The sequence below is a fragment of the Hymenobacter sp. BRD128 genome, from assembly GCF_013256625.1.
Classification (GTDB): Bacteria; Bacteroidota; Bacteroidia; order Cytophagales; family Hymenobacteraceae; genus Hymenobacter.
In genome coordinates this window covers 3,819,383-3,877,053 of the sequence record NZ_CP053908.1, presented here as the reverse complement: position 1 = coordinate 3,877,053, position 57,671 = coordinate 3,819,383, and the positions used below count along the sequence as shown (strand labels likewise).

The following is a 57,671-nucleotide window of genomic DNA, read 5'->3' as shown; positions in this document are numbered from 1 at the left end:
GGTAGTGGCGGCGCACGTACTCCTCAATCTTATCGCCGAGGTAGCCGATGATAAACACGAATTCGGTGAGGCCGGCCCCGCGCAGGCGGTCGACGATGTGGCCCAGAATGGTATTGCCGGCCACCGGCACCAGGCTTTTGGGCTGAGTGTGGGTGTGGGGGCGCAGGCGCGAGCCGATGCCGGCAACGGGAATAACAGCTTTCATGGACGAGGGGGCAAAGGCAGGAAAAACAGAACCGTACAACCGTTGCCGGGCGACTGCGTACTTTGCGCCGGTCGGGCACCATAACCGCCGCCGCTAGGCGCTAGTTACGGCCGCCCGGTTCTTTTCTTTCTCACCGCTGGGCCTCAAAGCTAAAAGCCAGCACTTAGAAACTCTTTCCCCTATGAAACGCCTTCTCCTCTACTTCGCCGCGATGGTGACGCTGCTCTCGCAATCGTCGTGCGGCTACAACGGCATGGTGCAGCGCGACCAGGCCGTTAAAAGCCAGTGGGCCAATGTGCAAAGTGCCTACCAGCGCCGCGCCGACCTCATCCCCAACCTCGTGAATACGGTGAAGGGCGCCGCTAACTTCGAGAAGTCAACCCTCGAAGGTGTTATCGAAGCCCGCGCCAAGGCTACCAGCGTGCAGCTCAATGCCGACCAGCTGACGCCCGAAAACATCCAGAAGTTTCAGGCCGCCCAGAGCCAGCTTTCGGCCGGGCTAGGCCGCCTGCTGGCCGTGAGCGAGAACTACCCGGAGCTAAAAGCTAATGCCAACTTCCAGGAATTGCAGGCGCAGATTGAGGGCACCGAAAACCGCATCAACGTGGAGCGCAACAAGTTCAATGCCGACGTGAACGACTATAACACCTTTACGCGCTCGTTCCCGAATAACTTGTTCGCGGGCATGTTCGGCTTCCCGCCCAAGGGCTATTTCGAGGCCGATGCCTCAGCCAAGGAGGCACCTAAGGTTGATTTTGGCGATATGGGCGGCAACGCGCCATCGGGCGGCAACACCCCGGCCGGCAGCAAATAACAGCTGACTAGCCCCTTAGAACGTCATGCTGAGCTTGCCGAAGCATCTCGCTCGCTTCGTAAGCGCGGCGCGGTAGCGATGCTTCGATAAGCTCAGCATGACGTTTTATTGTTTTGCAAATAGTCTTTTATTCCCCATGACCCACCCCCTCACCCCTGCTCAGGAAGCAGCGCTGGTGGCCGCCATCAAGGCGGCCGAGCTGCGCACGTCGGGCGAAATCCGGCTGCACCTCGAAGACAAGTGCCCCACGCCCGAGCCCCTCGACCGCGCCGCGCAGGTGTTTGCCGAGCTGAAAATGCACCACACCAAGCTGCGCAACGGGGTGCTGTTTTACCTGGCCTGGCAAACGCGGCAGTTTGCCGTGGTAGGCGACGCGGGCATTAATGCCTCGGTGCCCGACGACTTTTGGGAGGAAGTGAAGGAAACCGTGGTGGGCCATTTCCGGCAGGAGCAGTACGTGACGGGCCTGGAGCGCGGCATCCGGCTGGTGGGCGAGCAACTGCGGCAACTCTTCCCCTACAACGCGGCCACCGACGTAAATGAGCTGGACGACGAAATTTCTTACGGCGACGACGCCCCCTATCCTACCCCTGGCCGATGAATACTTTCCTTACTTTTCGGCTTCGTAGCCCGGCTGGCTGGGCCTGGCTGCTGGCCTTGTGGCTAGGCCTGGTACTGGCGGCGCAGGCCCAAAACGTGCCCGCGCGCCCCGACCCTCCGCACCTCGTCAATGACCTGGCTGGCTTGATGCAGCCGCAGGAGGTGGCGGCCCTGGAGCAGAAGCTGGTGGCCTACGACGACAGCACTTCGTCGCAGATTGCGGTGGTTACCGTACCCTCACTCGATGGCAACGACATTGCCGACTATGCTCAGAAGCTGTACGAGAGCTGGGGCATCGGGCGCAAGGGCAAAGACAACGGCATCTTGGTGCTGGTGGCCAAGCAGGAGCACTTGGCCCGTATTCAGACCGGCTACGGCCTCGAAGGCGCCGTGCCCGACGCCCTGGCCAAGCGCATCATCAGCAATACGCTGGTGCCTGCTTTCAAGGAAAATAATTACTACGCGGGCCTCGACCGGGGCACCGACCAGCTCATTGCCCTCGCCAAGGGCGAATACAAGGCCGACCCCAGCCAGGTGCAGCAGCAAGGTAGCCGCGACCACTCGGGCTCGGGACCGGGCTTCTGGATAATTATTGGGGTGCTGGTGCTGTTTTTCATCCTGCGCTCGCGCGGGGGGGCGGCCGGGGCGGGCGCGGGGGGGCTTCATTCCCCCCATCATCTTCGGCGATTTCTCGGGTGGCCGCGGCGTATTCGGCGGCGGCGGCTGGGGCGGTGGGGGTGGCGGCGGAGGCGGCTTCGGGGGCTTTGGCGGCGGCAGCAGCGGCGGCGGCGGGGCTAGCGGCAGCTGGTAATTTCTACACTTGGCGGCCTTGAAAAGAACGTCATACCGAGCCCTGCGAAGCATCTCGCCGCCGTTAGGAAAGTACCCCCTAGCGGCGCGGGCGAGGTGCCTCGCGGGGCTCAGCATGACGTTCCATTTTGCTGCTTACGCTCCGTGCTCCCGGACTTTCTGGTAAACCGGGTGCTCGTAAAACGGCCGCAGCAGGCGCACCACTTCCAGGGCATCGGCTAGGGCCTCGTGGGCTACGTGGGGCTCGGCGTCGCCGGCCCGGGCCTGGCAGATGAGCAGGCTCGGCAGGCGCGAGTCTTTGTGCCAGTTGAGGTAGAAGGCAGCCGGGTCGAGCACGGCGGGCTCAGCCTTCACCAAAGTGCCCCAACCGGGCAATTCTCGCAGAAAAAGCAGGTCGAAGGTGCCCACATTTTTGCCGGCCAGCGTGATGCTCACGCAATCTTTTTTGTCGGTTTTGAAGCCGTGGGCGAGCAGGAACTCGCGCAGCTGGGCCAGCACCTCCTCGGGGCGGCAGATGTCGGGGGCGTCAGATTTGCTTTTATCGGCCAGCTCCACCAGCAGGCGGGCGTTGAGAGCTAGCGCGCCGGGCGTACCCGTCACTTCGCGGTAGCGTAGGGCGCGGCGGAAAGCCGGCAGCTCGGCCAGCGGCGTCGTGGCGGTGCGGCGGGTATCTTCTACTACGGCCGCCAGCTCCAGCACCTGGTGGCGCAGTGGGTCAGAGCCGCTGGTTTCGAGGTCGAGCGAGACGTAGCGCACAGTGGAAAGAGTGAGTGTTGAAGGTTGCGTTTTAAATGAGCCAGAAAGCCAGCCTACGTGCTCAGTCTGACTATTACGGAGGGTAGAAAAGATTTACCCTACCTCCTTCACCTTTTATAACCTAACCTTCAACACTTCTCTACTCCCAGCGCAGGTCGAGTAGCCGCAGCTGCAAGGTGCGTTGGCCCCGAAACTCATTCATTTCCAGCGTATAGCATACGCTAAATGCTACTTCGGGCGCTTCGAGCAGGCGCGGCAAATAATGCCCCAGCCCAAAGCCAATGCCTTCGAGTACCATACCTGGCGACTGCCCCGGCTGCATCAGCCTGATTTTGAGATGGCCGGCTTGGCCCACGGGCCGCACCGAGCCCGGCACCGCCCGCACGTGGTGGGTCGCGAAAATCGGCGTGGGGTTGCCCGGCCCAAACGGCTCCAGGCGGGCCAGCTGGAGCAAAAACTCCTCGGTCAGCTGCGTAAAGTCCAACTCGGCGTCTATTTCAACGGGGCGCACCGGCAGCTGGCCCACGGGCAGCCGCGCCGCCACCTCGCGCATAAACTGCGCCTTAAAGGCCGGCACGTTTTCGATGGGCAGGGCTAGCCCCGCCGCCGCCTTGTGCCCGCCAAACTGCCGCAGCAGCGGCGCGCAGGCCTCCAGTACGTCGTGCACGTCGAAGCCTGCTACGGAGCGGGCCGAGCCTGTGGCTAGCCCATCGCGCTCGGTCAGGATGACCGTGGGGCGGTAGTACTGGTCGAGGCAGCGCGAAGCCACGATGCCCAGCACGCCCTGCGGCCAGTGCGGCTGGTAGAGCACGGTGGCGGGCGCCGTGGCGCCGTCGGGGTCTTCGGCGATGAGCGCCAGGGCCTCCTGGGTGGTGCGCGCGTCAGAGAGCCGGCGCTCCTGGTTCATGTGGTCCACCACCTCGGCGGTGTAGCGCGCTTCCTGCTGAGTGCTGGCCAGCAGCATATTTACGGCGCGGTGGGCGTCGCCCATGCGCCCGGCCGCGTTGATGCGCGGCGCAAACCCAAACACCAACGAGCTGAGGCTCAGTGGCCCCTGGCGCGGCGTGGCTAGCTCGTGCAGGGCGGCCAGGCCAGGGCGTAGCCCTTCGCCAGCCACCTCAGCGGGCGCGGGGGCTAGCGGTGCCGGGCCATCCAGAGTATCGGCGGCGGCCAGGGCCGAGGGCTGGGGCGCGGCAAAAGCCGCCGCCTGGGTCACGTTGAAGCGGCGCAGGCCGTGGGCGGCCAGAATGCGGTTTTCGCCAGTCACGGGCACCACATCGGCCGCGATGCTCACCGTCACGAGGTCGAGCTGGGCGTAGAGGGGGGCTAGCGGCAGGTGGTATTTTTCGGTGTAGGCTTGCAAGAGCTTGAAGCCCACGCCGCAGCCCGACAGCTCGGGATACGGATAGTTGCAATCGAGGCGCTTGGGGTCGAGCACGGCCACGGCGGGCGGCAGCTCATCGCCGGGCAGGTGGTGGTCGCAGATAATAAAATCGAGGCCCTGTGTATTCGCGTAGGCTACCTGCTCCACGGCTTTTATGCCGCAGTCGAGGGCCACTATCAGGCCAAAGCCGTGCTGCTGCGCGTAGTCTACGGCCTGCATCGAGATGCCGTAGCCCTCGCGGTGCCGGTCGGGGATGTAGGGCTGAAAGCGGCTTTGCTCTTCGGGCAGGTCGGGGCTTTCGGCTAGCGGCCGCAAGAAGCTGATTATCAGCGCTACCGACGTAATGCCATCCACATCGTAGTCGCCGAGCACCAGGATTTTTTCGCCCCCGTCGAGGGCGCGGCGCAGGCGCTCCACCGCCCGGTCCATGTCGCACATCAGCCAGGGCGAGGCCAGGTTGGCCAGGTCGGGCTCAAAAAAATCGTGAGCGGCGGCGGGCGTTGCGATGCCGCGTTGCACCAGCAGGCGGGCTAGTACTGGGCTGATACCCAGCGCCTGCCCCAGCCCGGCCACCGCGGTGGGGTCGGGTTCGGGCGCGATATTCCAGCGCTTGAGCGGTATAACAGCCATTAATTTTTCGGACAAGGATAGCCCCAAAAGTACGCAAAAAATAGCCGCCGTACCTTCGCTAGCCTCCTTCTCCCCTTGCCATGCCCCGCCTTCGTGCCTTTTACCAGCGCTACCGCCAGTATATTTTGTCCGATGGCCTGATGTACCTCGTCTTCATCCTAGCCCTAGCGCTGATGTTCGTGTTTTTTGGGTAGGGTGACAGCAGTGATATAAGCATACGTGCCTCCGTTGAATAGCGTTTTCCACAAAATAGTATTTGAGCTTTTCCATGTACGCTTTATATCCCCTATCGTGCGTCATATCACTGCTCGTTCAACGGAATTATACTCAAAACCCTTACATTCAAATTATTAACTACCCAGACAAAACGGCTATCGAGCGTTTGATTAAGGGTGAACATACACACTCCCTGCCGATATTAATCTATCAGCCCACGTTACGAAATAAGCAAAGCGCAACTAGTGTCTTTTTACTAAAGAGGGGTAATACAACCACGTATTGGCTTATCCGACGAGATACCATTATGACTAGTGGTGCACTCGTTCACGGAACTCACCTCTTCACTTATTCAGCCCTTGCTAAAACGGGTGCAACTAAGCAAGAAGACAGACTCAGGTTTGTTCCGCCCGTGATGTATGGTTTAAAAGAGCAGGTTATTTATATGGATGCCTCTCGCCGATTCTTCTTTGAACCGGGTAGTCCTATTTCTTACATTCCAGATGCAGGACGCGAACGATACCGTAAGGAGTGGACCGGACAAATTCGGCGTGCGGTCGCGTACTTATTGTAAAACAAGTATTTATAATAATTTTTATACGAATCCCTACTGCACCGCATCGCCGCGCAGCCGCCGGAAGCGCTTACGGGCCTCGGCCACGTAGATGCTGCCGGGGTACTTGGTGAGCACCTGCTGGTACAGCTCCTGCGCCTTGGCTTTGTCCTTCAGGTTTTCGTCCTGAATCTCGGCCATCAGAAACAGCGCGTCGTCGCTGAGCACGTCGTACTTAGGGTTGCCCGTAATCTGGGCTAGGGTGCTCACGGCGGCGGCATAGTCGCCGGTGCGGCGCTGCAGCTTGGCTTTCAGAAACAGCGCATCGTCTTGCAGGGCGTGGCCGGGGTACTTGCGCAGCAGCGCGTCGAGGCCCGTTTCGGCCTGCGGAATTTTGTTTTGAAACACCAATTCTTCCACGGCCGCGTAGTCCTTGAGGGCTAGCCCCAGGGTGTCCTCCGCGGTGCTTTCCTGGATGAGCAGCGAGAGCTGCATGGCGTCGTTGGCGATTTCGCGGGTGGTGGCTTCCTTGAGAATGTCGAGGTGGCTCTGGGCCAGCTTGAAGTCGCCGGCGAAGTAGCTGAGGCGGGCGTTGCGCAGCTTGGCCTCGTAGCCTAGCGGCGCCTCGGGGTGCGCCTTCTCTACCTGCGAGTAGAGCAGCGTGGCCTCCCAGGGCTCGCCCTTCAGCAAGTACAGGTCGCCGAGGGTGGTTTTGGCCTCGTCTACCACGTCGGCCGAGGCGCGGGGCATGGCAATTACTTCTTGCAGCAGCGCCATCGCCTTGGGCTTGTTGTCGAGCTGGAAGGCGTAGAGATTGGCGAGCTGGCGCATTACGGGCGCAGCGTCAGGCGTGCGGCCCAGCTCGGTGAGCAGCTTCTCATAGTCAGCCGCTAGGGCCTGCACCTGGGCGGGGTCTACGGGGTAGGTATCGCGCACCTGGGCCTCGCGGGCTTGCAGCAGCAGCTGGCGGGCTAGTCCGTAGTTGGGGCCGGTGCGGTACTCGCGCACCACGTATTCGCAGGCCGCGATGGCCGTGGCGTAGTCGCGGTTGCGCTGCGCGATACCGGCCAGGTTCAGCACCCGGGCGCCCTGGGCGCCGGTGCGCCGGTCGAGGGCCCGCACCTGCACCAGGGCGCCGGCAAAGTCGTGGCGCTGCACCTGCAGCCACAGTAGCAACTCGCTGTAGGCCTGCTGGTCGGGCTGGGCCTGCACCTTGGTCAGCAAAATTTTCTCCAGCGTGTCGAAGTCCTTTTCCTCGTGCAGGGCATTCTGGAGCATATTGCGCACGAAGGGCAGCTGCTGCTCGTCGCGTTCCACCAGGTGCAGGGTTTCACTCAGCAGCTTTTCCTGCTCCTGGCTCTGGGTATAAAGCTGGATGAGCTGCGGCGCGTACCCGGTATTGTTCTTGGCTAGCTCGCGGCCGCGCAGGTAGGCGCGCTCGGCCCATACCGGCAGCTCCCGCTTGCTGAACTCGGCTGCCACCGGCTGCACCAGCGCCGGCGTGAGCTGGCTCACCACGCGCTGGTACTGCTTGTCGGCCGCCGCCGGGTCGCCGGCGGCCGCGTAGAGCGCACCCAGCGCCACGCCGTAGCTGCCTTCCTCGGGGTGCTGCTTGATGGCTTTCTTCACCAGCTTCTCGGCGTCCTTGTAGCGCTTCAGAGCTTGCAGCGTGGCCAGGTAGTCGGGCAGCACGGCGGGCGAGGTCTGCTCGTCGCTTTTCAATTTCTCGAAGAGAAAAGCGGCCTTCTCGTATTCGCCCCGGTGGGCGTAGTCGCGGGCCAGCGTGGGCGCGTCGATGGGTGCCCAGGTGCCGGGGCGGGGCGGCCCGCCCGGCAGGTTCTGGGCGTGCAGCGGGGCCGCCAGGGCTAGCCAGCCGGCGGGCAAAAGCAACAACGAATAACGCATACGAAATACCGGTTTCACAAGCTGGCAACGCCGCCGGGCGCCGAGTTTGTTCAACACCCCAGCCAGCCACTTACGCACAACTTACGCACAAAAAAAGGCTGCTCCACAGGAGCAGCCTTTTCTCGTTTCGGCGCTAGGGTCCTAGAAGAACTTCGAGCGGTTGTCTTTCACCTTGGCCTGGCCCTTAATGGCTTCGTAGATGAGACCATCCTGGCGCTGCTGGCGCTGCTGCGTTAGCTGCTGGCGCACTACTTTCACGTCGCTCGGCGTGGCCGGGAACAGCGTGGTGGCCTCTACCACCAGCACGCCCTGCTCGCCCTGAATGGGCGCCGACTTCTGGCCCGGCTTCAGGGCGAAGGCGCGGCCCACGGCCTCGGGCTCAAAGCCCACGCTCGGGATGGTGCCCTGGGCCTGGGCTACGCCCTCGGCGTTTTGCACCACGGCGCCGGGGCCGGCCACCTTAGCCAGGTCATCGAGCGAGCCGGTTTTGCCGGCTAGCTTGGCCATAATCTGCTTGGCCTTAAGCTCGTTGCGCACGGCAGCGGTCAGCTCGGGCCGGATGCTTTCAATGGTGGCCGTGCCCTTGTCGCGCGAATCAGTTACGGCCGCAAGCACGTGCACGTCGCCGATGTCAAATTTGCGCACGTCACCTACTTTGGTGGCCGAGCCGCCGTCGGGGTTGAAGCCGAAGGCCCAGCGCACAATCTCGCGCGAGCCGGGCAGGTTGCCCACCGTTGGCGCATCGCGGGGCACGAATTTGGCTTCCTGCTTTTGCAGGGTCTTGTCTTTGGTGGGCAGGGCGCGGAAAGCATCGAGGCTGCTGGCATCGGCTTGCAGCTTTTCGGCGCGGGCGTAGGCGGCTTCGCGGGTAGCGTCGCTGGGCTGCACGGCCTTCACCACGGCGGCTACCTGGTAAGTCTGGTTGGTTTTGGGGGCCGTTACCTTCACGATGTGGTAGCCGAAGTTGGTTTCCACGAGGTTGGGCAGCAGGCCGGGGCTGGTAGCCGCAAACACGGCCTTGCTGAACGCCGGCACCATGCGGCCTTCCTCAAACCAGCCGAGGTCGCCGCCTTGCTCCTTGGTGCCATCGGTACCAAACTGCCGGGCCATCGTGGCGAAGTCGGCGCCGGCCTTGATTTTATTCAGAATATCCTGGGCCTGCTTTTTGGCGGCAGCGCGGGCCTCCGGCGTCATCTGGGCATCGGCCTTGATGAGAATGTGGCTAGCCCGGGCGGCGGGCTTGGTGCCGGCTTTGGCCCCGGTTACCTTATAGATAGCCAAGGTGTTGCCTTCCACGTAAGGGCCGTATACCTCTCCCACCTTCAGCGGCAGCTGCTTGCGGAGCTGCTCGGGCAGGTCGGCCGGCGAGAGGTAGTTGTGATTGTAGGGCTGGTCAGAGTTGGCGCGCACAAACAGCGAGTCGTTGGGCGCGGTGCGGAACTGCTGGGCTAGCCCGGCCACGCTCTGGCGCAGGGCGGCGCTGTCTTCCTTGGTGGCCGTTTCGGGCACCACGATGTACTCGATGCTGCGGCCATCTTCTACTTTATAGCGGGCCTTGTGGCGGTCGAGGTAGTCTTGCAGCTGGGCATCGGTGGGCTTGAAGGCCGAGTCCGACACGCTGGTGTAGGGCACGAACAGGTAGCGGAAATTCGCCTTCGAGTTCTGGGCCAGGTCAAATAGCTTCGCCTCGGCCGACGTCACGTACACCGAGTTTTTGAGCAGGGCGTTGTACTTGTTCACCGGCCGGTCGAAGTCGCGCAGACTGGTTTCGAAGTTGTGAAACGCGGCCTGGGCATCGGGCGGCAGCTTGTCGAGGTTCTTGAGGTAGTCGATGAGGCGGGCCCGGTCAAACTGTCCCGTTTTGGGGTCAGTGAAAGCCTGCTTGATGGCGGGGTTCGGGTTGTCGCCCTGCACCATGTCCACGGCCTCGTCGTCGCCCACGGCTAGCCCCAATTTATCGAGTTCGGGCTGAAAGGCCCGGCGATACAGCAGCTGGTTCCAGGTCTGGTCGCGCAGGTAGCCGGTGGCCTGCTCGTCGGGCTGGCGCCCTTGCTGGTTGGCGAAGTTCTGCTTGGCTTGCTCCAGGGCGGCGGTAAACTCGGGCAGCTCGATTTTCTGGCCATTCACCTCGCCCACTACGTTGCCATCGCGGCCAAAAAGGCGGTTCTTCCCTCCTATCAGGTCGCCGCCCACAATAAAGAGCAGCATCCCGACGGCGACGGCGCCCACGGCCACCCCCGACTTTTCCCGTATCGTGTTAATTAAAGCCATTACTAAATTCTAATACCGTGGCACGGAGCCAAAAAGAGGCGCAAAATAACCACGAATCGCCCGAACTTTCAAGCTGCTGGCTGGCTGGCTAGCCTCAAAGCGGCCCGGCTGAGCCTAGCGGCGCTTCTTATTTTTTCTGGCCGGCTTGTTTAGCTCGGCTACTTGCTTGGCCACCTCGATTTCTTTGGCGCGGCGGGCCTCCTGCTGCCGCCAGTAGTTGAGGGGCAGCCAGCAGGCTAGCGATATCATAAATATCCAATAATTGCGGCCCAGGTCCTGCTCCACAATGGTCTGGTACACGCCGATGACGAACGCCACCACGCCCAGCGAAAAGAGCACCGTGCGCAGCAAGGATTTGTCGAATTTCATGACTATCAAATTTACTTGCCCAGGCGCTGGGCCTCGGCCAGGCTAAAGACGCCCTTCGGCCGCAGAATGCCGTAGCGCGAAAAGTCCTGGTTGGCGGTGAGGCCGTAGCCGGTGAGCACTTCGGTAGGCGTTTGCACGCGCACAAACATGGCGCTGTCGGTATAGATTTTGCGCTGATTCTGGTTATAAAACAACTCCTCGGTATTGAGCGTCTGCTGCTCGGGCACGTTGGACACCTTCACCGCGCCGCGCAAAATGTAGAGCTGCTTGGCGTTGTCAAATTTAATCCACTTGGCAAAGATGGTATTAACTACCAGCTTGCCCGGCTTGTCGTAAAACGTGACGGTGGCATTTTTGGGGTAGAGCTTGTCGCCGTTTTCAAAAATCTGCTCGAGCGGCGCCGTGAGGCGCGCGTGCAGCCGGGCCGAGTCGCTGAGCAAGGTCACCACGTTCTCGGTTTCAAACATGGGCCCCTTGTAAAATATGCGCGGCGCCTCTTTGTCTTTGTTTTGGCAAGCAGTGGCTAGCCCCAGCAGCAGAGCGCCGATGGCAAGGCTGGCCCCAAACGGAGAGCGTCCGCGCATAATTACTGTAGCCGGCGCTTAATAAACCAGCGGTTGCTGAGGGTGGCGCCCACCTGCATCCGCACGTACTGCTCCTGCACGTTGCTGGTGCCGCCGTTGCCGTAGAGAAAGTCGGTATTGCCCCGCACCCCGTAGAGAAAGGCCAGGCTGATAACCGTCGACTCCAGGGGCGTGGCCGTGGGCAGCGGGAAAGAAAAGCCCCAGTGCACGGCGCGGTCGTAGAGGCGGTTGCCAAGCGGCGCGTAGGGCATTTGGGCCACGCTCAGGCCGGCGCGGTACGTCACGCGCTGGAAGTAATGGTCTACCGAGCCGGGGTCGGGCGTAAACTCGCCGCCGGTCGATACGCGCCAGGTATCGCTCAGGGCCGAGGTCGATACGATGCTGAACGTGCGAAACCTCGACCACTGCTGGTGCGCGGCATCCACGCTAAAGCTCCAGTTGCGGCCATTGTCGAGGCTGAGGCCGAGCTGGGTAAGGGCGGGCGTGGTGAGGTAGCCGTCGTCGCTGGCTAGCTGCACGGTGGTAGTGCCGGCAATCAGGGCCCCGTTGGCATCCTGCTGCTCGGTGGTGCGCTGGCGATTGGCCTTCAGGCTACCCTGGAAGGTTTCGACGGCGCCCAGGTTCAGGTTCAGGTCCTTGCCAAACTGGTGGCGGTAGTGCGCCGAAGCTTTGAACAGAAAGTCAGAATAGCGCAGCTGCTCATTATCAACTACCAGTTGCTGGACGCTGATGCCGGGGGCAACAATGGCCGTGGCGATGCTCTGCGTGATGGTGCCGAATAAGTAAGAAGCACTGCCGCCGATGTTGAAATCGCGCAGCACGTGAATACCCGTGGCCAGGTATGCCTCCGAGAGCCCGCCCGAGCCGTTGTAGCGTCGGTAGGCCTGCGAGGTAGGGTCGCCGTTGACCGAGCCGGTCGTGTTGGCCTGGTAATCGACTGTGCTGTACGGCTTGAGGCCTATGGCGGCTCCCCAGCGCTTATTGAGCGGCACGGCCAGGGCCAGATAGCCCAGCGTGCCCGTGCCCGAGCGGTTGGAGGCCGCCGCGTTGCGCACCGTTTTGACCTGCGCCGTGAAGGCCGCCTCCCAGGTGGTGCGCGGCGCATACACGAGCAAAGCTGGGTTTAACTCATTGACATTGCCGGTGTTAGGAGCAGCCAGGCCAGTGCCGCCCATGCCCAGCTGGCGCACCCCGCCGAAGTTGCCGTTAGCATCGCCCAGGCCAATGCGCGAGTACGGCGAATTGCCCAGCCCCTGCCCCAGCGCCGAGCCGGCAAGCAGAGTAGCAGCGGCCGTCAGCAGGGCCCCGGATAGTTTTTTAGTTGTCAACATTATAGCGTAAAATCTTATCCAGGCCCAGCAGCACCAGTTCCGGCACTACAAAGATACGGCTGCTGAGCGGGGCTAGCGCTGCTTGTAGGTACGGCGCGTCGCCGCCCGTGAGCAGCAGCCCCAGGCCAGGGTATACTTGCTCGTACTCGGCCACCAGCCCGCGCACCTCGGCGGCCGTGCCCCGCAGCACGCCGCTCAGCAGGCAAGAGGCCGTCGAGTCGCCGATTAGTTGCACCGCCTCGCCCACGGCGGGTAATTCCAGCAGCGGCAGCCGGCCCGTAAACGTGTGCAGCGCCTGCAAGCGCATGCGCAGCCCCGGCGCAATGCTGCCGCCGTGATAAGTGCCGTCGGCCGTCACGAGGTCCAGCTTTAGGGCGGTGCCCGCGTCGAGCACCAGCGTGGGCCGGCCGGGTCGCAGGCTAGCGGCAGCCACAGCCGCCGCCAGCCGGTCGGCGCCCAGCGTGTGGGGCGTGGCGTAGAGATTGCGCACCGGCACGGGCGTGTAGCCGGGTCGGAATGGCAGTATCTGCCGCAGGCCATCGGCCGCCGCCAAGGTGGCTAGCCAGGGCTGGGCGCCCGCCTCATCGGTTACCGACGACAGGATGGCCTGCGCCGGCCGCGTGCGCTGCCACAGCGCGGCTAGGTCGGCGGGCACGGCTAGCACCCCGCTTTCCGCCAAGCCCGCTGGCCCGAATACGCCGTACTTCAGCGCCGTATTGCCGAGGTCAAGGGCTAGCGTAGTCATTCAAAGAATTATTTTTCACAATCAACAATTGTCATTGCTTCGCTTTGCTCGCAATGACAATTGTTGATTGTAACGCCGCACGAAGCTGCTTGCTTTCTACAGGAAATATTTCAGCCGGATAACTTCCTGCTCGCTCAAAAAGCGCCATTTGCCGCGCGGCAGGTCCTTCTTGGTCAGGCCGGCATACTGCACGCGGTCGAGGGCTACCACGTCGTAGCCGAGGTGCTCGAAAATGCGGCGCACAATGCGGTTGCGGCCCACGTGCAGCTCGATGCCCACGAAGTGCGGGTTGCCGGCCACTACGGCCACATCATCTACCTCGGCTTTGCCATCTTCCAGTTCCAGGCCGGCCGCAATCTGGCCCAGGTGCTCGGCCGTGAGCGGCTTATCGAGTTCGGCCTGGTAGATTTTTTTGTTTTTGTGCGAGGGGTGCGAGAGCTTCTGAGCCACCTCACCATCGTTGGTGAAGAGCAGCAGGCCCGTGGTATTACGGTCGAGGCGGCCCACCGGAAAAATGCGCTCCTTCGAAGCCGTGGCCACCAGGCTCATTACCGTTTTGCGGCCCTCCGGGTCGTCGGTGGTGGTAAGGAAGTCCTTGGGCTTATTCAGCAGCACGTACACCAGCTTCTCGCGGTTGAGATTGGTTTTGCCGTACTGCACCGTGTCGGTGGGCTGCACTTTGTAGCCCATCTCGGTTACTACCTCGCCATTCACGCGAATTTCGCCGGCCGCAATCAGCGAGTCGGCCTCGCGGCGCGAGCAGATGCCGGCGTTGGCGATGTAGCGGTTCAGGCGCAGCTCTTCCGTGCCAAAATCCTCCTGATTGAGGCGGCGCTTATTGCCGCGCGTCTTGTCGTTCTCGTAGTGCTTAAGGTTTTTGTAGTCGGGCGCCTCCCCGGGCTTCTCACCAAATTTTGGCTTGTCGGCCCGGCCGTAGCCGGTGCTTGAGCGCGGGCCGCTCTCGGCAGCGCGCATGGCCTCGCGGCGCTCGCGGAAGGTACTACTGCTGGCGTTGGTGGGCCGCTCGCCGTAGCTGCGCGGCTTGCCAAAGGCACCTTCGGTGCGCTCGCGGCCGGCGGGGCGGTCGCTGCCGTAGCTGCGGCGCTCGCCGCTGTCGCCGCTAGCCGGCCGGCGGTCGCCGTAGCTGCTGCTACGGTCGTCGCCACCGGGGCGGGGTGTAAACTCGCGGCGAGCCGGGCGGTCGTCGCGGCCACCCGCAGGCCGGGGGCGCTGGCTAGCCCCACCCTCCTCAAACGAGCGACGCTCGTCGCGGCCAGTGTAGGCCGGGCGCGCAGTGGCTTCCCCCCCTGCGGGCGTGCCATCGGGGTTCTTCTTGATAAATTTGCGGTTGCGCTCCCCGGCCGTGCCGCGCGGCACCGTCGGCTTGCCTTCGTAGCGCACCGGCTGGCCCTGCCAGATGGGCTTGGGCGGATAAGCCGGGCGGTCGCCGCGGTCTTCCCGGCTGCGGGGCTCGCCGCCTTCGGCATTCTGCTCAAAGCGGCGGGGCCGGGCATCGCGGTCGCCTCCACCAAAGCTGCGCTTCTCGCCGTAGCCCGCACTGCCTCGGTCGCCGCCAAAGCTGCGCTTCTCGCCGTAGCCAGGCTTGCCGTCCCGGTCGCCCCCAAAGCTACGTTTTTCTCCGAAAGCTCCCGGCGTGCGCTCGCCCCCGAAGCTGCGCTTTTCCCCAAAAGCACCGGCATTACGCTCGCCGCCAAACGAGCGTTTCTCACCAAATGCTCCCGGCGTGCGCTCGCCGCCAAAGCTGCGCTTCTCGCCAAAGCCGCCGCGCTCCGGGCGGTCGCCCCCGCCAAAACTGCGCTTCTCGCCATAGCCAGGCTTGCCAGCGCTGCTACCATTGCCACCGGGGCGCCCGCCAAATTTGTTGCCGCCGCCCTGCCCAAACGTGGGGCGCGAAGGCGAATAGCCTTCGCCGCGCCCGTCGGGACGGCTGCCTTTATAGTTGCTGCCGCCGTTGCCGCCCCGCGGTGAATAGCCGCCGCGGTCGCTGCCGCCGCTAGCCCCGCCCCGCCGCGCCGGCTTATCGTCCGAAAAATGTTGCTTGCCCATCTGGTGTAATTATTTAATCTGAATGCTGGCTTATAGTCCCGCGCCGCCGGCGCTGGTGCGTGCTAGTGTCTGCCCGAGTGGCAGTCGGTAGAAAAAAAAGCCCGGACCCGCAAGCCGGCCGCCGAAGCGCCAGGTACGGGTCCGGGCCATGGGCCGTGGCAGCGCTTAGTCGCGCCGGGCCAGCTTGGCCTCAATCGAGTGCTGGGTGTGGGGCACGGCCCGCAGGCGCTCCTTCGGAATGAGCTTGCCCGTGCCGATGCACACGCCGTAGGTGCCGTTCTTAATGCGCAGCTGCGCATTCTCGAGCTGCTGAATGAACTTCATCTGGCGCGAGGCCAGCTGGTTCAGGCTTTCTTTCTCAGCCGTTTCGGCGCCGTCTTCCAGCACCTTCAGCGAAGCGGCCGTAGTGTCGGTGCCCGATTCGTTGTTGCGGGTCAGGGTTTCCTTGATAAAGGATAGCTCCTTACGGGCGGCCGTAAGTTTATCCTGAATAATCTGGTCAAACTCAGCTAAGTCTTCCCGCGAATAGCGGAGGTTTTCCTCAGTCATCGAAAAGCAAGTAAAAAAATAATAATAAGTCCCTTAGCCACAAAGCTTGGCCAACCCAACGCCCCGCCTAACTAAAAAGTTTGGCTTAGCTGTTGGCTTCGCCGTGGTAGCCATCGCTAGCATCCGGGTTTCGCGGGGCAAAGGTAATTAGTTTCAGCGGCTTTGCTTCGCTGGCTTCCTTATTGCTTCAGAATCCGAGCATTTGAATGGCTGCCACGGCGGCTTCCACGCCTTTGTTGCCATGGCGCCCACCGGCCCGGTCCCAGGCCTGCTCCAGGGTATTCGTCGTCACCAACCCAAATATCACGGGCTTATTATACTTAAGACCAACCGTAGTCAGCCCTTGGGCCACGGCGTGGCAGATGTAGTCGTCGTGCTTGGTATCGCCCTTGATTACCACGCCCAGGCAGATGATGGCGTCAATCTCTTCGTGCTGCGCCAGAAATTGCGCCCCCAGCGTGAGCTCAAAGCTACCGGGCACCGTGTTGCGAAAAATATTTTCCGCCTTCGCGCCGTGCTTCAGCAGGGTTTCGTAGGCCCCGGTGCTGAGCGTGTCGGTCAATTCGCGGTTCCATTCGGCCACTACCAGGCCGAAACGTTTTTCACTGATGTCAACAAAGCTGGTGCTGTCGTAAGCGCTGAGATTTTGGAGGGCGGTTGCCATATGGTTTCGGGTTTTGCGTAAGAATGAGCTAGCGGGGCCCGACCGAGCCGCCGCCGCAAGCGCAGTAGCCTGCGCACATTATTTGGTAAATAGCAACGGCGCTCTCCGCAGTAGGAAAGCGCCGTCGCTGGGTATCGATATCGAGGTAGCGTTTACTGAGCCAGCGCGGCCTTGCGCTGCCGGGCTTCGCTAGCCTCCGGCGAAGCTGCGTAGTCATTCAGGATGCGGTCGTAAGCCTTGAGAGCGCCGGCGTTATCCTTAGCCGTTTCCAGGGCAATACCCTGCTTGAGCACGTAGCCCGGCGAGAAGAAATCGTTGGCTTTGTGGTCGGCGGCCTTGGCGTACAACTCCGCGGCTTCCTTCGGCTGGTTCAGCTCCAGCTTGGCATCGCCCATGAGCGAGTAGGCCCGCGACTGCACGAGGTAGTCGTCGGCGCTGAACTTATCGAGCAGGTTGTAGGCATCCTGGTACTTGCCCTGCTTCAGCGCGGCCACGCCGGCGTAAAAATTGGCCAAGTTGCCGGCTTTAGTACCGCTATACTCGCTAGCCACCTTGGCTAGGCCAGGATGCTTGCCATCGCCTTTAGTTGCCTTATTCAGCGAGTCGGCCTCCCAGTAATTTACGGCCTTAAACATCGCATTCTGAGCCTGCGTGTTTTGCTCGGTGCGCCAGTAGTTGTACCCAAACGCACCGGCCACCACCGCTACCACCGCCACCAGTACCCCGAGCAGCAGGTTGCGATTGCGGCGCACAAAGTCCTCCGAGTCGGCCAGCCGGGCCGCCAGCGCATCGGGGTCTTCGAGCAGCGGGTTTGCGGTCACGTAGCTCTCTTCGGCCGGGGCTAGCGGGTCGGTCGATACGGGACGGACTGGCTGGCGGGCGCCCGGCGTTTTGCCGGTGTAAGGAATTTTAGACATTTGGATAGGTAGCGCGGCGGCGCGGCTGGTAGCCTAGCTGCGCCGCTGGAGGCCACCCGGCCGCAAAGGCAAGGGGCCGGGTTAAAAGATGAAACTAATCGTGAATATACGGGTAGTCGTTCTGCACGTACACGTCGTGGTAGAGCTCAGCGGCATCGGGGTAGGGCGAGTTTTCAGCAAAATCAACCGATTCCTGCACCTGGCCTTTGATGCGCTCATCGATGGCGGCTAGCTCCTCCTCAGTCGCCATGCTGTGCGTGAGGATGGTGTGGCGCACGGCCTCGATGGTATCGCGGTGGCGATACTCCTCCACTTCTTCTTTGGTGCGGTACTTGGCCGGGTCGCTCATCGAGTGGCCCTTGTAGCGGTAGGTTTTAAATTCGAGGAAGGTTGGGCCTTCGCCGTTGCGGGCGCGCTCGGCGGCGCGGGCCACGGCCTGGTGCACGTCTTCCACGTTCATAGCATTCACCGGCTCGTTGGGCATCTGGTAACCTTCGGCGATGATGTGTAGCTCCGTCACGTTAGACGAGCGCCCTACGGCTGTGCCCATGGCGTAGCCGTTGTTCTCCACCACAAAAATCACGGGCAATTTCCACAACATAGCCATATTAAAGGCTTCGTGCAGCGCGCCCTGGCGCACGGCACCGTCGCCCATGTAGCAAATGCAAAGCTTACCGGTCTTGTTGTACTTCTCGGCGAAGGCGATGCCGGCGCCCATCGGAATCTGGCCGCCCACAATGCCGTGGCCGCCCATAAACCCAACTTCTTTGTCAAACATGTGCATCGAGCCGCCTTTACCCTTCGAGCAGCCGGTAGCTTTGGCAAACAGCTCGGCCATAATGGCATTGGGCGAGGTACCCAGGGCTAACGGGTGGGCGTGGTCGCGGTAGGCCGTAATGTACTTGTCGCCTTTTTCCAAGGCCGACACCGCACCCGCTACGCAGGCCTCCTGGCCAATGTAGAGGTGGCAAAAGCCTTTAATTTTTTGCTGGCCATAGAGCTGGCCCGCCTTCTCCTCAAACTTGCGCATGAGCTGCATTTGCTCATACCAGGTCAGGTACGTCTCTTTCGGAAATTCGGGCTGGGCGGGCGAAGTAGCCACGGGCTCGGTGGCGGGGTTGCCGCCCTGGTGGGCATCGGGTAGCTCTTCGACTGCCGGCTGCGGGGCCGTTTCGACGCCCGTAGCTGTATCAACTACTTTTGCCGTTTCCTGGCCGTTGGCTTTGCTGCCGTTCGCGCCGGCCTTCGACGCATCCTTTACTTTCGACTCCGCCATAATTCGGGGTATATAATTTCGCGTTGGGAGGGCGAAATTACGTAATACCCGCCGTACTCTCACCCCCCCGCCCCGAATGACGCTCGACCAGCTCCACTTGCTGTTTTTTAAAAACTACGACGAAGCTAGCCTGGCTTTTAGCCCCGGCATCAATTGCTTTGTCGGCGACAACGGTAGTGGCAAAACTAATCTGCTCGATGCCATTCACTACCTGGCGCTTACCAAAAGCGCTTTCGCCGGCGCCGATGCGCAGAGCATCAAGCAAGGGGCCGATTTTTTCGTAGTAAAGGGCCGGTTTTCTACTCCCCAGCACGAGCGACCCGAAGCCATTCAGGTGAGTATGCGGGCGGGCCAGAAGAAAATTATTACCCACGATAAGCAGCCCTATGACCGACTAGCCGACCACATTGGCCGCTACCCAGCCGTGCTCATCTCGCCCTACGATACGGACCTTATCCGGCAGGGCAGTGAGGACCGGCGGCGTTATTTTGATAGTTTGCAGTCGCAGCTCGACCATGATTTTCTGGAGCTGCTCATTCAGTATAATGGTCTATTACGCCAACGCAATGCTACGCTCAAGCAAGGCGCAGGCAGCCACGGCTTTGATGCGCTGTACCTGCAAGCGCTCGACGACCAGTTAGCCCCGCTGGGTGAGAACTTATCGATACTACGCAGCACTTTTCTTGCGCAGTTTATCCCGGTCTTTCAGCGTCACTACGAGCAGCTAGCCGATGGGCGCGAGCAGGTAGCCGTTGAATATAAGAGCCAGTTGACGGGCCAGAATTTTCGCCACTTGCTACTCGCTAATGAGCGGCGCGACCTTATGTTGCAACGTAGTACTACCGGCCCTCATCGTGACGATTTCAACTTTCTCATGGATGGGCTGCCCGTCAAAAGCTATGCTTCGCAGGGACAGCAAAAGTCCTTTGCCATTGCGCTTAAGCTTGCGCAGTTTGAGCTACTGAGTAGCCGGGCACTGCCCGCCGGCCAGGCGCTAGCCAAGCCGCTGCTGCTACTTGATGATATTTTCGACCGCCTCGATGACAAGCGAATCACGCGGCTGCTCCAACTCGTCGCCGACCAGACGTTCGGCCAAGTCTTCTTGACCGATACCAACCTAGCGCGTACCGACCAGGCACTGGCGGGCGTTGGCAGTGCCATCCAGCGCTTCCAGGTGAGCGCGGGCCAAGTGATGCCAATCTGATTTTTGAACCCGGTTCTGCCTAGGCAAGGTGTACTTTTGAGGAAGCGAAAGCAGCCGTTTTATGGGATGCTCGCGCATTAGTTTAGCCTCCATTCGTGAAAAAACCCAGCCTATCCCCCACCGCCCGCCGCGCCGATATTATTCCGCTAAAAGAAGGATTAGAGGCTCTGGTGCGCGCTTATCGGCTCGGCGGCAAACTCAACGAGGTAACAATAGTAGCCAGCTGGGAACGCGTAATGGGCAAGGCCGTCGCGCTCAAAACCAAGGAGGTCTACGTGAGCAAGGGCAAGCTCTTTGTACGTCTCACTTCGGCGCCACTTAAGCACGAGCTAGTAATGGCTAAAACCAGGGTTCTTGAAATGCTGAACGCCGAGGTGGGAACGCAGGTAGTGACCGAGGTTGTTTTTCTATAAACCCTGCCGGGGCTGGTGCTTCCGCTATCAACTGCTGAAGCTAGACGATACTGAGGTTTTATAATTAGCGCATTGGAGGCAAGACGCCCCCATTTATGCCTTGTCTTTTAACCAGCCTACGCTGCTGCAGAGATGCAACTGATTGCGTTTCCACTCGCCGCATACTAACCCTTCCGGGTTCGCGCTGGTATCAAAATTTTATTATGCGCTGCTGACTTTCCGTTTGGCAGTTCGCAAAATCGGCGCACCTAGCGCCCGGTGGCTGGGTGGCTAGTACTGCCGATTATTCAGCTCATTTATGGCTGACTGAACTACCACGAAACTATCCGAATGGCAAGAAGCCCGTTTCTTTTGTCAGCGGCTTCAATCTTATTCGATGTAACACTTGCCTATCAGTAAGGCAGTCAAGTGCGTGCCGAAACGGGCCAATTTTCGTGCTACACTGAGGCTGGCACTGCGCCTTTGTCAAAAATGTTCCACGTGAAACATTTTTGTTACTTAGGACCGTACACTTTCAACAACAATTCATTGTACGCTTCAAGAAGGGCGATATACTTCGTTTGAAGAGCTAAAAGCTGTCCTTGCGCGTCAAAATCAGGCTTCTGAGTAGGTGTTACACGTGGTGTAATATTATTTGTAACAGCAGAACGGACATTTTGAGTTACAAAAGGCAGAGTTGATTGTTGAACAATTGTAAAGTCATGAGAAAAATCATGCCCGATAATTTGTCCGATATTTTTTACAAAATTGGAATCAAGTGTATCATCTTTGAATTTACGATAGATAGTCGGACGTGTAATACCAAGCTCTTCCACGATACGCGTGATGGAAATACCACTGTTTTTAATGGCTTCTTGCAGTATTTCGCCCTGATGAGGCATGTGTAGCTGGTGTTACAAGGTGATAATACAAAGATGGATGAGACAATGATGTAAACCAAATAAACCATGATAAATTACATCAATTAGAAAGTGTAATGGACATATTCACCATGAAACAATTTACTTTACACAGAACAATTTGTAATGCGTATGCTTTACAGTATAGCAAATAGTTACACTTGTTTTACATCAGCCGTTCGGCCAAGCATGGCTAACAGGCGGTCAGGAAAATCGGTAGTAATGCCATCAACGTGCCACGATAGCACGCGGCGTAAGTCATCGGGCTCATTCACGGTCCAGGGTACTAAGTACAATTCGGGATGAGCCGTTCGCAGTATTTGTACCGATTCAGACGACAGTAGGTGAAAATCGCAACCGAACACTTGCGGCACAAATCCCAGTTCAGTAAACCAAGTACCGGCAGCGGTGGGAGTTTCGCTAAGCAGGCACAATGCCTGCGCCGGGGCTAGCCGGCGCGCTACTTGCAGAATACGCGCGTCGAAGCTGAGCAACGTTGTGCAAGCCTGCACCGCAACGGCTGCAATTTCGGCCAATACCAATTCGACAAAGCGGACGGGCGCGGGATGATACAAAGCGTCGCCAGCAGGCGTGCTCTTTAGTTCGATAGAATAGCCTACCGGCGGGCGCCCCAGGTGCTGGCAAGCCGCTTCGGCAGCGCGCAACACTTCGCTTAGCAGCGGGCGGTAAGTGGGGCTAGGGCGCTGCGTCGGAAACAGGGGGTGCGGCCACTCGCCTACCGCGCAGCGCCGGATGGTAGCGTAGGGCACCTGATAGAGATTGAGTGCCTGCTCCTGAAGCGGGTCGATAAGCCTGCCATCGGGGTCGCGGCCGAGCCGGGCAGCCAGCCAAGGCTCGTGCGAAACAACCACTTGCTGGTCGGCTGAAATCACGACGTCGAGCTCCAGCACATCGACACCCAGCGCCAGGGCATGTAAGAATGCGGGCAGCGTATTTTCGGGCAATAAGCCGCGGCAGCCGCGGTGCCCGTGCACTTCGGGCTGGCTAGCCAGCCGGGGAAGGAAAGAAGTAAAAGCCATGCGCGCTTGTACGCGGCAAAACACGGGGCAGCCACGCGGCCTTATCGCTTTCTTTGCGCCAGATTATGGGTGGGTCGTGTGCTCCTTCTTTTCTCTTTAAGAATCCGCAATGAAGCGTTTGCTGTTATTCGTGCTGCTCCTGGCTTTGGTGGCGGGCGGCTATTATTACTACTCGTCGCTGAAAAAAGGGCCTGAATATGCCCTGTTGCAGGCCGCCGCCGCCACGCAAACGCACGACCAGGCAGCCTTCAACCGTTACGTAGATGTGGATGCCCTGACGGGCCACTTGGTAGATAATGTGGCCGACCACAGTGGGGCGCTGGCTGCCTTGGTACCGGGCGGTGGGCTAGCCCTGCGCGGCGGCCTGCGCCTGCTAAAGCCTCAGCTAGCCAAGGCCGCCCACAACGAAATACAGCGCTACGTTGAGACGGGCTCGCTGGAGGCGGCGCAGGCAGCTGCCCCAAGCGCTTGGTCAATATTTCCCTACTGGGGCTAGCCGGGCACGTGGTAAGCCCCGATAGTAAGTTTAAAGGCATTAAATACAGCACCGACAAGGGCAATGAAGCGCTGGTCGGACTGGAGTTTACGCAGCCGCGCTATGACACTACGATGGTGGTAGAGGTAAAGCTGCAAAAGCAGGCCGATGGCCACTGGCAGGCCAAGCAGATTACTAATGCCGAGGAGCTGGTGCAGGGCGTGGCCCGCCTCGAAAAGAACCGTTTACTTAATAGCCATTAAACAGGCCGGTGTCGGATAGCCGGTACACAAAAGAGGGACCTTGCTTCGAGCAAGGTCCCTCTTTTTATGAGTGCAGCTGGGTAAGCTAGCCTATCTGCCGCGGCCGAAAAAGTAATAAATCAGCAGCCCGCCAAACGGGAAGAAAAAGATAATGGCAGCCCAAAGAATCTTTTTACCAATGTCCCATGGCTGGCCAAATACATTAATGATAGCTAATACGTCCAATATAAGAAGTGCTATACCCCAAGGAGCCAAGCTCCCGTCGGCGTTGAAGCGGGCGCAGCTGGTGGTAAGCAGCAGCAAAGGCAGAAGCAGGGTAGCCAGCAGGGGCAGTCGCTGAGAAAAAGAACGGAGCGATTTCATGTGAAAGAAAAGTCTGTGGTGAAAGAATGTGTCTGCTGTACGAAGCTTGCCACCACTTGGATACTCCCCGCGCTGAATTATGCTGCAGAGCGGCTTAAAAACGGTAAGCGCCGACTTGCTGCGCAAAGCTGGCCAGCACGCCCGGCACCAGGGCAATGATAACCAGCACTCCAAAAAGCGCCCCGTAGAAGTGCGCGTCGTGGTTGATATTATCGCTTCGCCGGCGACCCATGTAGTAGGAATACGCCAGGTAAAGTAAGCCAAAAACAAAGGGCTGAATAGGAAACGGCAGCGGAAAAATGATGATGCCGCCCCCGTTCCGGTTCACCGGAAAGAGCAGAATACTGGCAAACAACACTGACGCCACGCCACCCGAGGCACCCAGGCTGCGGTAGCCCCGGTCATCGCGGTGCTGGAAGTAGGTGGGTAAATCGGACACGATAATGCCGCCCAGGTAGAGCAGCAGAAACAGGGCTAGCCCCGTGCCTGCCCCGTAGCCCTGCGCCAGCGTGGCAAGCACCACGGGGCTGAAGGAGTAGAAGGCAAACATGTTAAACAAGAGGTGCGCCCAGTCGGCATGCAAAAAGCCGGAGGTAAGCAGGCGGTACCACTGCCCATTGCGGGCAATTACGTAGGGCTCCATAACCCAGGCGGCCATCAAATCGCGGTTGGACCAGGCGTAGGCTGAGATGGCGACCGTGAGGCCGATAAGAATAAGAATGGGATTGAACACGCAGGATAAAGATAGGTAGGGCTAGCTTTCGCGGTCCATGAGCTGGAGCGCGAGGTGATGAAGGGGCTGCTTGCGGGCAGCGGGGGCCGCCACGCGCGCCAAATGCTGCAAGGCAGCCTGGAAGTAGTCGTTGATGAGCGCTTCGGTCTGGGGGCGAATATGCAGCTCATCGTACACGGCCCGCACGGCCCGCACTTTGGCGTCGGCATCGCGCACGGGCTGGCCGAGGTAGCTGGCTAGGGTAGCCTGCTGGGCGGGGCTAGCCTGAGCCTGGGTCATGAGCAGCAGGTAGGTTTTTTTATCAGAAATGATGTCGCCGCCCACGCGCTTGCCGAAGGTAGCGGCGTCGCCGTACACGTCGAGCAGGTCGTCGCGCAGCTGGAAGGCCAGCCCGATATCGGTCCCAAACTGCCGCAGGTGCTCGGCATCGTCGGCGCCGGCGCCGGCCAGGGTAGCGCCTAGTTCCAGCGCGAAGCCGAGCAGCACGGCCGTTTTGAGCCGAATCATGTCGAGGTATTGCGGAATGGTAACGGCGCTGTCGGTTTCAAAATTCATGTCCCACTGCTGGCCCTCGCACACCTCGGCGGCAGTTTGGGAAAAACGGCGCAGCACCTGCGGCAGCACGGCCAGGGGCACATTCTCGAAGAGCAACTCGTAGGCCCGCACCAGCATCACATCGCCCGAGAGGATGGCCGTGCTGGCGTTCCATTGCTCATGCACGGTGGGCTGGCCGCGCCGCAGCGGCGCCTGGTCCATGAGGTCGTCGTGCACCAGGGTGAAGTTGTGGAAGACCTCGGTGGCCAGCGCGGGCTTTACCAGCGGCGCCAGGTCGTCGGTAAACAGCTGGCCGCCGAGCAGCGTGAGCAGCGGCCGCAGGCGCTTACCGCCCAGGCCCATGATGTAGCGGATGGGGTCGTAGAGCGTGGCCGGTTGCTGGCCATAGTCAAGCTCATTGAGAGCCTGCCGGAGGAGGGTGGAGAGGTCGGGTTGCACGGGGGCAAAGGTAGGTACCTCACCCCCGGCCCCTCTCCAAAAGAGAAGGGGGCCTGACGTAAGCAGTCAATAGCGCCACCGTGGTTCCCCTCTCGTTTGGAGAGGGGCCGGGGGCGAGGCTTTACCGGCGATGCTTGCCGCCTTTGTAGCCCCCACCGCCCTTGGGGCTGTTGCCGGCGCGGTTGCGGGCGGGGCGGCCGCCGCGGCCGGCTTCGCGCTCGGTGCGCTCGCGCTGCTTCACGTGCTCGGGACGGTTATCGACCAGCTCCATGTCGATGGTGCGGTCGAGCAGGTTGGCCGAAGTCACGATGACTTGCAGCTCGTCGCCAAACTGGATGATGCGCTTCGAGCCGCGACCCACGATGCGGTAGTTCTCCTTGTCCAGCTCCCAGGTATCGCCCGGAATGTCGGAGATGCGCACCATGCCCTCGCACTTGTTTTCCTCAATCTCGACGTAGATGCCGCGCTCGGTGAGGCCCGACACTACGCCCGTAAACTGCTCGCCGATGTGCGCGCCGATGTACTCGACCTGCTTGTACTTGATGCTGGCGCGCTCGGCATTGGCCGCTAGCTTCTCGCGGGCCGAGGAGTGCTTGCACTCTTCCTCCACCGGCTCCACGGCCACGTTCTTGCCGCCTTCCAGGTAGTGCTCCAGGAGGCGGTGGGCCATCATGTCGGGGTAGCGGCGGATGGGCGAGGTGAAGTGCGAGTAGTGGGCGAAGGCCAGCCCGAAGTGCCCCAACGGCTCGGTGGTGTAAATAGCCTTCGACATCGAGCGGATGGCTAGCCCCTGAATCACGTTTTGCTCGGGCTTGCCCACCACGTCTTCGCTGAGCTTGTTGAGCTCGGTACTGATTTTTTTCGGGTTGGCGAGGTTCAGCTTGTGGCCGAATTTCTGGGCGAAGAGCGCGAAGTTTTCGAGGCGGTCGGGGTCGGGCGCGTCGTGGGTGCGGTACACCATCGTGAAGCGCGGCTTGGTTTTTTTGAGGCCAAACACGTACTCGGCCACCCGCTTGTTGGCTAGCAGCATGAACTCCTCGATGAGCTTGTGCGCATCCTTGCGCTCCTTCACGTACACCCCTAGCGGCTTGCCATCGGGGCCGAGCTTGAACTTCACCTCCTGCGTTTCGAACGAAATCGCGCCCTTGCGGAAGCGTTCGGCCGAGAGCTTTTTGGCGAGCCGGTTCAGCAGGTTGATTTCTTCGGCCAGGTCGCCCTCGCCGGTTTCGATGCGCTCCTGCGCCTCTTCGTAGCTGAAGCGGCGGTCGGAGTGAATGACGGTTTTGCCAAACCACGAGTCTACCAGCTTGCCCTTCTCATCCAGCTCAAACACGGCCGAGAAGGTCAGCTTGTCCTCATTCGGCCGCAGCGAGCAGAGGCCGTTGGAGAGGTTTTCGGGCAGCATTGGAATCACGCGGTCAACGAGGTAGACGGAGGTGGCGCGGCTCTTACCCTCGCGCTCCAACTCGGTGCCGAGGCGCACGTAGTGGGTCACGTCGGCAATGTGCACACCTACTTCGTAGTTGCCATTGTCCAGGGTGCGCAGGCTGAGCGCGTCGTCGAAGTCCTTGGCGTCGGCCGGGTCGATGGTGAAGGTGAGGATGTCGCGGAAGTCGCGGCGCTTGGCAATTTCCTCTTTCGTGATGGTGGTCGGAATGGCATCTGCCTCCTCCTCCACCGCGCTTGGAAACTCAAACGGCAGCCCAAACTCGGCCATGATGGCATTTATCTCCGCCTCGTTCTGGCCGGCCGCGCCGAAATTGCGGATGATGGTGCCGACCGGGTTACGTCCCTGCCCTTCGTGGTCGGGAAACTCGGTGATGCGCACCAGCACCTTGTCGCCATTGCGCGAGTCGTGCAGCTCCTGCGGCGGCACCAGCACGTCGAAGTACGCCTTGCGGTTATCAGGCTTCACGAAGCCGATGGGGCCCTGCACTTGCAGGCGGCCCACCACCTCCGAGCGCTGGCGCTTGAGCACCTCCACCACGTCGCCGGTGAGGCGGCCGTCGCGAATGCCACGCAGGCGCACCCGCACCAGGTCGCCATCGAGGGCGTAGCGCAGCTGGTCGGTGAAAATGCGGATGTCGTCGCCCGCGCCATCCTCGCGCACCACGAAGGCAAAGCGGGGCGTGGCCAGCGATACCGTGCCGATAACCGTGTTGGGGTCGCGCTGGGGCCGGCGGTCGGGGCCGTCGCCCACGTGGTCGAAGCCCGCCGCCCGGCGCCGGTGAACAATAGGGTCCTGGCCAAATTCTTCTTCCAGCTCGGGCTTGGGCGCTACAGCCGGGGCCGCATTCTTAGCCGTTTTCCGGCCCTTAGCGGCACTAGCAGCTGCTTGCAGGTCGGTGGGGCTAGCCAGGCGGTATTCGTCGTTCTGAAGCAGCTCTATTTGATTGAGACGGCGCAGCACCTTGAGGTGGTCAAACAGCTCCGCCCGCTGGTCTTTGGTAGTAATGCCGAGCCGGCGCGAGAGCTGGCGATAGCCGAGCACTTTGCCGGGGTTGTCGGCAAACTGGCGGTACACAATGTCCTGGCTGAGGCCGGCGGGGGCTGCCTTCGCGCGAGCGGCGCGGGGGGCAGCGGAGTCTTGAGGGTTTTTCATGGGTGATGTAAGACGGTCGCCGGACAGCTTGGGGTAAGATTGACGAAGGCGACGCGGGGGTAAATGTATTGGGCGGGGGCTAGCCCCACCCGCCGATTGAACGGGGATAAAGAAACGAGGTTCGCCCACCCGCAACAGATGAGCTTAAAACTAACCGAGCGAACCCTAACCAGCAGGCCAAAACTAGCCCCGCACCTCCTGCACCCGCGCCGCGATGCGGGCCGGGTCGTCGCTCGGGATGGCAGCTAGCAACTGCTGCGTGTACGGGTGTTGCGGGTGGGCGTATACCTCGGCGGCCGGGCCACTTTCCACGATTTTGCCCTGGCTCATCACCAGCAGGCGGTCGCTCATAAAGCGGGCCACCGACAGGTCGTGGGTAATGAACAGGTAGGTGATGCCGAGCTCGCGCTTGAGGTCGTTGAGCAGGTTGAGCACCTGCGCCTGCACACTCACATCGAGCGCCGACACCGACTCGTCGCACACAATGAGCTTGGGCCGCAGGGCCAGCGCCCGCGCAATGCAAATGCGCTGCCGCTGCCCGCCGCTGAACTCGTGCGGGTAGCGCTGCTCGGCATCGTCGCTCAAACCCACGGTGCGCAGCAACTCGCGCACCCGGGTCTTTTGCTCGGCGCGGCTGCCGCCTACCTTGTGCACCCGCAACGGTTCGAGGATAGCTTCGCCCACCGTGAGCATGGGATTGAGGGCCGCGTAAGGGTCTTGAAAAACCAGTTGAAACTCGCGCCGCCGGTGGCGCAATTCGCCGCTAGGCAGCGCCGCCAGGTCTGTGCCTTCAAACAGGATGCGGCCCGAGGTTGGTTCCGTAAGGCGGAGCAGCGCCCGGCCCAGGGTGGTTTTGCCGCAGCCCGACTCGCCCACCAGGCCCACCGTTTCACCGGGATAGATGGCAAAGCTCACCTCATCTACGGCCCGCACAAAGTCGGTGGTGCGCGCGAAAAACCCCTTGCGAATGGGGAAGTACACCCGCAGATTTTCCACCTGAAGCAGGGCAGAATCGGCCGTGGAACGCATTTTTTGTTCCACGGGGAACGTCTTGGCGCTTTCAGAATTGGTTTGTAACTGCGCGAAGCTCGTCTGCAAGGGCTCCTGCCCTACCCCGCTAGCCCGCGCTACTAGGTTGCCGGCCGCATCGACCTGCATAAAATCGGCCACTACCGGCAGCCGGTCCTTGCCGATGGATAGCCGCGGCCGGCAGGCTAGCAGCCCGCGCGTGTACGGGTGCTGGGGCTTAGTGAAGATGTCGAGCACGGTGCCCTGCTCCACCACCCGGCCCCGGTACATGACAAGGATGCGGTCGGCAATCTCGGCTACCACGCCCAGGTCGTGAGTGATGAACAGGACCGCCGTGCCGTACTCGCGCCGCAGGTCACGGATGAGGTCGAGGATGCGCGCCTGCACCGTCACGTCGAGCGCCGTGGTGGGCTCGTCGGCAATGAGCAGCGCCGGCCGGCAGGCCATCGCCATCGCAATCATCACGCGCTGCTTCTGGCCGCCGCTTATCTCGTGCGGGTAGGCTTTAAAAATCTGGGCCGGGCGTGGCAGTTGCGCCTCGGTAAACAGCTCGATGGTGCGGGCCTCCGCCGCCTGCTTGCTGAGTGAGGTGTGCAGCAGCAGCGCCTCCACCACCTGGTAGCCGCAGGTCAGCACCGGGTTCAGGGAGGTCATGGGCTCCTGAAAAATCATGCTGATGTCGTTGCCCCGCACCTGCTGCAGCTGGGTTTCGGTGAGCTTGAGCAGGTCCACTTCGCCCAGCGTTGAGGAGGCAAACAAGGCCGAGCCGCTTTCAATGTGCGCGGCTGGCTTCTGCAACAAGCCCAGCAGGGCTAGCGACGTCACCGACTTGCCCGAGCCCGACTCGCCCACTATCGCTACTACCTCACCCCTGTTCACCGTCAGCGATACATCGGCCACGGCCCGGGTACTCCCACGCTGCGAGTGAAAATCGACGGTTAGGTTCTCAACAGTTAGTAAGGGCATGGGCAGCAATAATAGCTCAACAACAGGCTGCCCCGGCCTGAATGGGTGGGCATTTCACACTGCCATAACTGCAAAAAACACAGCAATCACCCGGCTTTGGCTTCAGCACCTGATGACAATTGGGACATTCGAAAAAATAAACGCAGGCATCAGTAGGCATTGCTTCCAAAGTAGACTGCTGGCAATTAGGGCAGGTCAGTACCGACTGCAACACTGGACTAGCCTGGAAACTAGCGCATGGCATACTGATAGCTAACAAGTTAATGACAAAAATTTTTAATCCTTGCTGTCAGCAACGGGCACTAGTCCATTCTGCTCCTGCGTCTGCTTGAAGAAACGGCCTTGCAACAATAGAATTAATGCCACGCCGATAAAGATAGACGAGTCGGCCAGATTAAAAATTGGCCATAGCGATACGTACTTGCCCCCCATTATCGGCCAGGAAGCCGGCAAAAAGCCTTCGTAGATGTCGACGTAAATCATGTCGATAACCTGCCCGAAAAACCACGGCGTAGGCGAGCCAAACGGCGCATTGTGGTAGATGACCCCGTAGAAAACCGAATCGACTACGTTGCCCACGGCCCCGCCCAGAATGAGCGCCATGCAGGCAATAAAGCCCGCCGCCGCCCGCTGCCGCCACAGCCGCACGATGTAGTAGCTAATGCCGCCGGCCGCCAGCAGCCGAAAAGCCGTGAGCAGCAGCTTGCCATAAGGCGGCGGCAATAATTCCACCCCGAAAGCCATGCCGGGGTTGAGCGTATAGTGCAGCTTAAACCAATTGCCAATGAGCGGAATCTCACCCGGCAATCCCGGCTGCATATGCTTGTGCACTAAATACTTGGATAGCTGGTCGATAACAATGACAAACAGAGCTAGCAGGAAAAAAGGCAGCACGCTGCTGCGCCGCGCCGGGTAGCGCTGGGGCTGGGAATAAGTATCTACGGGCAAGTCGGTCTGCACTGGTGAAACTCTGGTTACTTTATACTGTTTTATACCGAATTAGGAGGTTTCAGAACCTTTAAAAACGGTGCAAGAAAGGCGTTGTGCGCGGGAAAACCCGGCGGCGTTTTAGGGCGCCGCCGGGTTGCTCATACTCAGGCAGTTACTACTTCTACTTTGGCGGGCACCGAGAAGTCATCAAACTCCAGCACCGCGGCGTCGGCTATTTCGGGCACAAAGTCAATACGCAGAGCCTGCACTTCTTCGCGGATGTAGTCGCCAAACGACTGCACGGCCGATTGCAGCTCGGCCGGCGCACTCGCGGCTAGGGTCACCTGGATGCGGTCTTGCACTTCGAGGCCCGAATCTTTGCGCAGGTTTTGGAGGCGGTTGACGAGCTCGCGGGCCAGGCCTTCCTGGCGCAGCGCTTCGGTGAGCGTCACATCGAGGGCCACGGTAAGCGGGCCGTCGGTGGCGACCAGCCAGCCGGGCAGGTCCTGGGTGCGGATTTCGACCTCATCGAGGTGCAGCGTGAGGGTTTCGCCCTCCACTTCCACGGCTAACTCGCCCTGCTTTTCGAGCTGGCTCAGCTCGTCGTTGGTCAGGGTTTGGATGCGGGCGCCCACGGCCTTCAGGCGCGGGCCGTAGACCTGGCCCAGGCGCTTGAAATTGGGCTTTACCGACTTCACCAGCACGCCGCTCGTGTCGTCCAGAAACTCCACGTGCTTCACGTTGACCTCGGCGCAAATCAGGTCTTCGACCTTACCGACCTGCTCCTTGGTCGTGTCGTTCAGCACCGGCACCAGGATGCGCTGCAAGGGCTGGCGCACCTTCAGCACCGACTTCTTACGCAGCGAGTGCGTGAGCGAGCTGATGCGCTGGGCCAGCTCCATGCGCTCCTCCAACGCTTTGTCGATGAGCGCCGTATCGGCCTCGGCAAACAAGGTGAGGTGCACCGACTCCGGAGCCAGGGGCGTGTTTTTGGCCACGGCCTCGGCGCGCATCCCGTCGGTCATGTTCTTGTAGAGCCAGTCGCCGAAGAACGGCGCGATGGGCGACATCAGCTGCGATACCACCACCAGACACTGCTGCAAGGTTTCGTAGGCGGCGCGCTTGTCGGTGGTCAGCTCGCCCTTCCAGAAGCGGCGGCGCGAGAGGCGCACGTACCAATTGGAGAGCTGGTCGGTCACGAACTCCTGAATGGCGCGGGCGGCCTTCGTGGGGTCGTAGCTGTCGAGGTGGCCGCGCACCTCCCCTATCAGCGTGTGCAATTTGCTGAGAATCCAGCGGTCCAGCTCGCTCAAATCGGCCAGCGGCACGCGGTCAAACTCGCGGGTCTGGTAGCCGTCGAGGTTGGCGTAGAGCGCAAAAAACGAGTACGTGTTGAACAGCGTGCCGAAGAACTTGCGCTGCACCTCCGTCACGCCCGCCAGGTCAAACTTGAGGTTATCCCACGGCGGCGAGTTGGCAATCATGTACCAGCGCGTGGCGTCGGGGCCGAACTGCGCGATGGTCGCAAACGGGTCCACGGCGTTACCGAGGCGCTTGCTCATCTTGTTGCCGTTTTTGTCGAGCACCAAGCCGTTGGCAATCACGTTTTTGAAAGCCACTGAGTCTTCCAGCATCACCGCTAGGGCATGCAGCGTGAAGAACCAGCCGCGCGTCTGGTCCACGCCTTCGGCGATGAAATCGGCGGGGAAATTCTTGGCAAAAACCGCTTGGTTTTCAAACGGATAGTGCCACTGCGCGTAGGGCATGGCGCCGCTGTCAAACCACACGTCGATGAGGTCGGGCTCGCGGTACATGGGCTGGCCGCTAGGGCTCACTAGGAAAATGTCATCGACATACGGGCGGTGCAGGTCGATTTTCTCGCCGTTGGCGTAGGGGTTGTGGGTCATGACTTCGGCCGCTACGGCCTTGTCAATCTCCGATTTCAGCTCGGCAATGCTGCCGATGCAGATTTCCTCGGTGCGGTCCTGGGTGCGCCAGATGGGCAGCGGCGTGCCCCAGTAGCGCGAGCGGCTGAGGTTCCAGTCCACCAGGTTTTCAAGCCAGTTGCCGAAGCGGCCGGTGCCGGTGCTTTCGGGCTTCCAGTTGATGGTTTTATTCAGCTCAATGAGGCGGTCTTTCACGGCCGTGGTCTTGATAAACCACGAGTCAAGTGGGTAGTACAGCACTGGTTTGTCGGTGCGCCAGCAGTGCGGGTAGGTGTGCTCGTATTTCTCGGTTTTGAAGGCCGTGCCGTTGGTCCGCATCCGGATGGCGATGCTCTCGTCCAGCGTTTTATAGTCGGCGCCGCTCTGGTCGTGGCCGTCGTAGTTCTTCACCCAACGGCCGCCAAACTCGCCCATTTGGGCCACGTAGCGGCCCGTGCGGTCCACGATGGGGCCTAGCTTGCCCTGGTCGTCGGCCACCATCAGCGCGGGGATGCCGTTGAGCTGCGCTACCCGGAAGTCGTCCGCGCCAAATGTGGGCGAGATGTGCACGATGCCCGTACCGTCTTCCGTCGTTACAAAGTCGCCGGGGATGACGCGGAAAGCGTTTTCCTCCCCTTCAAAATGCGGGAAGCCGGTTTCGGTGCCGAACAGGCGTTCGTAGTGGATACCTACTAGGTCAGCTCCTTTGAATTCAGCAACAACTTCGAAAGGCACAACCTTACCATCGCGAGCAACTGTACCGTCTGCGGGCCACTCCTCAACGGAAGGTGATGAGCCTTCCCCAACTTCATAAACTTTAGGCGAAGTGAAATAGGATGTAAATCTACTTTTCGCAAGAAGCACATAGATTACCTTTTCCTTCTGATATGGATTACGAGTCTTTATGAGCTGATAGTCAATTTTTGGCCCTACCGCTAGGCCCGTATTAGCGGGCAGAGTCCAAGGTGTAGTCGTCCAAGCTAAGATGTAGAAATCTCCTTCGCCAGCGCCAGTAAACAGCTTCTCCGACTTCTCATCGCGCACTACCTTGAACTGCGCCACGATGGTTGTGTCCTTCACGTCCTTGTACGTGCCGGGCTGGTTCAGCTCGTGCGAGCTGAGGCCGGTACCGGCAGCCGGCGAGTAGGGCTGAATAGTGTAGCCTTTGTAGAGAAAACCCTTGTCGTAGAGCTTTTTGAGCAGCGCCCAGCAGCTCTCGATGTATTCGGGCTCGAAGGTGATGTAGGGGTCGTTGAGGTCCACCCAGTAGCCCATTTGCTGGGTCAGCTCGTCCCACTGCGCCTTGAAGCGCATCACGGTTTCGCGGCAGCGCTGGTTGTAGTCTTCGACGCTGATTTTGTGGCCGATATCCTCCTTCGTGATGCCCAGCTCCTTCTCTACTTGCAGCTCGATGGGCAGGCCGTGGGTGTCCCAGCCGCCCTTGCGGGGCACCTGCTTACCCAGCAGCGTCTGGTAGCGGCAGAAAATGTCCTTCACCGCCCGCGCCATCACGTGGTGAATGCCGGGCTGGCCGTTGGCCGAGGGCGGGCCTTCGTAAAACACGAACGTGGGCTGGCCTTCGCGGCTGCTCACGCTCTTCTCGAAGATGCCGTTGGCGTCCCAGTAGGCCCGCACATCGGTGGCGAGCTTGGCGTAGTCGAGCGGCTGCTTGTATTCGGGGTAAGTCATTTCTATCTGCTATACAATCGTCCGTCATGCTGAGCTTGTCAAAGCATCTCCGCCGCTTCGTTGGGATACTACCCCCTAGCGGCGCGGTAGAGATGCTTCGGCAAGCTCAGCATGACGTTGTTTTTGCTTTAAATCGAGTTATTACGTCGTCTTTACCGCATTGCCCTGCTCCACGCTCAGGCGCTGCAAGTTCAGGTCGATATCGTCGTCTTCTTCGTGGTAGCTCTCGTCGTAGTGGTGCACCAGGGCGGCTTTGGGCGTTTTCCAGCTACCGCCGCGCTCAAACGTGACCAGCAGCGCCGGCAGAAAAACCAGGTTCGAGAAATTGGTTATCAGCAGCGATGCGCCCATGAGCACCCCTAGCGCCTTGGTACCCCCAAACTCGCTGAAGCCGTAAATGCTGAACCCGATAAAGAGTACGATGCTGGTGTAAAACATGCTCGACCCGGCCTCGCTCAGCGTATTGGTGATGGCCTCGCTCACACTCTTGCCGGGCATGGCCATCTCCTGCCGGAACTTGGCCAGCAGGTGAATGGAGTTATCGCCGTCGATGCCCAAGGCTATCACGTAAATGAGCGCCGTGGCGGGCTTCAGCACAATGCCGAAGTAACCCATCACGCCGGCCGTCAGGGTCAGGGTTAAGATATTGGGCACTAAGGCGTAGAAGATGGTGCGCACCGAATGAAACAAAAGCAGCACCACCACGGCCACCAGCCCGAAGGCCCATAGCAGGCTCTCGCCCAGGGTGCCGATAACGTACTCGTTGCCCTTGGTGAAAATAACCGTCGTGCCAGTCCGGCGCACTACCATATCGGTACCGGCAAAGATGCGCTTGATAGCCGGGTCTATGCGTCTGTTCACCAGCGTATCCAGCTTGTGCGAGCCGATATCGGCGATTTTTACGCTGATGCGCGCCCGCTGCTGGGTGCTGTCCATAAAGGTTTTGAGCAGCTTGCTGGTCGAGTTGGCTCCCTTGCCCTGCGAGTTGGCCAGGTAGCTCAGAATGAAGTTCTTGTCATCCTTATCCGGCAGCTTATAAAAATCCGGGTTGCCGTTATAAAAAGCCTGCTTGGCCGCTTTCAGAAACGTGACCATGCTGATGGGCGTGGACAGCTCCGGCTGGGCTTGCAGGAATTTATCGAACTGGTCAATTTTCTGCAAGTTGGGCAGTTTCAACAAGCCCTTGGGCTGCTTGGTATCCACCACAAACTCCAGCGGCATCACCCCACCGAAACGGGCCTCAAAGAAGCTCAGGTCTTCGTTCACCGAGCTTTGCTTGGGCAGGTCGTCCACCATAAACGACACGGCTTCGATGCGCGAAATACCGATGGAGGCTAGCCCCACCAGCACCGCCGCCGTGAGGTAAATGGTGCGCCGGCGCCGCAATACAATGAAGTCGAGGAAGTGGATAATGCCCACCAGCGGCTTCGAATCGAGGTGCTCCAGCTGCTTGTCGGTGGGGCCCGGCAGGTAGGTAAACACCGCCGGAATCATGATGAAGCTGATGATGAAGGCCACAAAAATGTTAATCGTAGCCACCAGCCCGAACTGATACAGAATGGCAATGTCGGTGAAAGTGAACACGAAAAAACCGATGGCCGTGGTCGTGTTATTCACCAGCGTGATGAGGCCGATTTTGCGAATAACCCGCGTCATGGCCAGTATCTGGTTGCCCGATTTGCGGTAGTCGTAGTGGTAGCGCGAGAGCAGGTAGGTGCAGTTGGGCACGCTGATAACTACCAGAATAGAAGGTATCAGGCCCGTAAGCAGGTTGATTTTGAACCCGAGTAGCACGATGCTAGCCACGCACCATATCATCACAATAATGACGACCAGCAGCGGCACCACCACCGCCGACCAGGTGCGGAAAAACACGAACAAAATGATGGCCATCACCACCACCATCAGTCCGGCAAAGAACTTCATCTCGGCCGATACCTTGCTCGTCATGGTCGAGCGCACGTAGGGCAGGCCCGCGTAGTGCAGCTTAATGTGCGAGTCCTTCTCAAACTTGGCACTCAAGTTTAAGATGTTGTTCATCACTTCCTTGCGCCGGTCTGAGTTCAGCCACTTAGGGTCGAGCGTCACGGCCAGCAGCGTGGCCCCGGTGCGCGGCGCAATCACCTGACCCTTGTAAAACTCGATGCTGTTCACGACCCGCATCAGCGAGTCGAGCTGGGCCTGGCTGGTGGGCGGCTTGGCGAACACGGGCGCCGTCACGAAGCTGTTGTGCACTGTATCCTTCTGAATTTGAATCAGCTTGGGCAGGCCTAGCACGCCCGATACACCGGGCACTTTCACCAGGTCGTTGGCAAGCTGGTCGTAGAGCCGGAACTGCGGGAGCTTATAGATGGCGCTGTCCTGCATGCCCAGCACCAGGATATTGCCATCCTCGCCGAAGGTTTTTTTGAACTGCTGGAAGTACACCATGTCGGGGTCCTTCGGGCTCACGACCTGGGCAAAGTCGTAGGTCATCTGCACATCCTTCGCTATCCACGCCATGCCCAGGGTCGAAACGGCAATAAGTAACAGCAGAATCCGCCGGAACTTAATAATAAAGAGGGCGATATGTCCCCACATAGGCTTTAAACTTAAATAGTACGGGCCGCCCTAATTCATTATCAGGCCACGGTTATAGCTTGGCAAATACGGTTTTGAAGCTCACCGCTTCGCCGATGTACGCCCGCAACGCACTGATGGGCATGCGGGTTTGCTCGCGGGTGTCGCGGTGGCGCACCGTCACGGTGTCGTCTTCCAGCGTTTGGCCGTCCACTACAATACAAAACGGCGTGCCGATTAGGTCCTGGCGCGTGTATCGCTTGCCGATGGCGTCCTTGTCCTCAATCACCAGGCGGAAATCGAAACGCAGGTCGTCAAAAATCTGCTGGGCTTTTTCGGGCATGCCGTCCTTGCGCACTAGCGGGAAGATGGCGGCCTTGATAGGCGCCACCGCCGGGTGCAGCTTCAGGAAAGTGCGCGTCTTGGTGGTTTGGGCCTCGCCCTCGCCTTCGGTAATGGTTTCTTCCTGGAAGGCCTGGCACATGGTGGCCAGGAACAGGCGGTCGGCGCCCACCGAGGTTTCGACCACGTAGGGCACGTAGTTGCCGTAGGGCTTGCCGGTGCTTTCGTCGATGTCGTTGTCGAAGTACTGCTGCTTTTTGCGGCTCAGGTTCTGGTGCTGGGTCAGGTCGAAGTCGGAGCGCGAGTGGATGCCCTCGATTTCCTTGAAGCCGAAGGGGAATTCAAACTCAATGTCGACGGCGGCCTTGGCGTAGTGGGCCAGCTTGTCGTGGTCGTGGAAGCGCAGCTTCTCGGCCGGCAGGCCGATGGCCTCGTGGAAGCGCCGGCGGGCGGCCTTCCAGATGTCGTACCACTCGCCTTCGGTGCCGGGGCGCACGAAGAATTGCATCTCCATCTGCTCAAACTCACGCATGCGGAAGATGAACTGCCTAGCCACAATCTCGTTGCGGAAGGCCTTGCCAATCTGCGCGATGCCAAACGGGATTTTCATCCGCGCCGACTTTTGCACGTTCAGGAAGTTTACGAAAATACCCTGGGCCGTTTCGGGCCGCAGGTACACGGGCGGCGCATCCGAATCCACGGCCGAGCCTTGCGTGGAGAACATCAGGTTGAACTGGCGCACATCGGTCCACTTGCTGGAGCCGGAAAGCGGGTCCGTTATTTTTTCGTCGATAATGAGCTGCTTCACGCCGGCCAGGTCGTTGGCCGTGAGCAGGCGGCCTAGCTCGGCGGTGAGGGCCGCGCCGCGGGCGGGGTCGCCGGCTTTTTCGTACTCGGCGGCTTTTTCCTCGATGAGCACGTCGGCGCGGTAGCGCTTTTTGCTGTCGAGGTTGTCGATGAGCGGGTCGTTGAAGCCCGCCACGTGGCCGCTAGCCTCCCAGGTTTGGGGCGCCATGAAAATAGCCGCGTCGATGCCCACCACGTTGCCGTGCAGCTGGGTCATAGCTTCCCACCAGAGGCGCTTGAGGTTGTTTTTCAGCTCCACGCCGTTGGGGCCGTAGTCGTACACGGCGGCTAGGCCATCATATATTTCGGAGGACTGGAATACGAAGCCGTATTCCTTGGCGTGGGCCACGATATCTTTTAGTTGCGGGTTTTCGGCGGGCGTAGTGGGCTTGCTCATAAGCAGCAAAGTTAGGGCGCAGGGCCATGCCGGGCTTGCCAAGCAATTTTTCACGCTTAAGCTACTGCTTCCGGCGTGAGAAGCTACTTCGCGAGCTCAGCACTACAGGCGCGAAGACAGCCAACAATTCGGTAACATGCCGCTAGCTTCACACGGGGTTAATTTTGCGGGCCGGCTACCCACTCCGGCCCCTTTTTATGTTCGGACTCGAACCCCATGTATTGCTGCTGCTAGTTGTCTGTCTGCTAGCAGCCTGCGCATTTGAATTTGTCAACGGCTTTCACGACACGGCCAATGCCGTGGCCACCGTTATCTACACCAACACGCTGCGGCCCTGGGTGGCGGTGGTGTGGTCGGCCTTCTGGAACTTCATCGGCGTCTTCGCCGGCGGCATCGGCGTGGCGATGGGCATCGTGTACCTGCTGCCCGTCGAAAGCCTCGTGGACCAAAACGTGTACCACGGCATTGCGATGGTGGGCGCGCTCATCGTGGCGGCCATCATCTGGAACATCGGCACCTGGTACTACGGCATTCCGTCGTCGTCGTCGCACGCGCTCATCGGCTCCATTCTGGGCGTGGGCATTGCCTATTCAATGCTTTCGGGCGGTCACGGCTCGGGCGTGAATTGGAGCAAGGCCGGCGAAAGCGGGCTAGCCCTGCTGCTGAGCCCCGTGCTGGGCTTCACCTTCACCATCGCCATGATGTTCGCGCTCAAGCGCTTCGGCAGCAAGGCACTGTTTAAGGAGCCCCGTAAGCGCCGCCCGCCGCCCCTGTTTATTCGCCTCACCCTGATTGGCACCTGCACGCTGGTAAGCTTTTTCCACGGCTCCAACGACGGCCAGAAGGGCGTAGGCCTCATTATGCTGATTCTCATCGGCATCGTGCCCGTGCACTTTGCGCTCGACAATTCGAAGAATCCGTTCGATTTGCGCGACTCGCTTACCAAGGTTGAGTACGTCATCAACCGCGTGAATGCCGCCGACCTGAGCGCGACCGACCAGCAGCTGCTGGCCCAGATGCGCGAGCAAACCACCGACCTCGACCGCGTATTCGCGGGCAAAAAAACGGTGGCAGACCTGCCCAAGCAGGCCCGCTTCGAGATTCGACGCGATATCCTGCTGCTGGCCAACCGTGGCAAGCAGCTACTGGGCTCCGAGCACGTGAGCCTGAACACCACCGACCGCACCACCTACGACGATGCCGTGAAGCACATGAAGGAATTTACCGACTACGCGCCCTGGCAGGTACTGCTCATGGTGAGTTTGTCGCTAGCCTGCGGCACTACCATCGGCTGGCAGCGCATCGTAAAAACCATCGGTGAGCGCATCGGCAAGGAGCACCTCACCTATGCCCAGGGCGCCAGCTCCGAGCTGGTAGCAGCGGCCATGATTGGCCTAAGCACGCAGTCGGGCCTGCCTACTTCTACTACGCACGTGCTCACCTCGTCCATCGCCGGCAGCATGGTGGCCAGCCGTGGCGTCAAGAATATCAACCCCGAAATGGTGCGCAGCATCATGCTGGCCTGGGTGCTCACCTTACCGGTGACGATGGTACTGGCCGGCGGCCTGTTTCTGCTATTCCGCTCGTTCGGCAACTAGGGGTGTAGCGTGGACTTTACAATCCGCGAATGCAATCAGCGTAGCGTAAATAATTGCGGACTAAAAGCACAAGCTGCCTAGTAAAAAAGCCAACCCGATTAGGGTTGGCTTTTTTACTAGGCAGCTTGGCCAGAGTAAATTTTGATAACCTGGGAATAATCCCAGCTTCACCGAGTTATCCACTTATCCACACTGAAAAACGGGCTTTTTGTGGATAACTTCCGCTATTGGTTGGTCATTACTGGATAAAGCCGGGAACTTTCAGGCTTTCAGCGGCTAGCCTTATTTGGGCCACTGTACCTCCAGGTCGTCGTTGATGAAGACGCCGAAGTTGACGAATTGCAGCAGGCCTTCTTCAAAATACAGGTCAATCATCGACTTCTCGTAAGACAAGCGCACTTCGCCGCCTTCCATCGTTTCAACTTCGGGCGCGCCCTGGCCCTGCCGCTGCATCAGCGCCTTAATCTGGTCGAGCGGCCGGCCGTGAATAGCCTCGCCGAAGAGGCGCAGGTTGGGGTTGTCAGTCTCAATGCAGCTCAGGCGGAAGTCATCCTCGCGGTCGAAGTAGAGTGAGAGCAGGTGGTCGTCTTCGTAGTAATTCCAGGCCTGATGCTCAAACTCGTCCTCGTCTTCCGACTCGTCGATTTCCTCGGGCTCGCCCACTAGGGTGCGCACCTCGTCCATGGTGGTGCCGAAGCGCAGCGGGCCCATGCCGGTGCCCAGGATAATTTCATTCTCCTCGATGCTGCTAGGGGGGGTGGTGGGGGTGCTCATGGTGAACGATGGTTAAAGATTAGTGCAAAGGTAGCCAGACAAAATACGTCCGTCATTGCGAGCGCAGCGCGGCTATCGCCCCCACACGGCACCCGAACGATTTCGTTCTGGAGCGATTGCCGCGCTGCGCTCGCAATGACAGGTATTTCTTCACTTCCCATATTTTGCCTCGAAGGCGGCTTTCTGGCGTTGGTACTCGGGCAGGTTTTTGGCCTCGTCCCACTTCTGCTTAAAAATGGCGGCGGCTTCTACTTTATCCGCGTCAGGATGTGCATTACGGGGCAATTCGGCGCGGCCGTGGGCGCCGCTCTGGCCTTTTTTATCGGCGGGCACGGGGCCGGCGTATTTCCTGCCGCCCTGGTGGTTGGCGTAGCGCCGGGCGCGGGTGTAGCCCATCTGCAAAAACTTGCGCGCCATGTCGGCCCCCACAAAATCCTCCTCCTGCAAATACCCCTCGAAAAGCTGCCAAATAGCGGCCGACGACTCCCGGGCCGCCGCCGCATCCTTAAAGCGCCAGTGGGGCAGGATTTCGCCCTTGTAGGGCTGCACCAGCAGCACGCCCTGCTCGCCCCGGCCCACGCGGTAAAGCTCGGGGTGCTTTCTGAAATCGAGGGTGGGAAAATCGAGGGTGTAATCGAACGGCATGGCTGGCGCGGCGCGGCACTTATCCACCGCCCGGTGCACAACGGCCCGCGCGGGGCCAGGGTTAGCCGGCTAGCCCCACCCGGCGAGTTTTCAACGGCCCGGGGTTTTCCACAAACTCAATTTGTGAATTAATTTCTTTTTTAAAAAATCCCTTTTTGTTTTCATCCATCAGGGCAGTGGATAAGTGGATAACGCCCGGGAGTTGTCCACAGCGTGGATAAGGGGTGCACAACTATGGGCTTATGCACGGGCTATCCACAGGCATTGTGCATATCATTCGGGTAGTTGTCAAGGACTTAACCGGGTTATCCACTATTCACAAGGGTTATCCACGAATCCACAATCCACAGGCTGGCGGGGGTGTGGATTGTGTTCGTCAGCCCCGGAAGTTATCCACGGTTATCCACAAGCCGGCTTAGCTGCCAGCCGGGCCGAACGGCCAAAAAAACTTGTGCTCATTTTATCCACCGTTGGCGGGAGGCTTTCCCCAGACTTATCCACAGGAATACGTTCGCTAGCCTCCATTCGTGGATAACCCGGTGGATAACCCGTGCATAAATGCAAAATGCCGCGCCCAGTAACTGGAAACGCGGCTTAGTTATCCACCATCACCAAACGAAAACGCCCGCTAACCAGAGTTGGCGGGCGTTTTTACACAAAAGCTGTGGAAAGGTGCGGGTAGTTACTGATTAGGCTAGAAAGTCAGTGTCTCATCAATCTCAAAGCCCGAGCGCACGTCAAGCAGCTTGGGGTCGAGGTAGACGGGCTCGGGTGCCAGGCGCAGGTTGGGGTCGGCGCCGCGCCAGTGGCCATCGCCGTCCTGGTCGATAAGCACACGCAGGCGGTACTTGCCGGGCGCCAGGTAGTCGAAGCGATACGTACCGCGCGGGTTGTGCAGCTGGGCCACCACCTGGTATTTCTCATCGAGCAGCTGCAAGTCAAACGACTTGTACTTGGTCTGGATGGTGCCCATAATCTGGCCGCTAGGGTCCTGGTCCACCACCGGCAGGCGCAGCGGCCGCCGCAAGAGCAGCGACTGCCCCGTCACGGCCAGCAGGGCCGTAGTGTCGAGCCGAATCTCGATGTTTTTCAGCGCCTTGGTATCGAGCTTCACCGTGAGCTCGGTGCGGCTGGCATTGAGGCTAGCCTCGGCGGGCACGCGCAGGGCGTGGGTTTTCACCGAGTCTTCGGTAAGCGTGCCGGGGCTGCGGCCCGCCGCCAGCTGCACCGGCACCGGGAAGCGAAACTTCACCTGGCCCTGCCGGTACACGCTGCGCGGGTTGCCCACCACGGCGGTGCCCACGGCGGCGGGCGCTTTTTTGCCCACGGCGGTAGGCACCGGAAAGCGCACGTTGAGCGTGTCGCGCCGCGGGTTGCCCACGCTATCGGTGGCGGCCAGCAGGTAGCGGCCATCCACTACGGTAGGGGTCTTGTAAATCAAGACGCTGCGCCCCTGGTCGGTAATTTCGGTGGCCTGCTGCACGGCCGCCTGGGTGGCGGCATCGGCCGGGGTTAGCGGGGCTAGCGTAGCCGTTTGCAAGCCTTCATTGAAGGTGATGCGCACCTGGCGGGGCGTAGTTTCGAGGCCGGTGCGGCGGGGTGGCAGGCGGTCGGGCCGCACGAGCTGCAAGGTGCGCGGCCCGATGGTGTCACTAACGGTAATGGGGCCGGGCAGGTAGGCGATTTTCTCGCCGTCGTCGAAGCGGTTATTGTTGTTTTTATCGGTCCAGGCGTACATGTTATAGGTCGCCACCCGAATAAAATTGAGTTGAAACTGACCCTTGGCATCGGTGCGGGCGAGGTAGTAGGGCTGGCCCCGGCGCACGCCCACCGTGTCGGTGGTGCGGTAGAGGCCCACCAGCGCATCGGCGGCGGGGCGGGTCGTAAAAAAATCGACTACCGTGCCGCGCACCCGGCCCGAGTCGAGGGTAGCGCCGGTGCTGAAGCTCAGGGCCTGGTATTTGGCCGGCAGGCTTTCGTTGGCGTCCACTATCGCCTTGCGGAAGTTGAATGAGTACGTGGTATTCGCCTCCAGCGGCTTCTTAAACGTGAGCGTGATGTAGTCGCGGTCGGCCAGCACCGAATACGAGTTGTCGGGCGGCAGCTGCGGGGTAATGAGCAGGTTCTTAGTCAGCTCCTTAAGCTGAATGGGCTCCGAAAACTTGAGGCGGATGAACTGCTGGTGCACGTTGCGGGCCGCGCTGTCGGGCGAGGTGCCAATCAGGCGCGGCGGCGTCTTGTCGCGCGGGCCACCCTGCGGCGAGCTGATGGCCGCGCAGCTGCCCAGCGCCAGCAGGCCCGCCAGCGCCAAGCCTGTTTGGGCGCCCCGGCCCGGCTGGCTAGCCCTCGCTTTTGCCCTGAACCTCAATACAAAACGAAAAGCAGCGCGAACACCCATCAGGAAAAAAAACGGCGGAAAAAACGTGTGCAAAAATACCCCGTCCGTGCCGGCCGGGGCTAGCGGCTGGCTTCGGCCCGCTCGGCTACGTAGAGCAAACTCGAATATTGCCCGCCGTGCTGCGCGGCGTACTGGTTGGATTTGTAGCCCGCTTTGAGCACGGCCAGCGGCCCGCCCGCCCGCTCGGGCGCCAGGTGGCGCTCGCTCAGCATACTGATGTAATAGGCATCGAGCAGCAGCGGCAGGGTTTGCCCCACGCGCAGGCCGTGGCCGGCCAGCAGGCGCTGCATGGTGGCCGGCACGAAGTGGTAGAGGTGGCGCGGCACATCATACGACGCCCAGTGCTCGCGGTAGTGCTGGGCATCGAGGCTCTCGGCATTGGGCACCGCAATGAGCAGCTTACCACCCGGCTTGAGCGCCGCCAGTAGCTGCTTGAGCGTGTCGTGCAAGGTGTGCACGTGCTCCAGCACGTGCCAGAGCGTGATGATGTCGAAGCTAGCCGGGGCTAGCTCAGCCAGCGCCGCGGCATCCAGGATGGGCTGGCCCACGCGGGCCGCCGCATCGTGGCGGGCGCGGGCGTTAGGTTCGAGGCCCGTCACCTGCCAGCCAGCTTTTTTGGCCCCGGCCAGAAAGTGCCCCGTGCCGCAGCCGTAGTCGAGCAGCCGGCCCGGCCGGCCGCCATTGAGCTTGCTTACCAGAGCCACTTTGTGCCGCACCGTAAAGTAGCGCGCCGCTTTGTACACGCGGTTTACCAGGCCCTGCGCCGCCGAATTGTGCGATACGTAAGCGTCTGATTCGTAATACCTGCCGATGCCAGCCGCATCGGGCCGGGGGTTGGTAAACTGAAAGCCGCAGGCCGCGCACTGCTGAATGGTAAACGCTTCCTGGCTTACTGATTGGTCCTGCACACGCAGCTTATCGTGGAGGTCAGGGCTGCCGCACACCGGGCAGTTGGCTAATAATTCGGTAGGCACAGGCGGAAATAACTCAGACTTCATAAAAGTCCGGCAAAGGTCGGGGATGAAGCGAATACATGCATTAAGAGCAGACTACTTGCCAGCGGTGGTTTCTTCCTGTGGCACATCGGGCGTAACACCACCGCCCATCGATACCACCATGGGCAGTAGGCTAGCCGTGCAGTGCGCCGCTCCCAAGCCAGCCAGCAGCAGCCACCGCAATGCGCGTTTCCAGGCTTGGCGGATTAAGTTATTGATGGTCATTACAAGACCTAGCCCGCCCAGCGCGGCCACGGCTAGCCACAGCCTGTACGGCAACTCTAACCGCATCACCGTGCCTAACCACGGATAACCCCCGTGGTCAACAGCAGTATAATGAAGCCACAGCCAGGCGCACCAGCCTCATAGCCCCAACCCCAGGGCAAACCCTAGCCCGAACAGCCAGCCCAGCGGCCAGCGCCACGGCCGCCGCCGAGCTGGCTGTTCGGGCCCCATCTACCGCCCCAAATACACCATCAGCACCGACACGTCGGCCGGGCTCACGCCGCTGATGCGGCTGGCCTGCCCCAGCGTTTCGGGCTGAATCTTGAGCAGCTTTTCGCGGGCCTCGTGGCTGAGGGCGGGCATGGCACCGTAGTTCAGCCGGCCCCGAATCTGGAAGTCTTCCAGCTCGCGCATGCGCTGGGCCTGCTGCTGCTCTTTCTGCAAATACGTCTCGTACTTGGTCTGGATAATAGCCTGTTCCTGCGCTTCTTCGCTGAACGCGGCTAGCTTCGCGGCCAACTCGGGCAGGAAGGCGGTCAGCTCGGGCAGCTCGATATTAGGCCGGCGCAAGAGGTTGAGCGCCCGCGTTTTCTCATGAATTTCGGCCGAGCCGTGTTCAGTCAGAAAACCATTTATCGCGGCCGGCTCGATGGCAAATTTCTCCAGCACGGCCAGCGCGGCGGCGGTGTCGGCTTCCTTCTGGTGCACGCGGGCCAGGCGCTCGTCGCTGGCTAGGCCCAGGGCGTGGCCCAAGGGCGTCAGGCGCAGGTCGGCATTGTCTTGGCGCAGCAGGATGCGGTGCTCGGCGCGGCTCGTAAACATGCGGTAGGGCTCGTCGGTGCCTTTGTTGATAAGGTCGTCGATGAGCACGCCGATGTAGGCCTCGTCGCGTCGCAGGGTGAAAGGCTCCTTACCAGCGGCGCGCTGGTGGGCGTTGATGCCGGCCATCAGGCCCTGGCAGGCCGCTTCCTCGTAGCCAGTGGTGCCATTGATTTGGCCGGCTAGCCAGAGATTGCGCACCGGCTTGGTTTCGAGTGTATTAGTAAGCTGCGTGGGCGGAAAAAAGTCGTACTCGATGGCGTAGCCGGGCCGGAACATCTTGGCCTTCTCAAAGCCCGCGATTTCGCGCAGGGCGCGGTACTGCACATCTTCGGGCAGCGAGCTGCTGAAGCCGTTGATGTAGCACTCCACGGTGCTCCAGCCTTCGGGCTCCACAAAAATCTGGTGGCGGTCCTTGTCAGCGAAGCGGTTGATTTTGTCTTCCACGCTCGGGCAGTAGCGCGGCCCCAGGCCCTTGATGCGCCCCTGAAACATGGGCGACTTCTCGAAGCCTTCCTTCAAAATCTCGTGCACCCGCTCGTTGGTGTACGTGATGTAGCACGGGCGCTGGCCGGTGAGGCGGGGCGTGTCGAGGTACGAGAAGCGGCTAGGGTTTTCGTCGCCGGCCTGCACCTCCATTTTCGAGTAGTCGAGCGAGCGGCCATCCACGCGGGCGGGGTGCCGGTTTTCATGCGCCCGGCCTCGAAGCCCAGCTCAATGAGCTGCTCGGTGATGCCGCGGCTGTTTTTCTCGGCCGCCCGGCCGCCACCGAAATTCTTTTCGCCAATGTGAATCAGGCCGTTAAGGAACGTGCCATTAGTCAGCACCACCGTTTTGCTGCGAAATTCGATACCCAGCGCGGTGCGGATGCCCACGCAGGCGTCGTTTTCAATCAGCAAACCCGTTACGGCTTCCTGCCAGAAATCCACGTTCGGAATCCGCTCCAGCGTCAGGCGCCACTCTTCGGCAAAGCGCATGCGGTCGCTTTGGGCGCGCGGGCTCCACATGGCGGGGCCCTTCGAGCGGTTCAGCATCCGAAACTGAATCATGGTGCGGTCGGTAATGAGGCCCGACTGCCCCCCAGCGCGTCTATCTCGCGCACTATCTGGCCTTTCGCCACGCCGCCCATGGCGGGATTGCACGACATCTGGGCGATGGTGTTCATGTTCATCGTCACTAACAGCACCTTCGAGCCGAGGTTGGCGGCGGCGGCGGCGGCTTCGCAGCCCGCGTGGCCCGCGCCCACTACGATGAGGTCGTATTCAGTATCGGAGAACATAAGAGATAGCGCTAAAGAATGGCGTGGCTGACCGGAGCTAGCCAGCAGGACAACAAAACCAGGCTACAAAGTTCGCCACAAAATGGCGAGCACTCCCCTACTTGCCGCTAGCGGCTCAGCGACTTCCGCATGCACACGCTGTTTTCCACGCCCACGTATTGCCCGTAGTTGGGCGTGCGCACGTAGCCACAGCGTTGGTATAGCGCGATGGCTTCGGGCTGGCGCTTGCCGGTTTCGAGCACGCAACTGGTGTAGCCTAGTTCGCCAGCCCAGCGCTCCAACTCGGCCAGCACCGCCTGGGCTACGCCCCGCTGCCGGTGCGCGGGTTGCACAAACATGCGCTTGACTTCCACCGCGTCGTCCGCAAATTCTTTGAAAGCGCCGCAGCCCACCGGCTCGTCGGCCTCATACGCCACTACCGCGTGCTTGATGAGGTCAATCTTGTTGTACTGGGCGTAGAAAGTGGCGTCGGCGCCGTCGCGTGCGGCTAGCTCGCGGTCGAGCAGCTGTACCAGGGCGCGGAAATCGGGATTTTCAGAAGTGGTGCGAACGAGGCGAAGCATGATGGCTAGGGCTAAGAAAGCCGCTAAAATAAAGCCGTGTTCATACGGTTGGTTACTCCGTCTCCTCCGCCAGGTCGCGGGCCTCGCGGTCGGCTAGCAGGCGCGTGGCTTCCCGGTTTACCTCCTCCCAGCTGAAGGGCCGCCACTGGTGCGTGCGGGCATTAAAAACCTCGGTAGCCGCCAGGCAGGCAAAGAGCTTGTAGTCAAACTTGGGGTAGCCATGCACCAAGTAGCCGGGGTAATAATAGGCTAGCCGGTGGCGGCGGGCGTGCTCCAACTTGAGCAGCATCAAATACTTCCCCAGACTGTGCTTATGGTAGGCAGGGTCGTAAAAATTGACGATGCCCGCGATGCTCTCGGTGCCGCTGTCGAAGACACCGGCCGCGATGAGGCGCTCGCCGTCGCGCACTTCCAGCACGTGGGTGTCGAAGATGTTGTGCGGGCTGCCTTCCAGCAACAAGTCCCCTAGCGAGGGGTTGGCGTCGAAGTCAATTGACTGATAATAGCGCGCATACAGCGCTTCGTATTCGGGCGTGAGTCGAAACGGCCGCACGGCTACTTCAAACCGCTCATTGAGCCGAAACAGCTGGCGCTGCTTGGGGCCGTAGGTGACCCTAGCCACGGCCAAGCGTAGCCAGTGGGTGGTGTAAAGGCCGGTTTCGAGGGGCAAAAACTGGCAGGTAAACAGGTTTTGCCCCATGCGGTAATAGCCTTGGGCGAGGTAATAATCCAGAAAATCGCCGGGCAAGCGGGAAAGCGCGACACTCATACCAGCAAAACGCGGCTAGCCCTAAAAGGTGCGCAGCGAGAGGCAGTAATCTTCCTTGCGGCGCATAGCCGTCTGGCTCAGCAAGTCCTTGTCGTGGTAGCCCAGCAGGTGCAGCACGCCGTGAATCATGACGCGGTGCAGCTCGTCGCGGAAGCTGATGTTCAGGTCTTTGGCGTTGTCGGCTACGCGCTCCACGCTGATGAAAATGTCGCCCTCCAGCACCTCGGCATCGTCGGCATTATCGAAGGTGATGATGTCGGTGAGCGTGTCGTGGTTGAGATACTCTACGTTCAGTTTGTGCAGGTACTCATCGGTGCAAAAGATGAACGTGAGCTGCGCAATACGGTACTCGTGCACCGCCGCGATGCGCTCAATCCAAGCCACTAGGTCCTCCGCATCGTGCAGGCCGAATTCGGGCACGTCCTCCACTACGAACTCAATGCCGGGCGCCTCGAAGTAGCGCACGCCGGCGGCGGCGGGTACGCTCATGCGGCGGCTTGCTCGGCAGTTTCGGGGGTGCTGGCAGGGTGCAGAGCGAAGGTGAGCTCCAGGCGGCGACCATCTTTGCTGAATTCGACTTCATCGGCCAGGTGGCGGATGAGAAAAATGCCGCGTCCACCGGGGTTTTCCAGGTTTTCGGGCGAGGTCGGGTCGTCGAGATTATTGTAGTCAAAGCCCGAGCCTTCGTCTTCAATCTCAAACTTGAGCTGGTTGGGGTTGACGTAGAGCGAGAGGTAGACGTTCTTGTCTTTATCAAACTTATTGCCGTGGCGGATAGCGTTGTTTACAGCTTCCGTGACGGCTACCATGATGTTGCCGTAGATATCGTCCTCAATCTGGAACGTATCCTTGGAATTATCAATGAAGCTTTCCACGACGCGGATATTTTCCACGAGCGACGGAATCTGAATTTTAACCTGCTTCATAAGGGGGAGCGAAGGAATAGCGAGAGCGGCGCGGGTAGCGGGACGGCAAAAATAGAAAACGACGGGTAAAAAACAGGCAATGCCGTAGCATCGTGGTTTTCGGCCACTTGGATAGCACTGCCTGGAGTTTTGGAGGTAGCAACCCGCCTCTACGTAAAGTGGTTGGGCGGGTTGTCAGTATGCTAGCGAGTTTTTTGGAAATACTCACTCACTTTCTGCTGATAATAAGGCGTTAAAGCAGGCTGCTGTCGACGTAAAATTTCTGTTTGCTGCTCAGGGGCGGCCGCTTTATACTTCTGGAAGGCCGGCGGAAACACCGGCGGGTGGTTTTGCGCCGCCTGAGCCTCGCGCTTGGTATCCTGGTCGCGCTCGCGGGCCGATTTTTCGGCTTCGAGCAGGCGCGTCAGTATCTGGCGCTGGCGCTGAATGGTTTCTTCAGTGAGGCGCTTGTTGACGAGGTCGGTTTCGGTCTGCTCCATCATTTTCTTCATTTCGGCGGCGTTGCCCCCGCCGCCCTGGCCATCTTTTTCCTGGCCGGGCTTGTTGCCCTGGCCATCTTTGCCGCCCTCCTTGCCACCGGGCTTGCTGCCGCCGGGCTGGAGGTTACCCAGCTGCTGCATGGCCTGGCGCAGCATCTGCTGCTGGCCGGCTAGCTTGGCCAGCTCCTGCGAAAGGGCGCGGCCTGTTTTGCCGCTCTGCTGCAGCTGCTGAATCTGCTCATTGAGCTGCTGCTGCATCTTGCCCAGGCTGCCGGGGCCGGGCGAGCTGCCCTTGCCCTTCTTCTTACCCTTGCCGCTGCCGGGCTGGGGCGGCCCCTGGCCCTGGCCTTTCATCTGCTGCAAGTCTTGCTGCATCTGCTTGAGGGCATCGGAGAGCATGAGGGCCAGGTTGTTGATGCTGGTCATGGCCTGCTGCTGGGTGGTGGTGGCGCGGGGCACGTCGCGCTGCTTGATGTGCGTGAGGCTCTCGTCCATGCGGCCATTCATCTCGCCCACCTCGCGGGTCACGAAGCTCTGGATGCGCGGCTCTTTCTTGGCCAGGGCATACAGCGAATCCTGGATAATCTGCGAGTCGTCGCGCAGCTTGCGCTGGGTTTGCCCTAGCTGCACAAAGCGCGGGTCGGTCTGGTCCACCACCCGGAAGTCTTTCATCAGCTTTTCCTGGTCAAAGCTGAGCGTCACCAAGTTGTCCAGAATATCGCGCAGGCCGTCGATGTTCTGCTGCTTTTTCTGTTCCTCGTCGTCGCTCATCTGGTCCTTCATCTTGCGGGCCATTTTCTTCATGCGCTCGGCGGCGGCTTTCTGGCTCTGGCTAGCCTTCTGGTTCTGGTTTTTGGAGAGCTGCTGCTCGCCGTCCTGCATGTCCTGGTCGGTTTGCTGCTGGTCGGGCTTTTGCTCATCCATGTCGTTCTGGTCGCCCATTTCCTTATCCTGCTGTTTGAGGTCGGCCATATCCTTTTTCAGCTGCTCAAACTCTTGGCGCTTCTGGGCCTGCTCTTGTTGCAGCTTCTGGTTTTCGGCTTTTTGCTGCTCAGCACTCTGCTTATTGTCAGGGTTATTCTTATCGTTTTCAGCCGTTTTCTCGGCCAGTTTTTCTTCTTCCTTGGCTAGCTGGTCGAGGCGGTCGGCGGTTTGCTCGGCCTTCTGCTCAAACTGCATCTGCTTAAACATTTCGAGTGCCCGGTCCAGCTCTTTCTGCAAGGTATTCTCTTTGTTTTCGAGCTGTTGCAGCAGCTTTTGCATCTCGGCGTCGGGCTGCTTTTGCTGCTCCAGCAGCTTTTGCAGCTTGTCGTAGAGCTTCTTGGTTTCGGGGTCGAGCAGGTCGTTCATGAGCTTTTTCAGCTCCTCGGCTTTCTGGGCCAGCTCCTCGCTTTTGGGGCTGAGCTGGTCCTGCTGCTTTTGCAACTGCTCAAACTGCTTTTGCATAGCCTGCACCTGCTGGTCGAGCTGCTGCTTCTGGTCGAGCATGTCTTCGAGCTGTTTGCGGTCCTGGCGGCTCAGGTCGCGCTTGGTCTTGAGCTTGTCCTGGCTCTGGGCCAGCTCGCGCTCCAGCTGCTTGCTCTGCTTGGCGGCCGAGCTCAGCTGGCTAGCCACCGAGTTGGCCTGCGAGGCCAATTGCTTATCGAGCTCGCGCCAGCTCGGCAGCCGGAATTCTAACGGCCGCGAGCGCGTGTTTTTGGGGCCGTGAATGCCGTCGTTATCTACCGCTTCTACAAAATATTCGAGGCGGTCGCCGGGCTGCATGGCCAGCGGTGCCAGGTTCCAGGTATACGAATAGGTGCCGCCCGCGCCGCTCGGCAGGCCTAGCGGCCGACTGGTGAAGCCGCCGCTGGCCTTCGAGTCGCCCCGATGCAAGCGGTAGTGCAAGCGCAAGGCAGTCAGGCCATAATCATCAGTAGCCGAGCCGCCCAGCGCCAGGTAGCGCAGCGAAGTCGTATCCGAAAACGCCTCCACCGTGAGGCTGGGCGGCGCATCGGGCACCACCGTGAGCTGGTAGCTGATGGGGTTGGCATTGGTAGCGGCGGCGTTGCGCAGCAGCACCAGGTAGGGCTGCGAGCGCAGCGCCCAGCGCTCGGCCACGAAGCTTTCGCCCTGCTGGCTAGCCTGCACCATTTCGGCGGGGTTGTCGAAGCGCAGGGCCAGCGCCTCGGTGGCAGCGGTGCTGAATTCCCAGCGCAATTGGCTGCCCTCGGGCACGGTGAGGTTGCCGCCGTTGCGCAGGGTTTCGGCGGCCCGGCCGGTGTAGGCCGGGTAAGTCACGCGCACCGTGAAGTCGCGCAAATCGGGCCGCTCCAGCACCGTGAGGTGGTATTCATCCGAGACGAAGCCCGCGCCGCTGAGTTGAAAAGTGACATCGGCGGCCGGCTGCTCGAAGGTGTAGCGAAACTCGCCCTGGTGGCCCGGCACCGGGGCGAGCGGGCGCTCGGCGCCGCCCTCCGTCAGCAGGCTTAGGCTAGCGGGCAGCGCTTTGCCAGCTACGGCTACATCAAGCGTAAAATTCTCGCCCTTGAATACTTTCAGCTCCCGGTTCTTCACCACAAAATCGAACGGCGCGGGCCGCGAGTAGTGGCGCCGGTAGTGCCAGATGCGGCTGGTACTCTGCGTGATGAAGCCTGGGAAAAACGCCAGCGCCAGCAGCAGCACGGCCAGCGGCGGCAGCACGTACTTCCACAGTGGCCGGCTTTGCTGCTGAATATCAATACCCTGGCTAAAGGATACGCCTTGCAGCTGGGCGGCGCGCTGCTCGAGGCTAGCCAGCAGCAGCTCGTTGCCGCGGGCCTGGCCTTGCAGCTGCAGGGCGTTCAAAAGCCGGTCCTGCACCTGCGGAAACAGCTCGCCCACCTGCCGGGCGGCCTGCTCGTCCGAGAGCAGGCGGCGCAGGTTGGCGAGCGCCGCTAGGGGTTGCCACAGCCAGCGGCCCACCGCGTACACGGCCAAAGCTAAGAAGGTGAACAGCAAGCCCGCCCGCACCGTCGTGGGCAGGTACAGGAAGTATTCGAGGGTATTAAACACCACGAATAAGCTCAGCAGCAGCGCCGCCGCTATCAGCCCGCCGCGCACCAGCAGGCTCAGGTAAAACTTGCGCTTGTAGGCATCCATCTCGGCCCGCACCTGGACCAGGGCCGGAAAATCAGTCGAAGAAACCCCGGCGGCCGAAGCCGGCCGGTCCGCTACCATCGTCATAGGCTAAGAAAAAGGCGGGTGCCGCTGCGGCCCGCGCCGCAACAAGGTACACCCCAGTCCGCCAACGCGGGCGGCATTGTTCCTGGTTCGCCCGCGCCTCATCGGGTTTTAGTGCAACCGCTCGCGCACCTGCTGATAGAGCTTTTCGCCCGTGCTAGGCTGGTACGTGTCGGCCTGCACAAGCTGCCCGTTCTTGTTGAATAACAAATAGTAAGGCACATGCGGCACGGTGGTTTCCAGGGCTTTTTGCAGGGCGGGCGGGGCCAGGTAATGGTACCCCTGCAGGTGGTACTGGGCAGCCATCGTGGCCCACTTCTCGCGCAAAGCCGGCCGGTCAATGGAGACGTACAGTACATCCACGTCATTCTCCGTCAAGAATTTATGCAAGGCCGGCTCATACGCAAACTGACTGATGCAGGGCCCGCACCACGTGGCCCAAAAATCGACGAACACCGCCCGGCCTGGCCGCAGCGCGCGCACCAGCCCGCCCAGCGTGTGCACCGTATCGAGGCTCGGCACGTCGCTGATGGCTAGCCCCTTGCTGCCGGCCACGTATTGGCCGAAGGCCGGCTTACTGCCCGCCGCTACGCCCGCCGCAACCCGCGCCTTGGCCACGGCGCGGGCCAGCACCGGGCTGTAGGCACTGGCCGGAAAGCGCTGCTGGTACGCCGCTACTACTGCCGCCAGGTCGGCGGGCGTGATGGTTTGGAGGGCGACGGCGTTCAGAATGGTACCGCCTACGCCGTGCTCCTGCACGGCCAGCGGCGCGTAGTCAAATACTTCCAGGTGCGAATCGACATCCGCCAGCTGCTTTTGAAAGCCGGCCCACAAATGACTGGCTGGCGCCGGCCCCGCCAGCATACCGCGGCTGATAAAAGAGGCTTTCTCGCGGTCCATCCCTAAGCTGCTGAATTGGTAGCGGGGCAAATCGGGATTATACTGCGCAAACAGCTGCGCCAGAAGCTTGCGCGCTTCGGTCCGGCTCAGGGTCAGGTGCAGGCGTGCGTCGGTCGAGTCTTGCAGGTAAGTGCCGAGTACCCCGCTCGTCCAAAGCACGAGGCGCTGCTCGGTTTCGGCTTGCAGAAAGGTGCGGCAGGTGGCCGAAATCTGGTGCTGGCGAGCCAGCGCGTCGAGCTGCCGGAGGTAGGTTTGCAGCAGGCCTTGCAGCTTGGGGAGCGCGGCCGCCGCGGTACGCACCGGGCCGAGCAGGTCGGTCACCCGGACTTGTTCGGCGGGACCGCCGTTGAGCAGCTTGCCATTGGCCAGCAGGTCGTTGGCGGCCGCGTTGGTGCCGCCGAAGGTGTAGGTGGCGCGGCCCGCGGCCTCTTCTTTTTTGGTGAAGCTCACCTGCGCGCCCGGCTCCACATACACCCAGTTGGGTGGCGCGCACTTGCCTTGCAGCAGCAGCAGACTAGTAGGCTCGCCGTGCAGCTGGTAGTGGAAGCGCCCGCCGCGTACCAGCGCCACATTAGGCTTTTCGCTGAAAAAATAGTTGAGCCGCCCACCCGCAATGGGCTCGGCTACGGTCACGGTCGTGGAGTCGGCGCAGCCCGGTAAGTAGCCGCTGATGGTGATGGGGGTCTGGGCACGCGCCGCCAGGCTGCCGGCCAGGGCCAGCGCCACGAAGTAGCTTTTCATATGTGGTAGAAGGAGTTAAGGTAGAAAGTGCGCCGGAGTTGAATCGCGCAAAAACACTAGCCCATCGAAAGCCCCGCGCAGGTCGTGCAGGCCAAACTGATGGCGCGTTTGCCGGCTACCAGCATCGCGCAACAGCTGCTGCTGAAACAGCCAGGCGTTGGCCTCCGTCAATTCCAGCTTGTGCAGCGATAGGAAGAAAGCCGGTAGCCCGGTACGCAGCCAGGCTTCGTAGCTACCCGGCGGCGGGGTTTCCAGCGGGGTAGCCACCCACTGGCCAGCCGGGTTTTCGGCGGCGTAGCTGCCCTGGCCCAGCGCCAAGCCCAGGCCCACGTAGCCCCCGCCGTAGGTGGCCCGCAGCCACTGGCCCAGGCAGTGCTCGGCGCCGTTGGAAGTAGCTGCCTGGGTATTGGAAACCCACAGTACCAGCCGCGCCGGGCCATCGTTCTGGCTGAGAAACTGCACGTTCTCGGCCAGGCAACCTATGCGGTAGTCGACGGCCTGCTCGAAGGACAGGCGGCTCTAGGTGGCGCCCTGCTCCACCAGGCGCAGGTAGTAGCGCTGGCGGGCCAGCGTGCGCAGGCTGGGCGGCAGGCCCCGTCGCAACTTGGCGCGGGCGTCGAGGCCGGCGGCCAGCTCGGTGGTGAGGCGGCGCAATGGGGCTAGCAGCGAGTCCTGCGCTTGGTCGGGCTGGTGGCGCAGGTCAATCGCCGCGCTGCTAGGGTGGGCCAGCGTGGTCAGCAGCGTGCGCAACTGCCGCACCCGGCTCTGCGCAAAGTCATCGTCGGCCGTCAGGGTTTGGGCAAATTGGTTGAGGGCTAGCTCGGGGTTTTGCACCGCGATGCCCGCCAGCCGCACCGGCCGGGTGGGGTGCGCCTGGTTGTGGGTGCGCAGCCAGCTCACTACCTCCAGCATTTCGGTGGTGTGCCAGTCGGGCAAGGCCGCCAGCAGCCGGGCCGGGTCGCCCTGGCCGGTCAGCAGGTAGTCATTGAGGGCGGCGCAGGAAGCTGGGCTGGCATCCAGCACGAGTTCGGTAAAACCTTGCTGAGCTACCAGGTAGCGCAGCAGCCGGGCGCGCCACGCCATTGCCTCGTGCGAGCCGGGCGCCACTGCCCCTACCCCCACCACTTGGGCGGGTCCCACTAGCCCGCCCAGCGGCGCCAAATCTTGAAAATCTGGAGCTTTGGGCCGCAGGGGCTTCAGCACGGTGCGAAGCCAAGCAGCTTCGGCGGCGGTAGGTGCCGGCGGCGTGGGCGGCGGGGCCGGCACGTAGGGCTTGCCATCGACGGCAAAGCGCAGGTTATCGACATCCACTACTGCCCCGGCGGGCAGCCGCAGACTCAGGGACAATGCGGCCAGCCGGAAGTAGTCGTTGGGCACCGTAATGGTAAGCGCAAAGGCAGTCCACTGCGGCCCAGGGGCAGGCAGCGCAGGCAGCGGTTGCAAGCCGCCCGCGCCCCAACTCGTGGGCGAGTCATTATAGTAGTCGCTGCCCCGGTCGGTGCTCAGCAGCGTGTAGGCCAAGGCCGGCGCGGACGAAGAGGGCCCAGTCTGCCGCCAGTAGCCCTGCACTTGTAAGGTCTTGCCAATGATAGCACTATCGAGCCGCAGCGTGCCCAAGTACACGGCTGGCGGCGGACCGGCGCTGCCCAGGCGGGCTAGCCGCAGGTAACGCCGGCCATGCTGAGGTTGGGCACTAGCCAGGGTCGCGGTGGCCTGGGCCGGAGCCGGCAGGGCTAGCGACGGCAAGCGCCGCTCAAAATCCCAGTTGGGCGTGAGAGCTTCGGCCGCCGTTAAGAACAGGCCTTCGGTGCCCGGCAGCGGCTCGGTACCCACGCGCTTGCCTGCCACCCGCACCTGCGCATCGTCGAACCACACGCGCCCGGTGCCGAATACCTGTAAGCCAACACCAAAGCTCTGGGCGGTGGCCTTCACCGGCAGCCGCACAGAAAAGCGGCGCCAGTCCGTATCGGCCGGCAGCGAGTCGATGGCTTCGGCGCGGTCGGTGCTGTTGCCGTCGGTGGTGCTCGTGTGGGCAAAGGCGTAGCCGCCCGCCCGGCCCCAAAATCCGCGCGTGCGCACCCAGCCGCTCACCGTAGCCACCTGCCCGCGCAGTGAGTCGAGTGGAAAGGCATTGGTGAATACCGCCGTAAAAACGCGCTTGTCATCCTCTGCGCCCAGCGTCAGTCGCAGGCTGCCCCGGCCCTGGTGCCGCACAGTGCTATCGAGCTGCACCCGCGCGCCCGGCGCCCGGACCCGCATCCATAGCGCCAGCGGGTGGCTGTGGTTCGCGCCAGGCTCTAGGCCCAGGTTGAGGCTGGCTTGGCCGTGAACAGCCAGGCTGGCTAGCAACTCCCCAGCTACTATCAGCCCGACTAAAAGCCTGAAGTGCTTCACGCTGTGCCGCCTGGTTATAGTTTCTCTAGGAAGTTGCCAGTAGCGTCAAACAGTAGGTACCCTTGCGGCCGGCGGCCTTTGGCCAGGAGGGCCTGGTAAACTGCCCGCTCCTTGGCCGCCGGGAGTATCTTATTAGTTTGAGCCAGCCGGCAATCAGGAAATGTGCGGGTTATGTATTCCTGCGCAGGTTTTGGCAAGTCCTGCGGGTCTATGCTGGGCACCAGCGCCGTTGCCTGGGCAAGCCGGTCATTTAAGTGCTGCACCGGTGCCGCTTGCTCATCGGCTTTAGTGGTAAGGGCAATAATAGAGCCCGACCCTGGTGAAAAGATGCGCGCTTCAATTCCCGCCAGCACCTTCATGCTCCCAATAGTCTGAGGGTCGAGCGCTTCGGCGGCGGGGCCGGTGGCAGGCACACCATTTATATACACTTGAGCCCCGGCTGGCACGTGCCAGGCAGCCGGAGCGGTCTGGGGCGTCTGGGCGCGGGCGCCGGTATAAGCCAAGGCTAGGGCCATCAGGAGCGGCGCGGCCAGCAGGTAGCGCCCCAGCTGGCGGGTAGTCGAAGTGGGTTGATTGAGCATGATAATGCGGTTTTTGAGGGTGGGAAAGGAGAAGTGAAAGGCCAGTGCCGGAGCCGGCACGCCGCCCGGC

Annotated in this window: 48 protein-coding genes and 1 pseudogene (2 of these 49 running past the window's edge); 8 read left to right on the top strand and 41 right to left on the bottom strand. The window is 60.9% G+C overall.

The annotated features are described in order from the left end of the window. Positions 1-205 carry the 5' portion of a sugar phosphate nucleotidyltransferase gene (locus GKZ68_RS17260; protein ID WP_173116958.1) on the bottom strand. It extends 809 nt beyond the left edge of the window, so the window shows 205 of its 1,014 coding nt (coding positions 1-205); it begins with the start codon at positions 203-205; its stop codon lies beyond the left edge, outside the window. A gap of 211 nt (positions 206-416) precedes the next feature. Between GKZ68_RS17260 and GKZ68_RS17255 the strand changes: the two genes are divergently transcribed. The 3 genes from GKZ68_RS17255 to GKZ68_RS17245 all read left to right on the top strand — a co-directional run bounded on the left by GKZ68_RS17255 (position 417) and on the right by GKZ68_RS17245 (position 2,417). Then, positions 417-1,019 carry a LemA family protein gene (locus tag GKZ68_RS17255; protein ID WP_254244290.1) on the top strand — a complete coding sequence of 201 codons (603 nt, stop codon included), beginning with the start codon at positions 417-419 and terminating at the stop codon, positions 1,017-1,019. 136 nt (positions 1,020-1,155) lie between these two features. Then, on the top strand, positions 1,156-1,620 hold the full coding sequence (locus GKZ68_RS17250) for a TPM domain-containing protein (protein WP_173116954.1): 465 nt from the start codon (positions 1,156-1,158) through the stop codon (positions 1,618-1,620). Next, on the top strand, positions 1,617-2,417 hold the full coding sequence (locus tag GKZ68_RS17245) for a YgcG family protein (RefSeq protein ID WP_254244052.1): 801 nt from the start codon (positions 1,617-1,619) through the stop codon (positions 2,415-2,417). Before GKZ68_RS17250 ends, GKZ68_RS17245 begins: the two co-directional genes overlap by 4 nt. A 147-nt stretch (positions 2,418-2,564) precedes the next feature. Here the strand turns inward: GKZ68_RS17245 and GKZ68_RS17240 are convergent, their stop codons facing one another. The 13 genes from GKZ68_RS17240 to pdhA all read right to left on the bottom strand — a co-directional run bounded on the left by GKZ68_RS17240 (position 2,565) and on the right by pdhA (position 18,646). Further along, entirely contained in the window at positions 2,565-3,185 is a 621-nt protein-coding gene (locus tag GKZ68_RS17240) for a hypothetical protein (RefSeq protein WP_173116952.1), read from the bottom strand. Between the two features lie 139 nt (positions 3,186-3,324). Beyond that, positions 3,325-5,199, bottom strand: a complete 1,875-nt coding sequence (gene recJ / locus GKZ68_RS17235; protein ID WP_173116950.1) for a single-stranded-DNA-specific exonuclease RecJ — start codon at positions 5,197-5,199, stop codon at positions 3,325-3,327. Between the two features lie 823 nt (positions 5,200-6,022). Beyond that, positions 6,023-7,873, bottom strand: coding sequence for a tetratricopeptide repeat protein (locus GKZ68_RS17230; protein WP_173116948.1), 1,851 nt, complete (start codon positions 7,871-7,873; stop codon positions 6,023-6,025). Between the two features lie 141 nt (positions 7,874-8,014). Continuing rightward, positions 8,015-10,144, bottom strand: coding sequence for a SurA N-terminal domain-containing protein (locus GKZ68_RS17225; protein WP_173116946.1), 2,130 nt, complete (start codon positions 10,142-10,144; stop codon positions 8,015-8,017). A 114-nt stretch (positions 10,145-10,258) separates the two neighbouring features. Continuing rightward, positions 10,259-10,513 carry a hypothetical protein gene (locus tag GKZ68_RS17220; RefSeq protein ID WP_173116944.1) on the bottom strand — a complete coding sequence of 85 codons (255 nt, stop codon included), beginning with the start codon at positions 10,511-10,513 and terminating at the stop codon, positions 10,259-10,261. An 11-nt stretch (positions 10,514-10,524) separates the two neighbouring features. Continuing rightward, positions 10,525-11,097, bottom strand: coding sequence for an LPS export ABC transporter periplasmic protein LptC (gene lptC, locus GKZ68_RS17215; RefSeq protein WP_173116942.1), 573 nt, complete (start codon positions 11,095-11,097; stop codon positions 10,525-10,527). 2 nt (positions 11,098-11,099) lie between these two features. Further along, a complete protein-coding gene (locus GKZ68_RS17210; RefSeq protein ID WP_173116940.1) occupies positions 11,100-12,428 on the bottom strand; it encodes a hypothetical protein in 1,329 nt (442 codons plus the stop codon). Then, the gene (locus GKZ68_RS17205; RefSeq protein WP_173116938.1) at positions 12,415-13,173 is read right to left on the bottom strand and encodes a type III pantothenate kinase; all 759 of its coding nucleotides are present in this window, start codon (positions 13,171-13,173) and stop codon (positions 12,415-12,417) included. Before GKZ68_RS17205 ends, GKZ68_RS17210 begins: the two co-directional genes overlap by 14 nt. A gap of 96 nt (positions 13,174-13,269) precedes the next feature. Then, positions 13,270-15,240 carry a pseudouridine synthase gene (locus GKZ68_RS17200; protein ID WP_173116936.1) on the bottom strand — a complete coding sequence of 657 codons (1,971 nt, stop codon included), beginning with the start codon at positions 15,238-15,240 and terminating at the stop codon, positions 13,270-13,272. A 165-nt stretch (positions 15,241-15,405) separates the two neighbouring features. Next, on the bottom strand, positions 15,406-15,789 hold the full coding sequence (locus GKZ68_RS17195; protein WP_157563949.1) for a TraR/DksA C4-type zinc finger protein: 384 nt from the start codon (positions 15,787-15,789) through the stop codon (positions 15,406-15,408). A gap of 187 nt (positions 15,790-15,976) precedes the next feature. Then, positions 15,977-16,453: a 6,7-dimethyl-8-ribityllumazine synthase gene (gene ribH, locus GKZ68_RS17190; protein ID WP_173116934.1), complete on the bottom strand. Its 477-nt coding sequence runs from the start codon at positions 16,451-16,453 to the stop codon at positions 15,977-15,979. A gap of 152 nt (positions 16,454-16,605) precedes the next feature. Continuing rightward, a complete protein-coding gene (locus GKZ68_RS17185) occupies positions 16,606-17,370 on the bottom strand; it encodes a tol-pal system YbgF family protein (protein ID WP_254244051.1) in 765 nt (254 codons plus the stop codon). Between the two features lie 94 nt (positions 17,371-17,464). After that, positions 17,465-18,646, bottom strand: a complete 1,182-nt coding sequence (gene pdhA / locus GKZ68_RS17180) for a pyruvate dehydrogenase (acetyl-transferring) E1 component subunit alpha (RefSeq protein ID WP_173116932.1) — start codon at positions 18,644-18,646, stop codon at positions 17,465-17,467. Positions 18,647-18,722: 76 nt separating this feature from the next. On the opposite strand from pdhA, the gene GKZ68_RS17175 reads away from it, so the two are divergent. Continuing rightward, a complete protein-coding gene (locus GKZ68_RS17175; RefSeq protein WP_173116930.1) occupies positions 18,723-19,850 on the top strand; it encodes a DNA replication/repair protein RecF in 1,128 nt (375 codons plus the stop codon). 95 nt (positions 19,851-19,945) lie between these two features. Then, positions 19,946-20,263: a DUF721 domain-containing protein gene (locus tag GKZ68_RS17170; protein WP_173116928.1), complete on the top strand. Its 318-nt coding sequence runs from the start codon at positions 19,946-19,948 to the stop codon at positions 20,261-20,263. 494 nt (positions 20,264-20,757) lie between these two features. Here the strand turns inward: GKZ68_RS17170 and GKZ68_RS17165 are convergent, their stop codons facing one another. Together GKZ68_RS17165 and GKZ68_RS17160 are read right to left on the bottom strand one after the other, a co-directional pair. After that, positions 20,758-21,144, bottom strand: a complete 387-nt coding sequence (locus GKZ68_RS17165) for a helix-turn-helix domain-containing protein (RefSeq protein ID WP_173116926.1) — start codon at positions 21,142-21,144, stop codon at positions 20,758-20,760. A gap of 173 nt (positions 21,145-21,317) precedes the next feature. Next, positions 21,318-22,202: a glycerophosphodiester phosphodiesterase family protein gene (locus GKZ68_RS17160; RefSeq protein ID WP_173116924.1), complete on the bottom strand. Its 885-nt coding sequence runs from the start codon at positions 22,200-22,202 to the stop codon at positions 21,318-21,320. 109 nt (positions 22,203-22,311) lie between these two features. Here GKZ68_RS17160 and GKZ68_RS17155 point away from each other — a divergent pair, with 109 nt between their 5' ends. Both GKZ68_RS17155 and GKZ68_RS17150 read left to right on the top strand, forming a co-directional pair. Beyond that, the gene (locus GKZ68_RS17155; protein ID WP_173116922.1) at positions 22,312-22,698 is read left to right on the top strand and encodes a DUF2939 domain-containing protein; all 387 of its coding nucleotides are present in this window, start codon (positions 22,312-22,314) and stop codon (positions 22,696-22,698) included. After that, the gene (locus tag GKZ68_RS17150; RefSeq protein WP_173116920.1) at positions 22,671-22,940 is read left to right on the top strand and encodes a hypothetical protein; all 270 of its coding nucleotides are present in this window, start codon (positions 22,671-22,673) and stop codon (positions 22,938-22,940) included. Before GKZ68_RS17155 ends, GKZ68_RS17150 begins: the two co-directional genes overlap by 28 nt. Before the next feature lie 90 nt (positions 22,941-23,030). Here the strand turns inward: GKZ68_RS17150 and GKZ68_RS17145 are convergent, their stop codons facing one another. From GKZ68_RS17145 to GKZ68_RS17105, 10 genes are all read right to left on the bottom strand, one after another. Next, positions 23,031-23,303 (bottom strand): PLD nuclease N-terminal domain-containing protein, encoded by a 273-nt coding sequence (locus tag GKZ68_RS17145; protein ID WP_173116918.1) that lies wholly within the window; start codon positions 23,301-23,303, stop codon positions 23,031-23,033. A 94-nt stretch (positions 23,304-23,397) separates the two neighbouring features. After that, a complete protein-coding gene (locus tag GKZ68_RS17140) occupies positions 23,398-24,036 on the bottom strand; it encodes a rhomboid family intramembrane serine protease (protein ID WP_254244050.1) in 639 nt (212 codons plus the stop codon). Between the two features lie 21 nt (positions 24,037-24,057). Further along, positions 24,058-25,029: a polyprenyl synthetase family protein gene (locus GKZ68_RS17135; protein ID WP_254244049.1), complete on the bottom strand. Its 972-nt coding sequence runs from the start codon at positions 25,027-25,029 to the stop codon at positions 24,058-24,060. 121 nt (positions 25,030-25,150) lie between these two features. Further along, complete coding sequence (gene rnr, locus GKZ68_RS17130) at positions 25,151-27,631, bottom strand: ribonuclease R (protein WP_173116916.1); 2,481 nt, start codon at positions 27,629-27,631, stop codon at positions 25,151-25,153. Positions 27,632-27,814: 183 nt separating this feature from the next. Further along, positions 27,815-29,626 carry an ABC transporter ATP-binding protein gene (locus GKZ68_RS17125; protein ID WP_173116915.1) on the bottom strand — a complete coding sequence of 604 codons (1,812 nt, stop codon included), beginning with the start codon at positions 29,624-29,626 and terminating at the stop codon, positions 27,815-27,817. Positions 29,627-29,642: 16 nt separating this feature from the next. Continuing rightward, entirely contained in the window at positions 29,643-29,870 is a 228-nt protein-coding gene (locus tag GKZ68_RS22215; protein ID WP_254244289.1) for a GDCCVxC domain-containing (seleno)protein, read from the bottom strand. A 32-nt stretch (positions 29,871-29,902) separates the two neighbouring features. After that, a complete protein-coding gene (locus GKZ68_RS17120; protein WP_367949173.1) occupies positions 29,903-30,586 on the bottom strand; it encodes a lipoprotein signal peptidase in 684 nt (227 codons plus the stop codon). Between the two features lie 134 nt (positions 30,587-30,720). After that, positions 30,721-34,170: an isoleucine--tRNA ligase gene (ileS, locus tag GKZ68_RS17115; RefSeq protein ID WP_173116914.1), complete on the bottom strand. Its 3,450-nt coding sequence runs from the start codon at positions 34,168-34,170 to the stop codon at positions 30,721-30,723. 141 nt (positions 34,171-34,311) lie between these two features. After that, positions 34,312-36,750 (bottom strand): RND family transporter, encoded by a 2,439-nt coding sequence (locus GKZ68_RS17110; RefSeq protein WP_173116913.1) that lies wholly within the window; start codon positions 36,748-36,750, stop codon positions 34,312-34,314. 52 nt (positions 36,751-36,802) lie between these two features. Continuing rightward, positions 36,803-38,314, bottom strand: a complete 1,512-nt coding sequence (locus tag GKZ68_RS17105) for a glycine--tRNA ligase (RefSeq protein ID WP_173116912.1) — start codon at positions 38,312-38,314, stop codon at positions 36,803-36,805. Between the two features lie 197 nt (positions 38,315-38,511). Between GKZ68_RS17105 and GKZ68_RS17100 the strand changes: the two genes are divergently transcribed. After that, complete coding sequence (locus tag GKZ68_RS17100) at positions 38,512-39,912, top strand: inorganic phosphate transporter (protein ID WP_173116911.1); 1,401 nt, start codon at positions 38,512-38,514, stop codon at positions 39,910-39,912. A gap of 282 nt (positions 39,913-40,194) precedes the next feature. Here the strand turns inward: GKZ68_RS17100 and GKZ68_RS17095 are convergent, their stop codons facing one another. From GKZ68_RS17095 to GKZ68_RS17025, 15 genes and pseudogenes are all read right to left on the bottom strand, one after another. Further along, positions 40,195-40,686 (bottom strand): hypothetical protein, encoded by a 492-nt coding sequence (locus tag GKZ68_RS17095; RefSeq protein WP_173116910.1) that lies wholly within the window; start codon positions 40,684-40,686, stop codon positions 40,195-40,197. Positions 40,687-40,836: 150 nt separating this feature from the next. Further along, positions 40,837-41,331, bottom strand: a complete 495-nt coding sequence (locus GKZ68_RS17090) for a DUF4385 domain-containing protein (protein WP_173116909.1) — start codon at positions 41,329-41,331, stop codon at positions 40,837-40,839. A 694-nt stretch (positions 41,332-42,025) separates the two neighbouring features. Then, positions 42,026-43,699, bottom strand: a complete 1,674-nt coding sequence (locus tag GKZ68_RS17085) for an Ig-like domain-containing domain (protein ID WP_173116907.1) — start codon at positions 43,697-43,699, stop codon at positions 42,026-42,028. Positions 43,700-43,788: 89 nt separating this feature from the next. Beyond that, positions 43,789-44,703 carry a methyltransferase domain-containing protein gene (locus tag GKZ68_RS17080; protein ID WP_254244048.1) on the bottom strand — a complete coding sequence of 305 codons (915 nt, stop codon included), beginning with the start codon at positions 44,701-44,703 and terminating at the stop codon, positions 43,789-43,791. Positions 44,704-44,778: 75 nt separating this feature from the next. After that, positions 44,779-44,949, bottom strand: coding sequence for a hypothetical protein (locus tag GKZ68_RS17075; RefSeq protein ID WP_173116903.1), 171 nt, complete (start codon positions 44,947-44,949; stop codon positions 44,779-44,781). A 231-nt stretch (positions 44,950-45,180) separates the two neighbouring features. After that, positions 45,181-47,047 (bottom strand): annotated as a pseudogene (mnmG, locus tag GKZ68_RS17070) (tRNA uridine-5-carboxymethylaminomethyl(34) synthesis enzyme MnmG). A 107-nt stretch (positions 47,048-47,154) separates the two neighbouring features. Then, the gene (locus tag GKZ68_RS17065) at positions 47,155-47,610 is read right to left on the bottom strand and encodes a GNAT family N-acetyltransferase (protein WP_173116901.1); all 456 of its coding nucleotides are present in this window, start codon (positions 47,608-47,610) and stop codon (positions 47,155-47,157) included. Between the two features lie 52 nt (positions 47,611-47,662). After that, entirely contained in the window at positions 47,663-48,379 is a 717-nt protein-coding gene (locus GKZ68_RS17060) for a GNAT family N-acetyltransferase (RefSeq protein WP_254244047.1), read from the bottom strand. Positions 48,380-48,400: 21 nt separating this feature from the next. Then, a complete protein-coding gene (gene ybeY / locus GKZ68_RS17055) occupies positions 48,401-48,868 on the bottom strand; it encodes an rRNA maturation RNase YbeY (RefSeq protein WP_173116899.1) in 468 nt (155 codons plus the stop codon). Continuing rightward, positions 48,865-49,305, bottom strand: a complete 441-nt coding sequence (locus GKZ68_RS17050; RefSeq protein WP_173116897.1) for an ATP-binding protein — start codon at positions 49,303-49,305, stop codon at positions 48,865-48,867. The genes ybeY and GKZ68_RS17050 overlap by 4 nt, the downstream gene beginning before the upstream one ends. Positions 49,306-49,487: 182 nt before the next feature. After that, positions 49,488-52,988 carry a DUF4175 family protein gene (locus tag GKZ68_RS17045; RefSeq protein ID WP_254244046.1) on the bottom strand — a complete coding sequence of 1,167 codons (3,501 nt, stop codon included), beginning with the start codon at positions 52,986-52,988 and terminating at the stop codon, positions 49,488-49,490. A gap of 108 nt (positions 52,989-53,096) precedes the next feature. Next, positions 53,097-54,626, bottom strand: a complete 1,530-nt coding sequence (locus GKZ68_RS17040; protein ID WP_173116895.1) for a TlpA disulfide reductase family protein — start codon at positions 54,624-54,626, stop codon at positions 53,097-53,099. 15 nt (positions 54,627-54,641) lie between these two features. After that, positions 54,642-55,088 carry an erythromycin esterase family protein gene (locus tag GKZ68_RS22770; protein WP_173116893.1) on the bottom strand — a complete coding sequence of 149 codons (447 nt, stop codon included), beginning with the start codon at positions 55,086-55,088 and terminating at the stop codon, positions 54,642-54,644. A gap of 57 nt (positions 55,089-55,145) precedes the next feature. Then, on the bottom strand, positions 55,146-57,020 hold the full coding sequence (locus GKZ68_RS22765) for an erythromycin esterase family protein (RefSeq protein ID WP_173116891.1): 1,875 nt from the start codon (positions 57,018-57,020) through the stop codon (positions 55,146-55,148). Between the two features lie 14 nt (positions 57,021-57,034). After that, positions 57,035-57,671, bottom strand: partial view of a M56 family metallopeptidase gene (locus tag GKZ68_RS17025; protein ID WP_173116889.1) — the final stretch only. It continues 701 nt past the right edge of the window; 637 of the gene's 1,338 nt are visible here — the last part of the coding sequence; its start codon lies beyond the right edge, outside the window; it ends in the stop codon at positions 57,035-57,037.

Bases quoted from the DNA above. Each gene is read 5' to 3' on its own strand.
- GKZ68_RS17255 (WP_254244290.1), top strand. From the start codon at position 417: ATGGTGACGCTGCTCTCGCAATCGTCGTGCGGCTACAACGGCATGGTG.
- GKZ68_RS17250 (WP_173116954.1), top strand. From the start codon at position 1,156: ATGACCCACCCCCTCACCCCTGCTCAGGAAGCAGCGCTGGTGGCCGCC.
- GKZ68_RS17245 (WP_254244052.1), top strand. From the start codon at position 1,617: ATGAATACTTTCCTTACTTTTCGGCTTCGTAGCCCGGCTGGCTGGGCC.
- recJ (WP_173116950.1), bottom strand. From the start codon at position 5,199: ATGGCTGTTATACCGCTCAAGCGCTGGAATATCGCGCCCGAACCCGAC.
- GKZ68_RS17230 (WP_173116948.1), bottom strand. From the start codon at position 7,873: ATGCGTTATTCGTTGTTGCTTTTGCCCGCCGGCTGGCTAGCCCTGGCG.
- GKZ68_RS17225 (WP_173116946.1), bottom strand. From the start codon at position 10,144: ATGGCTTTAATTAACACGATACGGGAAAAGTCGGGGGTGGCCGTGGGC.
- GKZ68_RS17220 (WP_173116944.1), bottom strand. From the start codon at position 10,513: ATGAAATTCGACAAATCCTTGCTGCGCACGGTGCTCTTTTCGCTGGGC.
- lptC (WP_173116942.1), bottom strand. From the start codon at position 11,097: ATGCGCGGACGCTCTCCGTTTGGGGCCAGCCTTGCCATCGGCGCTCTG.
- GKZ68_RS17210 (WP_173116940.1), bottom strand. From the start codon at position 12,428: ATGTTGACAACTAAAAAACTATCCGGGGCCCTGCTGACGGCCGCTGCT.
- GKZ68_RS17205 (WP_173116938.1), bottom strand. From the start codon at position 13,173: ATGACTACGCTAGCCCTTGACCTCGGCAATACGGCGCTGAAGTACGGC.
- GKZ68_RS17200 (WP_173116936.1), bottom strand. From the start codon at position 15,240: ATGGGCAAGCAACATTTTTCGGACGATAAGCCGGCGCGGCGGGGCGGG.
- GKZ68_RS17195 (WP_157563949.1), bottom strand. From the start codon at position 15,789: ATGACTGAGGAAAACCTCCGCTATTCGCGGGAAGACTTAGCTGAGTTT.
- ribH (WP_173116934.1), bottom strand. From the start codon at position 16,453: ATGGCAACCGCCCTCCAAAATCTCAGCGCTTACGACAGCACCAGCTTT.
- GKZ68_RS17185 (WP_254244051.1), bottom strand. From the start codon at position 17,370: ATGTCTAAAATTCCTTACACCGGCAAAACGCCGGGCGCCCGCCAGCCA.
- pdhA (WP_173116932.1), bottom strand. From the start codon at position 18,646: ATGGCGGAGTCGAAAGTAAAGGATGCGTCGAAGGCCGGCGCGAACGGC.
- GKZ68_RS17175 (WP_173116930.1), top strand. From the start codon at position 18,723: ATGACGCTCGACCAGCTCCACTTGCTGTTTTTTAAAAACTACGACGAA.
- GKZ68_RS17165 (WP_173116926.1), bottom strand. From the start codon at position 21,144: ATGCCTCATCAGGGCGAAATACTGCAAGAAGCCATTAAAAACAGTGGT.
- GKZ68_RS17160 (WP_173116924.1), bottom strand. From the start codon at position 22,202: ATGGCTTTTACTTCTTTCCTTCCCCGGCTGGCTAGCCAGCCCGAAGTG.
- GKZ68_RS17155 (WP_173116922.1), top strand. From the start codon at position 22,312: ATGAAGCGTTTGCTGTTATTCGTGCTGCTCCTGGCTTTGGTGGCGGGC.
- GKZ68_RS17145 (WP_173116918.1), bottom strand. From the start codon at position 23,303: ATGAAATCGCTCCGTTCTTTTTCTCAGCGACTGCCCCTGCTGGCTACC.
- rnr (WP_173116916.1), bottom strand. From the start codon at position 27,631: ATGAAAAACCCTCAAGACTCCGCTGCCCCCCGCGCCGCTCGCGCGAAG.
- GKZ68_RS17125 (WP_173116915.1), bottom strand. From the start codon at position 29,626: ATGCCCTTACTAACTGTTGAGAACCTAACCGTCGATTTTCACTCGCAG.
- GKZ68_RS22215 (WP_254244289.1), bottom strand. From the start codon at position 29,870: ATGCCATGCGCTAGTTTCCAGGCTAGTCCAGTGTTGCAGTCGGTACTG.
- ileS (WP_173116914.1), bottom strand. From the start codon at position 34,170: ATGACTTACCCCGAATACAAGCAGCCGCTCGACTACGCCAAGCTCGCC.
- GKZ68_RS17110 (WP_173116913.1), bottom strand. From the start codon at position 36,750: ATGTGGGGACATATCGCCCTCTTTATTATTAAGTTCCGGCGGATTCTG.
- GKZ68_RS17105 (WP_173116912.1), bottom strand. From the start codon at position 38,314: ATGAGCAAGCCCACTACGCCCGCCGAAAACCCGCAACTAAAAGATATC.
- GKZ68_RS17100 (WP_173116911.1), top strand. From the start codon at position 38,512: ATGTTCGGACTCGAACCCCATGTATTGCTGCTGCTAGTTGTCTGTCTG.
- GKZ68_RS17095 (WP_173116910.1), bottom strand. From the start codon at position 40,686: ATGAGCACCCCCACCACCCCCCCTAGCAGCATCGAGGAGAATGAAATT.
- GKZ68_RS17090 (WP_173116909.1), bottom strand. From the start codon at position 41,331: ATGCCGTTCGATTACACCCTCGATTTTCCCACCCTCGATTTCAGAAAG.
- GKZ68_RS17075 (WP_173116903.1), bottom strand. From the start codon at position 44,949: ATGACCATCAATAACTTAATCCGCCAAGCCTGGAAACGCGCATTGCGG.
- GKZ68_RS17065 (WP_173116901.1), bottom strand. From the start codon at position 47,610: ATGCTTCGCCTCGTTCGCACCACTTCTGAAAATCCCGATTTCCGCGCC.
- GKZ68_RS17060 (WP_254244047.1), bottom strand. From the start codon at position 48,379: ATGAGTGTCGCGCTTTCCCGCTTGCCCGGCGATTTTCTGGATTATTAC.
- ybeY (WP_173116899.1), bottom strand. From the start codon at position 48,868: ATGAGCGTACCCGCCGCCGCCGGCGTGCGCTACTTCGAGGCGCCCGGC.
- GKZ68_RS17050 (WP_173116897.1), bottom strand. From the start codon at position 49,305: ATGAAGCAGGTTAAAATTCAGATTCCGTCGCTCGTGGAAAATATCCGC.
- GKZ68_RS17045 (WP_254244046.1), bottom strand. From the start codon at position 52,988: ATGACGATGGTAGCGGACCGGCCGGCTTCGGCCGCCGGGGTTTCTTCG.
- GKZ68_RS17040 (WP_173116895.1), bottom strand. From the start codon at position 54,626: ATGAAAAGCTACTTCGTGGCGCTGGCCCTGGCCGGCAGCCTGGCGGCG.